Annotated in this window: 68 protein-coding genes and 1 tRNA gene (1 of these 69 running past the window's edge); 6 read left to right on the plus strand and 63 right to left on the minus strand. The window is 51.9% G+C overall.

Going from position 1 to position 42157, the window contains the following annotated elements:
• The 17 genes from CIG75_RS18970 to CIG75_RS19050 form a co-directional block, all read right to left on the minus strand.
• A protein-coding gene (locus tag CIG75_RS18970) for a phage tail sheath family protein (protein ID WP_094238044.1) crosses the window boundary here: on the minus strand, window positions 1-451 show its 5' portion. Its footprint begins 866 nt before the window's first position; the window shows 451 of its 1317 coding nt (coding positions 1-451); its start codon is at window positions 449-451; the stop codon falls past the left edge of the window.
• On the minus strand, window positions 452-649 hold the full coding sequence (locus CIG75_RS18975) for a YqzN/YkzM domain-containing protein (RefSeq protein WP_094238045.1): 198 nt from the start codon (window positions 647-649) through the stop codon (window positions 452-454).
• A 14-nt stretch (window positions 650-663) separates the two neighbouring features.
• A complete protein-coding gene (locus CIG75_RS18980; protein WP_094238046.1) occupies window positions 664-1065 on the minus strand; it encodes an HK97 gp10 family phage protein in 402 nt (133 codons plus the stop codon).
• Window positions 1058-1477 (minus strand): phage tail terminator family protein, encoded by a 420-nt coding sequence (locus CIG75_RS18985; protein WP_094238047.1) that lies wholly within the window; start codon window positions 1475-1477, stop codon window positions 1058-1060. Before CIG75_RS18985 ends, CIG75_RS18980 begins: the two co-directional genes overlap by 8 nt.
• Window positions 1467-1706 carry a hypothetical protein gene (locus CIG75_RS18990; protein ID WP_094238048.1) on the minus strand — a complete coding sequence of 80 codons (240 nt, stop codon included), beginning with the start codon at window positions 1704-1706 and terminating at the stop codon, window positions 1467-1469. The genes CIG75_RS18985 and CIG75_RS18990 overlap by 11 nt, the downstream gene beginning before the upstream one ends.
• On the minus strand, window positions 1706-2068 hold the full coding sequence (locus CIG75_RS18995) for an ABC transporter ATP-binding protein (RefSeq protein ID WP_227874290.1): 363 nt from the start codon (window positions 2066-2068) through the stop codon (window positions 1706-1708). Before CIG75_RS18995 ends, CIG75_RS18990 begins: the two co-directional genes overlap by 1 nt.
• Before the next feature lie 2 nt (window positions 2069-2070).
• Window positions 2071-2442, minus strand: coding sequence for a head-tail connector protein (locus CIG75_RS19000; RefSeq protein ID WP_094238049.1), 372 nt, complete (start codon window positions 2440-2442; stop codon window positions 2071-2073).
• Window positions 2443-2444: 2 nt separating this feature from the next.
• Window positions 2445-3491: a major capsid protein gene (locus CIG75_RS19005; protein WP_094238050.1), complete on the minus strand. Its 1047-nt coding sequence runs from the start codon at window positions 3489-3491 to the stop codon at window positions 2445-2447.
• Window positions 3492-3509: 18 nt separating this feature from the next.
• Window positions 3510-3899: a hypothetical protein gene (locus tag CIG75_RS19010; protein ID WP_094238051.1), complete on the minus strand. Its 390-nt coding sequence runs from the start codon at window positions 3897-3899 to the stop codon at window positions 3510-3512.
• A 17-nt stretch (window positions 3900-3916) separates the two neighbouring features.
• The gene (locus CIG75_RS19015; protein WP_094238052.1) at window positions 3917-4540 is read right to left on the minus strand and encodes a phage scaffolding protein; all 624 of its coding nucleotides are present in this window, start codon (window positions 4538-4540) and stop codon (window positions 3917-3919) included.
• Window positions 4540-4740: a hypothetical protein gene (locus CIG75_RS19020; RefSeq protein WP_094238053.1), complete on the minus strand. Its 201-nt coding sequence runs from the start codon at window positions 4738-4740 to the stop codon at window positions 4540-4542. Before CIG75_RS19020 ends, CIG75_RS19015 begins: the two co-directional genes overlap by 1 nt.
• Window positions 4741-4745: 5 nt before the next feature.
• Window positions 4746-4997 (minus strand): hypothetical protein, encoded by a 252-nt coding sequence (locus CIG75_RS19025; RefSeq protein WP_094238054.1) that lies wholly within the window; start codon window positions 4995-4997, stop codon window positions 4746-4748.
• Window positions 4975-6597 (minus strand): minor capsid protein, encoded by a 1623-nt coding sequence (locus tag CIG75_RS19030; protein WP_094238055.1) that lies wholly within the window; start codon window positions 6595-6597, stop codon window positions 4975-4977. Before CIG75_RS19030 ends, CIG75_RS19025 begins: the two co-directional genes overlap by 23 nt.
• Entirely contained in the window at window positions 6594-8042 is a 1449-nt protein-coding gene (locus CIG75_RS19035) for a phage portal protein (protein ID WP_094238056.1), read from the minus strand. Before CIG75_RS19035 ends, CIG75_RS19030 begins: the two co-directional genes overlap by 4 nt.
• Before the next feature lie 20 nt (window positions 8043-8062).
• Complete coding sequence (locus tag CIG75_RS19040; protein WP_094238057.1) at window positions 8063-9304, minus strand: PBSX family phage terminase large subunit; 1242 nt, start codon at window positions 9302-9304, stop codon at window positions 8063-8065.
• Window positions 9301-10188, minus strand: a complete 888-nt coding sequence (gene terS, locus CIG75_RS19045; RefSeq protein WP_094238058.1) for a phage terminase small subunit — start codon at window positions 10186-10188, stop codon at window positions 9301-9303. Before terS ends, CIG75_RS19040 begins: the two co-directional genes overlap by 4 nt.
• Before the next feature lie 620 nt (window positions 10189-10808).
• A complete protein-coding gene (locus tag CIG75_RS19050; protein WP_094238059.1) occupies window positions 10809-11207 on the minus strand; it encodes a hypothetical protein in 399 nt (132 codons plus the stop codon).
• A gap of 131 nt (window positions 11208-11338) precedes the next feature.
• Between CIG75_RS19050 and CIG75_RS19055 the strand changes: the two genes are divergently transcribed.
• Complete coding sequence (locus tag CIG75_RS19055; RefSeq protein ID WP_094238060.1) at window positions 11339-11554, plus strand: hypothetical protein; 216 nt, start codon at window positions 11339-11341, stop codon at window positions 11552-11554.
• Window positions 11555-11612: 58 nt separating this feature from the next.
• Here CIG75_RS19055 and CIG75_RS19060 read toward each other — a convergent pair whose 3' ends face one another.
• The 38 genes from CIG75_RS19060 to CIG75_RS19255 all read right to left on the minus strand — a co-directional run bounded on the left by CIG75_RS19060 (window position 11613) and on the right by CIG75_RS19255 (window position 30616).
• A complete protein-coding gene (locus CIG75_RS19060; RefSeq protein WP_094238061.1) occupies window positions 11613-12122 on the minus strand; it encodes a hypothetical protein in 510 nt (169 codons plus the stop codon).
• A 593-nt stretch (window positions 12123-12715) separates the two neighbouring features.
• Window positions 12716-13219, minus strand: a complete 504-nt coding sequence (locus tag CIG75_RS19065; protein ID WP_157729655.1) for a DUF2829 domain-containing protein — start codon at window positions 13217-13219, stop codon at window positions 12716-12718.
• 29 nt (window positions 13220-13248) lie between these two features.
• A tRNA-Ile gene (locus tag CIG75_RS19070) sits at window positions 13249-13323 on the minus strand.
• A 255-nt stretch (window positions 13324-13578) separates the two neighbouring features.
• On the minus strand, window positions 13579-14220 hold the full coding sequence (locus tag CIG75_RS19075; RefSeq protein ID WP_094238063.1) for a hypothetical protein: 642 nt from the start codon (window positions 14218-14220) through the stop codon (window positions 13579-13581).
• Between the two features lie 77 nt (window positions 14221-14297).
• Window positions 14298-14561, minus strand: a complete 264-nt coding sequence (locus CIG75_RS19080; protein WP_094238064.1) for a hypothetical protein — start codon at window positions 14559-14561, stop codon at window positions 14298-14300.
• A 16-nt stretch (window positions 14562-14577) separates the two neighbouring features.
• The gene (locus CIG75_RS19085) at window positions 14578-14961 is read right to left on the minus strand and encodes a hypothetical protein (RefSeq protein WP_094238065.1); all 384 of its coding nucleotides are present in this window, start codon (window positions 14959-14961) and stop codon (window positions 14578-14580) included.
• Between the two features lie 10 nt (window positions 14962-14971).
• On the minus strand, window positions 14972-15763 hold the full coding sequence (locus tag CIG75_RS19090; protein WP_094238066.1) for an MmcB family DNA repair protein: 792 nt from the start codon (window positions 15761-15763) through the stop codon (window positions 14972-14974).
• Window positions 15760-16077, minus strand: a complete 318-nt coding sequence (locus CIG75_RS19095) for a hypothetical protein (RefSeq protein ID WP_094238067.1) — start codon at window positions 16075-16077, stop codon at window positions 15760-15762. The genes CIG75_RS19090 and CIG75_RS19095 overlap by 4 nt, the downstream gene beginning before the upstream one ends.
• Before the next feature lie 19 nt (window positions 16078-16096).
• Window positions 16097-17239 (minus strand): hypothetical protein, encoded by a 1143-nt coding sequence (locus CIG75_RS19100; protein ID WP_094238068.1) that lies wholly within the window; start codon window positions 17237-17239, stop codon window positions 16097-16099.
• Window positions 17240-17271: 32 nt separating this feature from the next.
• Entirely contained in the window at window positions 17272-17544 is a 273-nt protein-coding gene (locus tag CIG75_RS19105) for a DUF6440 family protein (protein WP_094238069.1), read from the minus strand.
• The gene (locus CIG75_RS19110; protein ID WP_094238070.1) at window positions 17541-17942 is read right to left on the minus strand and encodes a SprT family zinc-dependent metalloprotease; all 402 of its coding nucleotides are present in this window, start codon (window positions 17940-17942) and stop codon (window positions 17541-17543) included. Before CIG75_RS19110 ends, CIG75_RS19105 begins: the two co-directional genes overlap by 4 nt.
• Before the next feature lie 20 nt (window positions 17943-17962).
• Window positions 17963-18256, minus strand: coding sequence for a nucleoside triphosphate pyrophosphohydrolase family protein (locus tag CIG75_RS19115; protein ID WP_094238071.1), 294 nt, complete (start codon window positions 18254-18256; stop codon window positions 17963-17965).
• Entirely contained in the window at window positions 18253-18597 is a 345-nt protein-coding gene (locus CIG75_RS19120) for a hypothetical protein (protein WP_094238072.1), read from the minus strand. The genes CIG75_RS19115 and CIG75_RS19120 overlap by 4 nt, the downstream gene beginning before the upstream one ends.
• A gap of 5 nt (window positions 18598-18602) precedes the next feature.
• Window positions 18603-18827, minus strand: a complete 225-nt coding sequence (locus tag CIG75_RS19125; RefSeq protein WP_094238073.1) for a hypothetical protein — start codon at window positions 18825-18827, stop codon at window positions 18603-18605.
• Window positions 18824-19003, minus strand: a complete 180-nt coding sequence (locus tag CIG75_RS19130; RefSeq protein ID WP_094238074.1) for a hypothetical protein — start codon at window positions 19001-19003, stop codon at window positions 18824-18826. Before CIG75_RS19130 ends, CIG75_RS19125 begins: the two co-directional genes overlap by 4 nt.
• The gene (locus CIG75_RS20885; protein WP_157729656.1) at window positions 19000-19164 is read right to left on the minus strand and encodes a hypothetical protein; all 165 of its coding nucleotides are present in this window, start codon (window positions 19162-19164) and stop codon (window positions 19000-19002) included. The genes CIG75_RS19130 and CIG75_RS20885 overlap by 4 nt, the downstream gene beginning before the upstream one ends.
• 183 nt (window positions 19165-19347) lie before the next feature.
• Entirely contained in the window at window positions 19348-19656 is a 309-nt protein-coding gene (locus CIG75_RS19140; RefSeq protein ID WP_094238076.1) for a hypothetical protein, read from the minus strand.
• Window positions 19653-20558 (minus strand): UvrB/UvrC motif-containing protein, encoded by a 906-nt coding sequence (locus CIG75_RS19145; RefSeq protein WP_094238077.1) that lies wholly within the window; start codon window positions 20556-20558, stop codon window positions 19653-19655. Before CIG75_RS19145 ends, CIG75_RS19140 begins: the two co-directional genes overlap by 4 nt.
• A gap of 50 nt (window positions 20559-20608) precedes the next feature.
• Window positions 20609-20899 (minus strand): hypothetical protein, encoded by a 291-nt coding sequence (locus CIG75_RS19150; protein WP_094238078.1) that lies wholly within the window; start codon window positions 20897-20899, stop codon window positions 20609-20611.
• 196 nt (window positions 20900-21095) lie between these two features.
• On the minus strand, window positions 21096-21344 hold the full coding sequence (locus CIG75_RS19155; protein WP_094238079.1) for a hypothetical protein: 249 nt from the start codon (window positions 21342-21344) through the stop codon (window positions 21096-21098).
• A 34-nt stretch (window positions 21345-21378) separates the two neighbouring features.
• Window positions 21379-21825 carry a DUF1064 domain-containing protein gene (locus CIG75_RS19160; protein WP_094238080.1) on the minus strand — a complete coding sequence of 149 codons (447 nt, stop codon included), beginning with the start codon at window positions 21823-21825 and terminating at the stop codon, window positions 21379-21381.
• Between the two features lie 35 nt (window positions 21826-21860).
• The gene (locus tag CIG75_RS19165) at window positions 21861-22379 is read right to left on the minus strand and encodes a hypothetical protein (protein ID WP_094238081.1); all 519 of its coding nucleotides are present in this window, start codon (window positions 22377-22379) and stop codon (window positions 21861-21863) included.
• Window positions 22380-22978: 599 nt separating this feature from the next.
• Window positions 22979-23365: a hypothetical protein gene (locus CIG75_RS19180; protein ID WP_094238084.1), complete on the minus strand. Its 387-nt coding sequence runs from the start codon at window positions 23363-23365 to the stop codon at window positions 22979-22981.
• Window positions 23362-23817: a hypothetical protein gene (locus CIG75_RS19185; protein ID WP_094238085.1), complete on the minus strand. Its 456-nt coding sequence runs from the start codon at window positions 23815-23817 to the stop codon at window positions 23362-23364. The genes CIG75_RS19180 and CIG75_RS19185 overlap by 4 nt, the downstream gene beginning before the upstream one ends.
• Complete coding sequence (locus CIG75_RS19190; RefSeq protein ID WP_094238086.1) at window positions 23814-24095, minus strand: hypothetical protein; 282 nt, start codon at window positions 24093-24095, stop codon at window positions 23814-23816. The genes CIG75_RS19185 and CIG75_RS19190 overlap by 4 nt, the downstream gene beginning before the upstream one ends.
• Window positions 24092-24403 carry a hypothetical protein gene (locus tag CIG75_RS19195; protein ID WP_094238087.1) on the minus strand — a complete coding sequence of 104 codons (312 nt, stop codon included), beginning with the start codon at window positions 24401-24403 and terminating at the stop codon, window positions 24092-24094. The genes CIG75_RS19190 and CIG75_RS19195 overlap by 4 nt, the downstream gene beginning before the upstream one ends.
• Entirely contained in the window at window positions 24400-24639 is a 240-nt protein-coding gene (locus CIG75_RS19200) for a hypothetical protein (RefSeq protein ID WP_094238088.1), read from the minus strand. Before CIG75_RS19200 ends, CIG75_RS19195 begins: the two co-directional genes overlap by 4 nt.
• 6 nt (window positions 24640-24645) lie before the next feature.
• A complete protein-coding gene (locus CIG75_RS19205) occupies window positions 24646-26034 on the minus strand; it encodes a replicative DNA helicase (RefSeq protein ID WP_094238089.1) in 1389 nt (462 codons plus the stop codon).
• Window positions 26031-26930, minus strand: coding sequence for a hypothetical protein (locus CIG75_RS19210; protein ID WP_094238090.1), 900 nt, complete (start codon window positions 26928-26930; stop codon window positions 26031-26033). The genes CIG75_RS19205 and CIG75_RS19210 overlap by 4 nt, the downstream gene beginning before the upstream one ends.
• 169 nt (window positions 26931-27099) lie before the next feature.
• Window positions 27100-27459 carry a hypothetical protein gene (locus CIG75_RS19215; RefSeq protein WP_094238091.1) on the minus strand — a complete coding sequence of 120 codons (360 nt, stop codon included), beginning with the start codon at window positions 27457-27459 and terminating at the stop codon, window positions 27100-27102.
• An 11-nt stretch (window positions 27460-27470) separates the two neighbouring features.
• A complete protein-coding gene (locus CIG75_RS19220; RefSeq protein WP_094238092.1) occupies window positions 27471-27755 on the minus strand; it encodes a hypothetical protein in 285 nt (94 codons plus the stop codon).
• A gap of 111 nt (window positions 27756-27866) precedes the next feature.
• Window positions 27867-28820 (minus strand): RecT family recombinase, encoded by a 954-nt coding sequence (locus CIG75_RS19225; protein WP_094238093.1) that lies wholly within the window; start codon window positions 28818-28820, stop codon window positions 27867-27869.
• A gap of 132 nt (window positions 28821-28952) precedes the next feature.
• On the minus strand, window positions 28953-29234 hold the full coding sequence (locus CIG75_RS19230; protein ID WP_094238094.1) for a hypothetical protein: 282 nt from the start codon (window positions 29232-29234) through the stop codon (window positions 28953-28955).
• Window positions 29234-29419, minus strand: coding sequence for a hypothetical protein (locus CIG75_RS19235; RefSeq protein WP_094238095.1), 186 nt, complete (start codon window positions 29417-29419; stop codon window positions 29234-29236). The genes CIG75_RS19230 and CIG75_RS19235 overlap by 1 nt, the downstream gene beginning before the upstream one ends.
• Window positions 29403-29750, minus strand: a complete 348-nt coding sequence (locus CIG75_RS19240; RefSeq protein ID WP_094238096.1) for a hypothetical protein — start codon at window positions 29748-29750, stop codon at window positions 29403-29405. The genes CIG75_RS19235 and CIG75_RS19240 overlap by 17 nt, the downstream gene beginning before the upstream one ends.
• Window positions 29751-29768: 18 nt before the next feature.
• Window positions 29769-29960: a helix-turn-helix domain-containing protein gene (locus tag CIG75_RS19245; RefSeq protein WP_094238097.1), complete on the minus strand. Its 192-nt coding sequence runs from the start codon at window positions 29958-29960 to the stop codon at window positions 29769-29771.
• A 57-nt stretch (window positions 29961-30017) separates the two neighbouring features.
• Entirely contained in the window at window positions 30018-30287 is a 270-nt protein-coding gene (locus tag CIG75_RS19250; protein WP_094238098.1) for a MerR family transcriptional regulator, read from the minus strand.
• Window positions 30288-30364: 77 nt separating this feature from the next.
• Window positions 30365-30616: a helix-turn-helix domain-containing protein gene (locus CIG75_RS19255; RefSeq protein ID WP_094238099.1), complete on the minus strand. Its 252-nt coding sequence runs from the start codon at window positions 30614-30616 to the stop codon at window positions 30365-30367.
• Between the two features lie 149 nt (window positions 30617-30765).
• Between CIG75_RS19255 and CIG75_RS19260 the strand changes: the two genes are divergently transcribed.
• The 3 genes from CIG75_RS19260 (at window position 30766) to CIG75_RS19270 (ending at window position 32270) form a co-directional block, all read left to right on the plus strand.
• Window positions 30766-31158: a helix-turn-helix domain-containing protein gene (locus CIG75_RS19260; protein ID WP_157729657.1), complete on the plus strand. Its 393-nt coding sequence runs from the start codon at window positions 30766-30768 to the stop codon at window positions 31156-31158.
• Window positions 31159-31201: 43 nt separating this feature from the next.
• Window positions 31202-31606 carry a helix-turn-helix domain-containing protein gene (locus tag CIG75_RS19265; protein ID WP_094238101.1) on the plus strand — a complete coding sequence of 135 codons (405 nt, stop codon included), beginning with the start codon at window positions 31202-31204 and terminating at the stop codon, window positions 31604-31606.
• 76 nt (window positions 31607-31682) lie between these two features.
• Window positions 31683-32270: a hypothetical protein gene (locus CIG75_RS19270; protein WP_094238102.1), complete on the plus strand. Its 588-nt coding sequence runs from the start codon at window positions 31683-31685 to the stop codon at window positions 32268-32270.
• Here CIG75_RS19270 and CIG75_RS19275 read toward each other — a convergent pair.
• The 4 genes from CIG75_RS19275 to CIG75_RS19280 all read right to left on the minus strand — a co-directional run bounded on the left by CIG75_RS19275 (window position 32263) and on the right by CIG75_RS19280 (window position 34146).
• Window positions 32263-32571, minus strand: a complete 309-nt coding sequence (locus CIG75_RS19275; RefSeq protein WP_094238103.1) for a hypothetical protein — start codon at window positions 32569-32571, stop codon at window positions 32263-32265. The two genes, CIG75_RS19270 and CIG75_RS19275, sit on opposite strands and share 8 nt — an antisense overlap.
• Entirely contained in the window at window positions 32568-32702 is a 135-nt protein-coding gene (locus tag CIG75_RS21500; protein ID WP_265415048.1) for a hypothetical protein, read from the minus strand. The genes CIG75_RS19275 and CIG75_RS21500 overlap by 4 nt, the downstream gene beginning before the upstream one ends.
• 126 nt (window positions 32703-32828) lie before the next feature.
• Complete coding sequence (locus CIG75_RS20890) at window positions 32829-32984, minus strand: hypothetical protein (RefSeq protein WP_157729658.1); 156 nt, start codon at window positions 32982-32984, stop codon at window positions 32829-32831.
• 1 nt (window position 32985) lies between these two features.
• A complete protein-coding gene (locus tag CIG75_RS19280) occupies window positions 32986-34146 on the minus strand; it encodes a transcriptional regulator (RefSeq protein WP_094238104.1) in 1161 nt (386 codons plus the stop codon).
• A 402-nt stretch (window positions 34147-34548) separates the two neighbouring features.
• Between CIG75_RS19280 and CIG75_RS19285 the strand changes: the two genes are divergently transcribed.
• Together CIG75_RS19285 and CIG75_RS19290 are read left to right on the plus strand one after the other, a co-directional pair.
• Window positions 34549-35820 (plus strand): tyrosine-type recombinase/integrase, encoded by a 1272-nt coding sequence (locus CIG75_RS19285; protein ID WP_094238105.1) that lies wholly within the window; start codon window positions 34549-34551, stop codon window positions 35818-35820.
• Between the two features lie 259 nt (window positions 35821-36079).
• Complete coding sequence (locus CIG75_RS19290; protein ID WP_094238106.1) at window positions 36080-36907, plus strand: GNAT family N-acetyltransferase; 828 nt, start codon at window positions 36080-36082, stop codon at window positions 36905-36907.
• Window positions 36908-36943: 36 nt separating this feature from the next.
• Here CIG75_RS19290 and CIG75_RS19295 read toward each other — a convergent pair whose 3' ends face one another.
• The 4 genes from CIG75_RS19295 to gerQ form a co-directional block, all read right to left on the minus strand.
• On the minus strand, window positions 36944-37735 hold the full coding sequence (locus tag CIG75_RS19295) for a VanW family protein (protein ID WP_157729659.1): 792 nt from the start codon (window positions 37733-37735) through the stop codon (window positions 36944-36946).
• A 157-nt stretch (window positions 37736-37892) separates the two neighbouring features.
• Window positions 37893-38342, minus strand: a complete 450-nt coding sequence (locus CIG75_RS19300) for a cupredoxin domain-containing protein (protein WP_094238108.1) — start codon at window positions 38340-38342, stop codon at window positions 37893-37895.
• A gap of 189 nt (window positions 38343-38531) precedes the next feature.
• Entirely contained in the window at window positions 38532-40529 is a 1998-nt protein-coding gene (tkt, locus tag CIG75_RS19305) for a transketolase (protein ID WP_094238109.1), read from the minus strand.
• A gap of 230 nt (window positions 40530-40759) precedes the next feature.
• Window positions 40760-41197, minus strand: coding sequence for a spore coat protein GerQ (gerQ, locus tag CIG75_RS19310; protein WP_227874291.1), 438 nt, complete (start codon window positions 41195-41197; stop codon window positions 40760-40762).
• Window positions 41198-42157: the final 960 nt, after the last annotated feature.

A 42157-nucleotide genomic window follows, 5' to 3' on the forward strand; every position in this document is an offset into this window, starting at 1 on the left:
CGATTGCAGCTGCGGTCTGCTCGTCCAGCACCACGCCTTGGAGCATCGTGCGGACGATGTATACCAATTCGTCATCGATGTCCTGCTGAATCGTGACCGTCAGGTCGTTACCGCGCACGCCGCCATACTTCGCCGTGGCTGTCAGACCGCCGACCGTTACCTTTGCCTTGGTGCCAGCGTTCAGTCGGTAAAGCAGGATTGTCTTTGCCCGCTTCAGCGCCTCGCGGACAAGCAGGAGTTGCGGGGTGGCGATGTCATAGCCAAGCAACTTCGACGTGTCGTCACCAGCGTTGACTGCGATCACCGCGTGGTCAGCCCCCCACGACAGCGGCAGAGCCATCGTCACGACCCCGCGATCCCCGAGTGTGCCACTAGCTTTGGGCACGCTTTCAAAGTTGATGTAAACGCCAGGCCGCGTTTTGTCCTGAGTCGTAAATGTTCCACCAGCCATCTAACGCACCTCCGTTCGCAAAAAGACCTCAACCATCCTTTTTGCTTGCTCTGTGGTGTATGTCTCTCCGTCTCGCAAAACAGCCACCAGCACGTCTTTCTGTGCCGCTGTGAACTGCTTGGACGACAAGAACTGCTCTTTTGTGTAGCGCGGCTTCTCTGCCACTTTAGGCTTGTCTTCTTTTTCGATGTCAACCATATGCTCCGTCCTCCTTACGATAAATGTTGATCCATGAACGTCTTGATCTTCCGGTCGAGTAAACCAGGCATCTCGCGCTGCAACTCGCGTTCGGAGATCGTTAGCATGAAACGTCCCTCAACCCACCCAGTTCCAGAAGCGGTGCGGTGGCCAAACTCCACGAACTTCGCGTACTCAACCGGGTTGAACACGTCTACTTGATAGCCACCCGGCACTCTTCTGACCGCTGTGATCTGCCAGCTACGCCGCAGAAGCCCGGTATCAACTGGCGTACGCGCGACCGTCTTCGCGAGCAGGCGCAGCGCAATCTCTCGGATGCACTCTTCCACGAAAGCCGGATAGTCCTGCTGCATGCGCCTCAACTTCCGTTGGAGTTCAATTAGCTCGCCGAATTCGAAGTTGCCGAGCTTAGCCATCTACGAGCGCCGCTTTCTGATGCAAGTGATTCATCTGCGGTTGCGGAGCGGTTGGACGCATCACGTGGAAATCGTAGTCAACGAAGAAGTGGAGCACACCGTCCACGACCTCATGTCGCATTCGTGTTCCGCGGCATTTGCCATCCGCTACGATGATGTACTCCAAGCAGTCATAGAGCTGCTCGGCCACCGCATGTGCGTCTTCGTTGCTCGACGCGAAATAGTGGATGTCAAACGAGTGTGCACGCTTGTAGCGGCGGTCGAGCTCTCGGTCGTGCTGGGCGCTCAATAGGCGAACAAAAAAGCACGGACCGTTAAGTCCCTGCTTGATCGCTTCGCCATACCTCTTCACTTCGGGAAATCGCTCTTTCAGCGCGCCGAACACACCATTTCTCACATCGTTACTGGTCATGGAGGCACATCTCCACTGCCGCCAAATTCACCTCGACCTGCAGATGAGCAACAAGCTCCTGTCGATCATATGCATCTGCGTTTTGGTGAGCAGTCACTACCGATCCATCTTTCGACTTCCCGGCGAAAATGAAACTTGTGATCTCACCTTTTCTTGCCAGGTCTAGGATGTATTCCAGACCTGCGATGACATCGTTTTGCGGAGTCTTCAATCGGACTACCTTCGCCATCACGCATACTCCTTTCTTTGGAGGTTGACTTCCTGGTGTGTGGCGTAGATGAACGGCTCGCCAGCCACATACGTCAGCGCGCGACCGTGCCGCGTCACCTCGACCACGTCGCCTTGTCTCAGCTCCAGATCAGGAGACACAAACAACTTCGTCTCATACGAAACGTCGTTCTGCGCCTCCGTCTGTCCGTTTACCGCGAGGGATTTTTGAGACAAGCGACAGGGTTGGTCTTCGCAGATGACCGCCAGCCCCAATACCGTCTCGCCAGACGGCTTCTCAATCTCGCCGTGACGCTTGATAGTGGCGCGATCATCATAGAGACGCTCAATGGCCGCTCGGTGCCGATCGTAGTTCAAGGCCACCGCTACCACCTCAGCTTTCGATAGGCGTTCAACTCGGAGGTGTGGTCGAAGAGAATCGAGTCGATCACCACTTTTGCAGTCGGCGCGCTTCCTGCGGGCTTGATCGGTTTGACAGATGTGTCACCGATCTTGATCTCAAATTCTTCTTCTCCTGCCGGGTACATGACGTTCGACTGCTCTTTGGATAGCGCCCCTGCAACCATCGCTGCCCAAGTGAATTTCAGTCCGTCAGGGACTGCGCGGGCATTGATGTAGTTCAAAATGCGTTGCTCAACCTCGTCGATGTACATGTCAATGAGGTTATCGAACGTATTATCCGTCAGGCCGAGGCGCAATTTTGCAAGATCACGCACATCAGACTTTTGAACCGACATACCTACGCCACTTTCGCGATGAAAATCGTGTCGATGGATTCGAAACTCGGCAGCACGATCGCCGAAACGATCGTCTGGATGTTGACGGGGTGCGGCTCTTTGATAGTGGTGATCGCAACACCTGTGTTCACGACGGAGACTTGGGCGTCGGTATTACCAGTCATCAAGTCTGCTTCTTCCGGCGTCGTGCCGAACCAAGTGTTGCCGAGCGTTCCATCAGGGATGAGCGTGAAGTAGTCGTCCGGATAGAACTGGTGCATGCTGCCGTCTTGGAGCGAGAATTTCTTGTTGTACACCGCGATGCTCAGACCGAGCTTTGTCAGCAGATACTGCTTCATCATAGAATCGGTCATGATGATGTTCTCGCCACCAAGCGGGTTCATGTCGCGTCGGATCGGAATATTTTTCATGATGTAAGACCACGTTTTCCGCGTGCAGATAGCTTTGGTCGGCCGAACACCGCTAGGACCTTCTTCCACCTTCTCCATCCATTCTTGGATGTCTCCAATGATGTTCGCTTCCGGATTGCTCCACTTCGCATCAGAAGTGAGCGTGGTTTTCTGCGCGGCAGGCATCCGATAATCGTAATCGTAGCTGAGTCGGTTCGCTGTGATCTTGATTTTGCCAGAGGACAATAGTTGCATGATCATCCGCTCCGGATTGACCAGTGCGCCGTTGACCAAATTGGTCACATCGTCGTAGATCGCGTTCACAAGCGGCATGACGTAACTTTCGTTTGCCGAATCCGCCAGCCGCATGAGCTCTTGCCGATCTTTCTCACCGAGCCGCATGGCTTCGCGGAAAAACGGCATCTCAGTCTCGTTCATTTTAAAACCGATACGGTCACGCAAAGTTGCTTTCGCGTCGAACTCGGACGGCATCAGTGCAACCGGCAATCCTTTCGAGCCCTTGATCCACTTGAGGTCAAGACCAAGCTTCTTTTTAGCCGGGAACAGCGTAGCGCCGAGGTACGGGATGTTGTTCGAAGTTTGAGTTTCGTAGTACGTTGCGATGCTTTTCGGGTTGATCAGATCAAAAATGTCCGGCATGTTGTCACCAGTCCTCTCTTAGGCAATGAATGTGATTTGTTTCAGTGCGTCCTTCTCCAAAGCAGTCGGAGCGGTCGGGATTTTGTTCAGATCAACGAAGCCATGGATGAGCATAGCGCCTGAAGCTGGGCCGTAAGTTACATCCACATCGTTCAGGAGCACACCTTCCGCATTCGTCGTGTCTGGTGCGGGATCGACACCAGTGGTAGTTGTTGCTTTTTTAGCGAGCTTGGACGGATCGGCCAGAACGCCGCCTCCCAAGATCGTGCCAGCTGGTACAATTTTCTTTCCGGATGCGTCGGCTGTAACACCCGCGTCGTCGATCGTCACCGCGACCGCAACATAGTGGTCGGGGAACTTGAGGATTTCTTTTTTGTTGGTATACGCAGCCTCTGTGAACTTGCTCATTTCGTCACCATTCCTCTCTACCCGAAGTAGGATTCTCGGGCTTTATCAAGCCCTTCGTTGGCCTTGTTTAACTCCGCCAGTCTTTTGCCGAATGCGGCGCCATCATCTTCCTTCCCGCCGCCGTTGTTTCCGCCGTTGCCATCAGCCGGCTTCCAGCCCTTCGGTTGCTTGGTTTCATTGACAAACAAAAAAGCCTTGCTTTCACGCAGGCCTTTCAGTTGGTCTTCGAGGCCTGCCTTAATCGACCCATCCTCGTTGACCTCGATTTTTGATTTGTCGAGCAAGTTGGCGATGAGATCAGGGTCGTGCGCCTTGCCTGCGAGCGCCAATTTGATTGCCGAGTTCACCGACATGTCGCTCAGTTTGGCTTGATACTCTGTTTCCTTGGTCTTGTTTTCAGTCTGCAAGGTTTCGATCTGCTTTTTGAGCTCGTCGTTGTTGCCAGCGGCCGCTTTAAGATCGGTAAGCTGTTTGTCGCGGTCCTTGATGTCCTTTTCGAGTTGTGCTTTCAACTCGGTCAGCTCCTTGGCTTTCTCCGGTGAGATGTGCAACTTGTAGTTCTCCGCCACCCCCTTCTCGATCGCCGAGACTTGCTCGGCGCTAAGGTTTGCGGCCTCAAGCAGTTTTTTCAGCCAATCCATTATTCATCACCCATCCCGTCATTTTGTTTTACCGAACTATTTCGCACGTCGTAACTCAGTGTGACTTTTTGATTCGCTACATCATAGCTCACATCGACCAGATCGCTTCTTGTTTCAAATCTCACCGCGCCGATAGAGATGTCGATCTGACACGAGTGCGCATCGCTATCGTTGATTTTGACAATCACGTCTTCCTCCATGTGCCTCACCGCCCTTCGCCGTACTTCTCCTTGATTGCGCACCACATGAGTGATTCCTCCCGCTCAATTCCACGTAACTCGATAGTGTTTACATCGAGCGTCGCGCCATCACCGCGCAGGGCTTGCTTCCGAGCCGCCGCCGTGTCGCTCACTTCGGTCAGCTCGTCGATCAGTCGCCCATACTGCTCAGGCTCCATGTTGCCTCGATGCTCGTCCATCAGATCGTCGATAATCTTACAGCGCTCCTCTCTGTTCATCGTTGACCTCCTCCCGCTCGTAGCTCAAGCCAGCCACCAGAGCCGTCAGCGCGAGCATAAACAGGTGAGCCGCATCAAAACCTGCCAGTGCTGATTTGGTCGTGAGTTTGGCTTTGTACGCCATCTCTGCAATCTGCATCATCCTGTCGAGCTCGTCGAGTTTGATGTCTAACGCGGCCGATCGGCGGAGCGAGTACGTGTGCTCGGCATCCACGGCGCGCATTTCTCGCATTCCGTATCCGACAAAGGCCACCACGTCAGAGCGGCTGAACGAACCGCCATGCAGTCCGCCAACGGGCGGGTGATTGTGCGTGAGAATGCTGTCTTTGAGGCGCTCACCGAACTCTGCGATACTCAGTCCGCCAGATGCATTGGATGTGTGCATCACCTCGCCTTTTGCGGTCGCAATGTAGACGTGGCGCGTGGTTTCGGATCGGATCGAGTCTTCATACCGCTTGATCTGGTTCAGCGTTTTCTCGCGGCTACTCGTCGGTGGCAACGTCTCCACGACCTTGATCGGCTCTTGCTGCGCTGAAGGTAACGGGTCGGGCGAAGTGCCCGGCACTTTGGCCGCTTTTTCAACGCGCTCCTTTCGCCACTCTTCATATGTCATGTCGCCCGGCACATCGTAAGTCTCGCCGTTGGCATTCCGTGCCGCGCGCTCTTTTACGTTGTCATGGAAATGCGGAATCGTGGTCGATCGGCAATGTGCGTGGAGCGGTGGATAGTTGACGCCTGCCTGAGCTTCCGAGACGGGAAAAATTTCACCGTCCATGTGTCGGCAGGTCTGCGATGTCCTGCCGTCCAGAGTAGCAGTGTACTTGTACTGTTCGACGTTCATTTCGCCGTAGGCATCGAGACGTGACTGTCCAGCGAAGTACGCCGACTCGGTCAAGATCAACCGCCGCGCTACCGACTGCGAAACATCCATGCGCTTTGCGAATTCGCGTATCACGCGGTCAGATGGATCGCCACGGACCAGGCTTTGCGTCAATGCCGTTTGCAGCTCCGCCACCAACTTCTCTTTATCCTTCCAGATTCGGGAGCTGAAGTTCGAACCATCAGGTGCCCAGGGCTTGCTGAGGATCTTTTCGAGCTGCGCGGTATCCAACTTGGCAAACGAAGAGCCGACCCCTGTCCCGCGCTGGACTTCAAACAATGAGCGATGGTAGTTGTCTGCATAGATACCCCCCAAAAGCCTCTGTGCGCCTGCCTGTTGCTTTGCAGACAAGACTTCGACATGTTGCCGCATCTGCGTTTGCAATGCCTCCAAGCGGCTCACACGGACTTTGATACTGGCGTTCTCCAACTGCCGCATCCATCGTTGATCCACCGCATTCTCGCGGCCGCGCTGAATGTACTCTTCAACCGTCCAGTGGAACTCTTTCAGTTGGCCTGCCGTGAGCACTTGGCGCGCGGTAGCAAGGTCGATGCGGTTGTTCTCGGCAAAGCGCTGATAGAACACGTCGATGTCGCGCTGTATGGATGCCATCGCTTTGTCGTACTCGCGCTGCATCGTGCGGATGTACTTCTCGCCTTTCTGCAACTGCGATTCATTCAACGCTTCAAGTCGCTCAGACCAGTAAGCATCCGACTTCACGCTTCGTCACCGCCCGCGTAGGGGTCGTCCAACTCACTCTGTCTTTGCTTTCGCAATCGCTCGAGCTCTAAACTCACATCTGTCACGAACGGATGATTTGCAACCAGTGTCTCTTCTGACACTGTGCCGGCGGAGTTGCGCACATTGTTTACTGCTTCTGTCTCGTTGATCATGATGTCTCGATTGAAAATGAAATCCACTTGTTCATCCGAGTAATCACGACCAGCGGTGTTGAAGATGTGTCGATCGACAAACCAGAGTAGCTGTTCAAGTGATGCTTGAAACTCGTTTTCGATGTCATTTGCATCCAGATCGAGATCTTGATATAAGAACTTCAACGCTTCGCCACTTGGACTGTTTCCGAGTCTTTCAGCTTGAGTATCCACGCCACGCCCGAATTCGTATATGTCCTTGCGAATCCGGTCGAGGTGTTTTTCAAGAGCATCAGTGTTCAAATCGATCGACAAAGGCTCTACTCCACCGCGCTCGCCACTCACTTTAATCGCTCGCACTTGCGATAGATTACGACGAAATTCTCCGAGATCTTGACCATCGTAGTCCTTCAAGACGAGTATTGAATTCGGAGAATCAGCAATGTTGTTTGCGTTGTCGGACGTTTGAAGGTCATATTCATCTACTAGCGATTTCAGTGCAGCGATCAGCGGCAACTCATCGTCGTTGTACTTGAACGGAACGAATGGGATGCGCTCCCAATTCGTTTGAACCTCGTCATCATCGCCTTGCGAAACGATGAAATGTCCGCTTTCCGGCATGTCCTCATCCGGAACCAGACCTGATACGCCTGACACAAGCCCTGGAGGGTTCAGAGTATATCGTCGAACACCTCTCAAATCCCAAAACTCGACCTTGGTGACCGTTTGTTTTTTCGATGAGACGTACTGTTCAACATCGTATACGCGGATGACTGCATCCAGTTCAGTGTGCTCAGCGTCCCGCCACAACGGGATGATCTCTTCCGGGCGGTGACGCTTGAACGACAGGATGCCGTTCTCATCATAGTAGACCTGCAACCAACCGATACCAGCGCTGATCGAGTCTTTACCGACATTTTTCATCGTTCGAAGGAAAGGCTTATCAAAAATGTCCGCGAGTAATTCAGCGTATACTTTTTCCCCAGTCTGGATGGATATCGGCTTAGAAAGCAAATAACCAATTTTTTGGTCTACAAGCTTTCTTACAAAGGAATGGATAAGTTTGCGGTTTGACAGGTTCTTGTTCTCTTGCAACATCCCGCCCTCACCAATCATCATCCGTTTTCTACTTCGGATCTCGTGATCAACTCTGTAGTAACGGCGGCCTTCTTGCATCCACTTCAAATGCTCCGATCGCTTCCACTCATCAATCTCTAACTTGATGATTTGTTCCAGCGACAAAGGAGCGTTCGCTGCGATGATCTCCGACAAACGTTGAGTCTCTGTCGCCACACCATCACCACCTTTTCGATTTAGTCAAAGCTCATCGACGGGCCGCGGCGGAAGTCTTCAATTCCATATCGCAACGCTGCCATAGCGTCGTCAAATGCTTCCACAGGCTCATCCAAGTAGGTGTTTGACCTGTGATCGAGCTTCCATTTCCATTGTTGCATCTCCTTGATAGTGTTGACGCAACTGGGATGGATGTGGATTTTGTGCTTTTTCAGCCAGTCAATTTGCGCTTTGACACTGCCCGGCTCTTTTTTCACAGCCCGAGCTTTGTACCCAGCTTGCTTCCATTCTTTGATACGATCAGGCTCAGACGAATCACAATGCATCGGGATGCGTTTATCCAACCTTCTCTCGTTGGCAATTTGGATAATCTCGCCAGTGTGCTTTTCGTGAACGTAAATTTCCGAGCAGATGTACACTTCATCATCTTTGAATCCTAGCGTCAAAATGGCGTTGGCGTGATTGAAACCGAAGTCTTGCCCGTGCGACATGCTGTCGAAGTTAGCAAATCCGATGTCAAACTCGTGGATCGTGTAATTGCTCAAAATAGTACCTCCCAGTTCACCCCATTCGCCCAGCCCGTAAACGCGATATCCGTCCGGGTCTCGCTCTTTTCGCATCATCATCCGGCGATGATAAGCATCGTCGATGAAGCGATTGGTCAAATAGGTGGAGTGATGTGTGAAAATGTCTGGATGCTCAACGTCGAAATACTTCGCTTTGATCCAGTGCGTCGAGCTGACCGGGTTGAATGTGAAAGTCATCTGGTAATAGAGGTTCGGATTCGACAAGATACCACGCAAACGGTCGTCGAGAATGTCGATGTCTGATTCAAGTAACTCGGTAGCTTCTTCCACCCAGATCCACGTAAGCTTGCCGGATGGGAAGTTGATCGATTTGATTTTCTCCTCTGACCCAGCGTCCTTCATGCCGCGAAAAATGATTTTGTTTCCTGTTGCTCGGCACTCCATTTCCAACCGACTCTGTGGCATGCGCCAATATTTCTTCCATTGGCTACCGTAGATGCGTTTCACAGCACCCGTTAGCTCGGCATAAGTGGAGTGTCTATTGGTTGCATCGACTTTCCTTACAACGAGCAGGTTTGCACCACGATATCGCGGGTCACTAAGTTTGATTATGAAGTTCTGCGCGATGTTCACTGACTTGCCCGATCCAGCGGAACCTTTCATTACTCGATAACGCTTTTTGGTTAGGTTGACTTCACGAAAGTGCGCGTTGAATCCAACTTTTACAGTCTTCATTCTTCGTCATCACCATCGCCATAATCGACAACGATGCGCAAACCTTCATCGTCGTCCCTGCCGACATCAGCCTTAATTCGCTCCACATCCAGTTTCGCTCTATCGATTTGAGACTGCATCAGCTCCAACTTCAAACGGCGCTCGTCATCCTTGTCGGCCAACTCCAAGAACTTGCGGATCTGGTTGTCAAGCCGGGCCTGCTGCCGATCGAGTGCGACCAACGCTTTTGCCTGCTGATCGAGTGCAGTGTGGTGCTCCCATTCGATTTCCTGGAGGAGTTCCCCCTCGATTTCGATCGGCGCCCCCTCATCGTCTGCAGGTATAACGAACTTCTTCTTCTTCACCATACGACGCTCGCTCTGTATCGCGGCTAGTTGCTGCAGGCTGTCAAGCATGACCGTCATAGTCAGCGAGAGGTTGTTCCACGCCATGTCTACTAGATCCATGTTTTGCACTTGGTCAAACAGCCCCTGTAGGCGCTCCGGAAGTTGCGAGCGAAAAAAGCCGTGGGCAACAGCATTCTCGTTGCCGATCGGCGCGCCCCCGCCTTTGTTGCCGAAGTTCTTCCTTGGCGAAGGATTGCCTCGCCCGCCTTGGGCCCGCTGATTGCCAAGCATGTGTGGCCGCTTAGCAGGCTGACCGGATAGCGTCAGCGGCGCGTCGGATACGGTAACGTTACCTTTGCCTAATTCAGTAACGTTACCATTCGATTTAGTAACGTTACCTTTCAGTTCTTCGTCCCACTTCTTTGTGGACTTCCATTTGCGGATCTGACTGTCAGCTTTGCCAACCATGGTCGCGATCTCTACAAGCGGCATTGAACCACCGGAATCAAGATAGAGCTTTTTTGCTTGTTCGTACTCAGGCGATGCTTTTCTCGCCATTACATCCAGTCACCACCTCCAAGGCATAATAAAAACGCCATCTCAGCGTGGCGTTTATGCAGTCTTTTATTCAGGCGATCCGACCGTTTCTGACAGCAGAATCACCACTTTAGTTGTGATTTGTACGCGCATAGCGGATGCATAAAGATTATTGCGGTTGACTCATCGAGCGGATCCGCTCAACCCGCGTGAAACCTAGATTTCACGGGCCGCGACGACTACAACTATTGTTCGAGTCCGAAAACATACATTATGTCAAATGCAGGTTTTTGAATTCGTTATACACAAAAACCACTTCAATAGAGAAGTGGTTTAGGGGATCTCGAACAACTTCACTTTCTCATTGTTCTGATCTGTATAGAAGGCTTGCGATCCGGATGGAAGTTCGAAGCGTCTATGACTTGTTCCACACTCATCACAAGTCAATGTGCGCTCCGATCCACTCTGCGCCCATTGTGATTCTTTGTGCTCTTTACCGCATCCATCGCACCGATATTTCATGCCCACTCAGAACACCCCTTCCTCTTGTAAGACCATTTTACCCGATCTAGTTACAAACTTATAGATATCAGGACGACGATATGCAATGGTAAGCGGATGCTCCGCATACAGAATGAAACTCATGCGCTCACCTCGCTTTCTTCAGGCTCCATCTCGATCACACACTGCATTGTCTTGATGCAGTCGTTCAGTATCCGGTTCTCGATGGAGTCAACCGGGTAGTGATCGAGCGCGTCGTCGATGTGAGATTGCGCGAGTGCAATGTGTTGGTGGTACGGTAGCATGTCAGCCACTTCGATGGTCGGCGGCTCCGGCTGTTGCAGATCCACGCCGTGCTCCGCAAGCCAGCCGCGCAGGTCGTCCAGGTTGATTGTGCTGTTCGGCGTGATGCGGATTGCCGGCTTGTAGTTCGTGGCGTTCAGCAAACGGTTCCGCTCAGATCGATTACCGACCTCGACCCCTATTCCGAACAGCATCCCTCCGGCAACCACTGCTACAAAGATGCCCAACATGGTCATTTGGGTTCCCTCCCTGTGTTTTGGGATTGTTTTGTGCGCGGGAGTTGGTATTCACACCCCTTAATTGCTATATTCATAACAGTCCTCGATGCAGATAAACGAGATCGAGGCAACATAGGAGGTAATTACTTATGATCAATGAGCTTCAGAACAAACAAGTCCAAGTCACGACCACTTCGTCCACCGTCCTTGGTGAATTCAAGAATTTTGATGGATCGTTCGTCGTGGTGCAGACCACCACAGGTTTGACCTACTTTGCGCTGACAAACATCGTGGAGATTAAGGAGCAATATTCTCCAACACAGCCAGAAGAATATGACGAGGACGATGAGATCGTCTATGCCTAACCACCCTCACTGGGTGGTTTTCTTATTGGCAATAGAAAAAGCACCCCGGATGGAGTGCTTAGAATTTTGAAATGAAATCTTCGAACTCCTTGATCGGCGTACTTGTTCCACTAATCATCGCTGCATGTTCGCCATGGTAAAAGGTGGTTTTTATTCTACCATCTGCTGTGATTCGATGCCTCTCGGTAAAATCTCTGAAAGAATTCCACGCTCTTTCTATCATATCTCTTTGGGATTGATCGAAATAGAGTGACAATTCTACAGCAGTGAACCCATGATTAATAGGAATCTCATTCAACAAAGTAGTATTCTTCTCATCTCTTAGCAGTGTCAGTCCCTTTAGAAAACTCTGCGCTTTCGCCACCGCTTTTTTTCGATACTCCTCCCTTAGAACATCTCTTTCCGCGAGAGACGACTGTGTAATCGATTCTGTTAATTCCAAACTTGCCGCAGCAATTATCGCGCTTTTTTGATTCGCTCTCCAAAGCAAAAAGCTAAACCAACCTGTAACGATGATTCCGGCAAGCGACAAAATGCTTGCAACCCAATCCTTGAACTCCATACCCATAAATTCATCTCCCTCACAATTGCTAAAGGGAAATATACTCGTAATCTCTTGCGATTCCTCCTACACCTTCACACACCCCGCCACACGCCCGCACAACCCCTTCCCGCCGCCAGCAGGTATAAGCCACTCACACCGCTTCCCGCGCTGACACGGAGGCGTAGAGGCGATCCTGCGCACCTCTGCTTCAATGCGAGCGAGCTTGCGGGTGTGTCTCATTGGCTTGCTCATGCCCCTCCCCCTCTCATAGGTCCTAATCCCTATTTTTTCTTCCCATCGCAACAACCCCATAGTTCATGACGATAGGGGTTATGTAGGAGGTGATAGCCATGTTCAAGCGGTTGTTATCGCGAGTAGTTCCTTTCGTGACCAAGCACTTCGAAGTGATTCGACTTGTTGTTGAAGTGCTGTACAAGCTTTTGTTTCTGTAATCAAAGAAGCTCACCAATGGCGCCGAAATGGGTGATCGGCGCTTGATGAGCTTCGGTAACACAGATTAACGCAGATCGCAACCTTTGAACGTTACGATCTTGTTCTGCAGATCGGCGTCGTACATGAGAGCTCACCCCTTTCCGTCATACCGTTTCGGCCGCGTGCTATTTCACAACGTGATGACCAGCGTGTGCCAGCTCCGGTGCCTCCGCCTCTGCAAGCACGATCCAGTCTTCCGCAAGAATGTCCAGCGTGTTCGGATTCCACATCGCGTGAGAGCCGTTCGCCATCTTCAGTTGCAAGTACGGCTCGACCTTGAACAACTCACCTTCCTGCATTCCCCAAGCATCGGCGGTCTGTTTGTTGCACGGAATGCCGTCCGGATAGCCTTTCTGATACACCGCGAACATGCCCTTGCCGTTCCATCCTGCGCGAGCGACACGGAAGCCGTTTTTGAGCAACGTCAGTGCATAGCCGAAGTCGAAGGATCGACCGCTTGCGGCCAGCTCTTCGACGGATGTCGGGTAGGCCTGTTCATACGTAGTTTCGAACACGTCTTGAGGGATCGTCCAGCGGTCACCCGGCTGCCCTTCGTTTTGCACGGTGTAGCCACCGCATCCGGCACGCTCGACCAGTTCGATCAGCGTTTTCTTGCGATACTTGATCATTTGAATCATCCTCTCGTTTAGTTTGTTGCTGGTGGGCCCAACAGGATTCGAACCTGCGACCTTGAGATTATGAGTCTCCCGCTCTACCACTGAGCTATAGGCCCGTGAAAAAGGCACCCGCCAGTTGGGTGCCGCAATTATGTTGCATAAGGAGTCACTGAGAAATAGAAAGACCGCCTGCCTTGATCGTCATGATCTGCAAGCGGTCTATCCATAAGTTGAAGCTTTGCAGCGCCTTCGTTCGCTGGCGTCTGCCCAAACTTCCATACTCTCATAATACAACGGTTGACTCGTAGATTGGCGCACACTCTGCGCACGATTAGCGCACAAACTGCGCACAAAATTTTGTTCCACTTCGACTAGCACCCCCGGCTGATACGGAGGAGCAGTGCCAGCTCTGCGATTGCTTGGTTGTGCCACTTGTCTTGCTCGCGCCGAGAGATGTGTAACACATCGGCGGCCTGTTGAGTGGTCTTCTTGTCCATGTAGCGCAGGCGGATCAGCTTCTCCAGATGTGGCGCGTAGGACTTCAGAGCATTCAGCGCTCGCTCGATGAATGCGTGTTCCGATTTCAGGCGGTACCAGTCTTCTTGTGCCTGTTCTTTCGCCATTGAGTAAGTCATCACACGATCGTTCCAGACCACGCCGTCGGTGCCGAAAGCCCGCGTGCCGGACATAATCTCGGCAATACGATCGAGCGCGGCCTGATCCGCTTCGTTTACGCTTTCCATGCTTGCAAAGAGGTTTTCAGCCGTGGTGACGTGGATCGGGTCGGCGCGGTTTTCCACATACGCTTGTCCGACTGCGGCCAGCTCCATTTGCTCTCGGCGTGTGACGTGCATCGTGAAGTCACGTTCAGTACCTTCCCCGCGGCCGACCGCTTCCGCTTGCTCGATGAGATGTGGCAGGCGTTTGAAGCGTTCCAGCTTCTCGATCACTTTGATTTTGATCGCTTTGTTCTCTTCTTTGCCGATCGTCTCGATGAATGCTACTTGTGCCATTCTCCATCTCTCCCCATGTTTGTATTTTGAAACGCCGAAAGAGAGTCGCGTATAGCGCTCTCATGGCGGTGGTGCGGTTATTCATCTGCGTTCTCGTTGTACTCCGCTTCGGTGATCGATTTGATATGCTCCACAGGCACATTCAGGGTTTCTGCCAAGTATGCCGCGACGTCGATATTCATCTCTTCGTACCGCTCCGGCTCGATCGGAACTTTGTGGTCCATGCTGAACTTCGTGTAGACAGGTGCTGGTTCGCCTGTGTCGTTGTCGATCCCCAGACCCGCTTCTGCAACCACTTCGAAGTACCATGTCGTTTTGTACTGGTTTGTTTTCTCGCTCACTTCGTTTTACCCCCCTCTACTCTCCGCGGAGCATCCCCATCACATCGTCGTCAAACGACCAGCCATCCAAGACTCCGTTCCGCTGTTCTTCCACTATTTGGTCGTGAACCTTGTGGATCAGGTGCTTCGAAACCTTGAAGCATTCGAAGTAGGTTTCTGCGTTGGCGTAGTAGAGAACGACTTCTTCCCAATCCGTGGTCATCTTGATCCGGTCGATTTCGTATTGCTGGTCGAATACGACGAACATGATTTTATTGCTCATGATGAAATCGACATTGCAATTCGTCTGGTACTCACCTGTAACGTCCTGCGAACTGCTCAAGCTATGGACTGCAACCTCGACGATTCGAATTTCTTTCATCTCCGCTTTGGTCATTACTGCGGTCTTTTGCTCGCTCATGGTATCCCTCCTACACCCCGCTACCGAGGATTTTTTCAATGTCCTTGGCGCCATTAATCAAGCGAATCAATTTCTGCTTCAAGCCGTCCGACATACCAGCGGCTAGCGCTTCTTTCAACTTCTCCTCACTGTCCTGCCGGTACATCGAGAAGCCTGCAATGTCGAGGATGATGTCGTTGGTGCGTTCTAAAATTTCAAGTCTTTCTCGATCCCTTTCGATTTTCCGCGATGAGGTGTCCAGATTGCTCCTCAGTTCCAGCAATTCGTCTTTCATCTTGGAGTTTACATGGCGCGAGAGTTCACGGCGTTCAGCTTTGTCCAGAACAAAGGCCTCCAACATTTCGCGTTGAGTCGAGAAGAAGGGATGGCGGTCAGACTCAGTGCGTGAAAGAAGGATGTAGTAGAGCATGTCGGAGCTCATCACAATGTTGCGGTACAGCGCCTTGCGCTTCGTGTAGAGCGTCCCCTTCTCCGGCTTGTAGTAGATCAGCCCTACGTCATCTGGCAACTCTTCGGGCTGGATCAGGCCGTGCGGGCAGACGAACGAGAAGCGGTGACAGTGCTTCATGTAGCCGGGCCATTTTTCGTCGCGGAGGAAGTCTTGGCGGTCAACTTTTACCTCGTAGCCAGTGATGCACGGCTGTGTCCAGCTCTTTTTGATCGCCAGTGCGTCGAACTTCAAGAGCTTCTCGTCGCGTGTGATCTGCGTCGGACCGGTCTTGCATTCAGTGATGAACAGGTCTTCGCGGTGACGCTGTTGCAATGCGTGCGTGATCTGATCTGCGCGGACCTTCTCGCTCATCTTGATCTCCCATCCTCTCTTTCCTCCGGCATATCACGCCCTTCTACCGGTTCGCGGCCTTCCCAATCCAGTGTGGACACGAACTCAGCTAAACCTTGCGGAGTATCCTCATAACCAGCATCTGTAGCAATGTCACGGGCCAGAGTTATCGTCATCACGGTTTGGCATTGGGCGCATGTCGGGATGGATAACCACCCGCCTTCAGTCTGAATCTCAATGACCGTATGCGGAATGCCCAGCTTGCAAAAAGAGCAGTTGGCATGTTCCTCGTCAGGCTCCACGATGCTGAATCCTTTCGTCGTGTGTGTGTTCATCTCCATCTCACCTCTTTGTTTAGAATGTCGCCGCTATCTGCGTGGCCCGCGCGTAGCCCTGCGGCAGGTAACTCTCCAACTTCACGAACTCCCGGACGCTCCGGATGGTGCGCTCCTCGCGTTCCAACTCCTTTGCTTGACGCTGGCCGTACTTGGTAATGACCCTTCCGTTCCCGGTGACAGATGTAGGTGCTTTCGAGTCCGCCGATACCAGGATGTGTGCGAACTCTTTCAAGATGCCGATAACCGCGCAGCCAAGAAGGTGAAAGTTCTGCACTCTACCGAACCTCCTCGCCACCGCAGTCAACTTCTCGCGAACTTTGCGGTGCTGCATCCGTTGGAGCTGAATGGCCGTTCCTCCGATCGCTACCAGTTCGTGATCCTCCTCCACGATTCGGGCCAACTCGTCGAGCGAGCCGGTGATCGGCCACACCGGGATCGGACGGAGTCCTCTGGCGATCAGGTACTCATAGTTCCTGCGTGTCGCCGCATCGTCGCCGATCACGTCCAAGTTCATCCAGCCCCACAGCCAGTGTTTGTTGCGCTCAATGAAGTCCGCGTACTCTTCAACCGTGATCTCCACGTCTGCGCCCCGCTGGGCGGCGTTCCAGACGCTGAATGCGCCACTGTCGAGCAGTACGCTCGCTTCATCCTGCGCGGTGAAGCCGAGGTCTTGCATGTAGCTCATCCACCGTTCTGTCGTGTCCTTCCTGAGCCAGTGGTAGCTCATGAGCGCCATCAAGCCGCCTTGCTGCCGGACGATCTGCAGCGCCTTCGGGTCGCGCTCGCAGCCGCTGAAGAAGTACCTGATGCCGAGCATCGTGAGCCGCAGGAGCCCCCGGACCGTTCTAGTGATCTTCGTCAGCCCCGCGAGGATGATTGACACCAGACCGAGTAGTGCGCTGTTGTAGGCAGCGTACCGCTCCATCTCGCGTCGTGTTGCTGAGCGGCGCACGTACATGTGCCGGAGCGCGTCACGCAGCTTCTGGCGGCTGATACGTGCGGGCCGTTTGCTCTTCGCTGTCTGGAAAAATACCACGTCTTCCGTGATCTCTGTGATCGTGTTTGTCCGCCCGGTCCCGGTGCGGAAACTGACTCCCGGTCCGGCACGACGGAAAAATGCTGTTTCTCGCTGGCGGGCTTTCACACTGTAGTAGTCCATCTCCTCACCTCGCTTTTTTGTTTAGCAACGGTTTACTTCCCGTTGCTCCTCTGTGCCGACTTGTTGCAGACCGGCTCGCCATTTGCATCAAGCAGCGCCGTAATGCCGTATCCGCTACCGTTTTCAACTTCGAGATACTTGCAGTCGGTTTCTGTGTCGGTCAGAATGTAGTACGCGCTTTCACCTCTTGTCCAACCGCCACTTTGTTTGAAACGTTGTTTGCTTGTCTCCGATTCCGCCTGCTCACCACATCCGACCGCCATCAAAGCGTAGAGTACAAGCACAGTACCTGCCGCTATCTTCATCCCGTTTCTCCCCTCTCGTATAACTTCTTGCCCCATTGCTGCTCTGCCCACTTCCGAGCGGCCATCCCAGCTTTTTTCGTGCCGCTGATGGGTGCCCCAACTCGGAGGCATTCGTCTACGAACTCCTGGTCGTCGTCGTGAAATTTCTTTCCCGATTGGTGTAGCTGCCAGTGGACGAGCTCGTGCAGGAGGTTGTCCAAAACCTCGTAGCGCGTGAGAGTACGATTCACATAGTGACTCATCTGGATGACTACCGTTTTCTCTGGTGCATTCGGCCAGATCAAGTAGCAAGCTTGTCTGTTTTTCCACTTGGCGTTAGTAAGTTCGATCTCTCCGGTGTAGTCCACGCCCCAGTGTTTTTGGGACAGCTCATTAGCGGCTTTTTTCAGCTGCTCCAACGTGAGATCACCTCTCATACTCAGTACCCAGTAGCCTGCCGCAGAGTATCGAGGGCATGTTGCCGATCAAGCGCTTCGATCATGGCAACAGCAACCGCCGCTACTTGCACCGCTTCGGCCCGCATGTTTTCGTAGCCGCCTTTCAGTCGCTCAGTCGGCCCATTGTCGAAATGCGTTTCGAGTACCGCCTGGCTGAGTTCCCCGAACTCCTCCCCTAGGATGCCGATCCAAACGATCGGGTCGTGGTTCTGTTCTCCCCACTTGGCGTCTTGGCGTGCTCGTTCTTCGGCTATGCTTTGCAACACTTCGTTCATGTGGTTGTCTCCCCTCTGATCAGTTGTAGCTTAGGCCGCCCTGCCTTCTGTACGTCCAGAACACGGAACGTAAAGTCGATCTTTACGCCTTGCAGACCTTTCGTGGTCTTCCACCACTCCGTTGAGTGAACGGTCAGAACTTGCACCTCGACTTCCTCTCCATCTGGCATAATCAATTCCAACTTGTCGCGAGCTTTTGGAATCTCCTCGTGAAATGGAATTCCGAGCCGATTTCGCTCAACCCGGTCGTGTTCGGTACACGTGCAGCGCTTTACTTCATCACCAGTTCTAGCGCACCGTTCCCGCCCTGCTCCGTCAACGTAGGTGGTCGGCTTACCCACTCCACTCACCTCCTGCTCGGTCTTGCCAGCGTCACGCTTAACCGCCCGGTGATGAAGGCGCGGCCATTCGTGTGCTTCCCGCGCTTGGTGAACGTACCGAAGCGCACGATGCGCCCATTGTCCCGCCACGGGTCGTTCGGGAGTGTTGCCCATGAGAGCAGCACCCCGAACCATTTCACGGCCACAATCAGCGACACAAAGTCTACCGCTCGGTGCCATTTGATCTTCATCTCGCCACCACCGATGTCGGCCACTCCCGCCGCTCCGGCGCATGCAGTCTTTTGAGCACTTCATCCAACTCCTCTGGCGACAGGATGCGTGTTGTCACCTCTCCTGCGCCAGTTCCTTGGCGTTTGCGGTCGTTCAGCTCGATGGGCTGACCTTTGCCATGTGTCCGTCCGTTCACACGAACTCACCGCCATTCATCGGCTCCATGATGCGCTCCAGCTCGGGTGGTGCCATCTTGACCAAAAGCCGCGCCTCCGTCTCCCAAAGGTCTTCGCCGATCAGCGAACCATACTCGGCCCCTTCTGCGAACTCCCATACTCTGAACTTGCGGAATTCCATGCTGTTAACGCCCCTTTCCACCTACCAGTTGGCGGACACGTCGTTTGTTCTTGCTGTTTCGCTCATACTCGAACATCCATACTTGATCAGGATTCAGAGCAAAGTTTGCCTCAGACCAGAGAATCCTCGCTCTCGGTTTGATTCCGAATGTCTTGGCTGCTTCTTCATCGGTGAGGATGGTCTTCATTCATGCTCACCATCTTCCGGCCAGCAATCGTCACACGGACCACCAAGCGGATCACCGCAACCGTCGCAGGTTTCGCAGTCGATATTTGACTGATCCGATAGTCGAGCCACCTCTTTCAAGGCATCGCCTTGCTCTTTTTCGATCTTCTCATGCCGAGCGATCCGCTCCGCTTGCTTGGCGTTTTGCTGTTCCAGCCATGCGATGTGGCCGAGGAGGTCCCCGATCGTGTTCCGCGATGCGTAGTCATCTCGGTTCTCTGCGATCTTCGCCACCTCTTCAGGAGTGAGTTGCTTTGCTTTGATCATGCAGTGGTCTCTCCTTTCTGACGCGCATCAAGCAACAGGGGTTTGAGTGCATCGGCCCGTTTGAAGTCCATGACCGCAACAGCTTTTTTCATCTCGCTTTCCAGACGGTTTAAGCGTGTTCTATCATTCCGCTTGCGCTTCAGATCTCCGGGATGCGAAGTATAGATTTCAAAGCTGGCCTTGTTCCGCAAACCGTACTTACCGGATACCACCCACCACATGTTGTTGATGTTGTAATAGGCGGTTCCAACGATAATTCGCCCGTTGTAATCGGTTGTGTAGACTTTCGCACCGTGCGTCACTTTGCCGCCGTCTGCGGATTTGCTGTTGAAGGCGTATTCGTCGCCGCCTCGTCTACCAAGTTCCTGGTTATAGTGGTAGCAGTTTCTGTAGTCTTGCTCGATCCATTCCAACGCCGTCAGATGACCGGGTCCTCTCATTACAGACTTTCCTTTGACTATCTCAAATTCGTAACCCGCAAACACGTTGCAGAGATAGTCGCGGATCTTGCGCCGTGTCCGTTCCATTTCCAAACGGAGCAGATAGGGCATTTTTTCTTCTTTGTCAAACTCGTACCGTCCGTCTCCATCTTCCCGAGTGATGTTCGCAACATCTTGCCACATTTTAAACTCAATGCATCGGCCAGTCATTTCGAGTTCGCCTTGCAAGTCACCCTTCCGACCGATTCGGTGGTCCTCTGCAAAACTGCGGCCATATCGTTCGATCATGCCTGCGGGAACTTCCAACTCCCACCCCATCCGATTGAGTTGCTGAACGATTCGCTTGAACACCTGCCGTTTAAATTGCTTCCCCCACTCTCCGAAGACTGATTCCTCTGGACTTTCCGAGATGTACAGAGCAGCATCTCCGAATCTTACCGTGCCTTGTCGATTGATTGTCACCCTTCTTCACTCTCCCTTAGGGCTGGGCGGTTAGTACCGCCCGCTCCGATTTAGAAAAGGCGCATCTGCTCATATTGCTCGATCGGCGGCGGTTGCGCAGGCGGCTCGATGAAGTGCGCCGACACCTCGCGGCCAATCAGGTAGTTGAAAGGATAAGGGCGGTGATAGTTGCTTTCGTACCACTCCGCGGCCGACAGCAGGCACGCTTCCTGTTGCGCTTTCTGTTCCTGCGTGAGATCGGAACATTTGGTGCGCCGCCATTTCTCTTGCGATTCATCGTCTTTAATTGTCGGACAGTAGCACGGGTAGTACTTGTTTTCTTCCGGCACCCAGTGCCGCATTACGACACCACCGCCATGCACGTCGTTACAGAGGAAAATGTAGCCATGAGTCTCAACCCATCTTGAGATTTTTTCGCCTGAGAACCTTGGGCTAAGGTAGTCCACCCTATCACCTATCGAGTAGCGCCCAATGCTCGGGAGGTAACCATCGTACTCCTCTGCCCTCCTCATCACCGCTCCTCCTTTCTCTTGTCGCTTACTCCGATTTGCGCTTACCGAAATCTTTTTCGAACTGCTCAAGAGATACTTTAAAATCACTCCATGTCTTGATTTCTCCGTACTCGATTTGCGTCGTCGGACCATCAAAATTCCGAATGTGCTCTACATCGAAGCCGATCGCTCGGAGCTGACTTTCAAGCTTTGTCATGCTGTTTTTCAATGTTGTCGTCGCTCGAATAACAGCGATTGCCGTTTGTTTCAGCTCAACCTCTTGAAAGATGTTCACGCTACCCCACCTTCCTGTATGTGTGTCAGGACGGTCATGCCGCCCCGCTCCCCTTGGCGCGTTTCAGCAGCTTCTTCACTGCCTTCTTACGATCCGATTCCAGCTTCTTTGTTTTGTACAAGTCGATGAACGACCCGTTGTGCTCGGTGACCACTTTCAGGATGTGCTCCGGGTACTTGTGCAGAAACAGCTTCTTCTTGATCTTGAAGTCCACTGTCTCCGCGCCTTTTACGTCCACAACGATCAGCAGGCCGTTATGGTTGCGGTATTCGAAGTCGGCTACGTAGTGGATCGCGCTGACTGTCTTGCCGTCGCGCCGAAACTTCTCTTGAAGGAGGTACTTCGGCTGCAGGCGCAGGTCCGTGATCTTCCCGGCCTTCTGGAGCGTCAGCAGCTGCAGGTAATACTTGGACTCCATCTTCGAGTCGAAGGTGATGTTGCCGATCGTTGTCTTCTTGGCTCCGTACTTGTTGCGTTTCATGCTCCCCCTCCTCTCAGCGCCCAGACGGGCGCGGTCTAAAAATCAAAGTATTCAGGATTCCGACGACCGCCCGGCAAATACATTGCAATCCGCTCCGGTCTTTCAAAATGCTTAGGCAAAGCTGCCCAGATTCTATCCTCAAGGTGGTTTTGCCACTCACCGCCAGTTCTGTCCAACGCGCTCCAGATCGCATCGTAATATCTCATCGCGTCAGGATGTGGCATGTTCTGATCCATGTCTTTGGTCAGAGGTGTGTGAGTCACCCAGCGGTTGTAGCTGTCCAGATCCACCAGGAAGATTGCCAGTCTGTGTACCAACCCCACCAACTCATCAACGCTGTGCTCATTTGCCGCAGCCGCCGCTTGAAGTTGTTCGATGAACCCTTCGAGCGATTCACCTTCTTTCAAAAAATTCTTGTTAAATCTGTCGAGCTTTGCAATGTCGCCGAACTCTTTGTTTTTGACAGAGTCGCTGTAAGTCTTGAAAGCGGTGATGAATCTCTCCAACCGGCCGACAAGGTAAAGCAGCTCCTCGATGCGTTTTGCGTCTTCCATCTCGTCTATCCCCTTTCGCGCTGCAGGAGCGGTCTATATCGAATCACAAAGCCACTCTCACGTTCTTGTGGTGCTCTTGTTCTATAGCCGAGTCCTTTGAGCACGCGGCGGTAAAGCTTTGCCTGTTCTATCTTTGGCAGCGGCAGTGTTTCGTGCCAGCCGCGCTTTGTCTTAATCGCTTGTTGAGCGGTGGCTGTTGTGCTGCTCACCGCTCATCCCCTCCAAACTTCTCCGTGGTGAATGTTGCAACGATATGCATGGTGACCTTGTATGACTTTTGGCATCTATGGCACCGATGCCACTCTACATCCCCATCCTCCGTGAGAGTTCCTTCGCACCAGTCGTGGTCTTCGTTACCACAGTGCGGGCAAGTTGGATAGTCTTTGTCCACTGTATCGATCTCGTTTGCTTCAATTTCTTCCTGTTTGCAGTCGGAGCACAGCTCTTCTTCACTCTTTGGCGAAAGGTCGTCTCCGCACTTAGCGCATTCCTTTGTCTCACTCATCCCCGCTTCTCTCCCTTCTTACCCGTCTCGGCCATCCGACAGTCACACGCGCCGATCACGCGGACTCCATAGCAACTTGGGCAGTGTCTGATAATCATGCCGACTCCTCCTCGCGCTGCAAGTATCCGTCCAGACCGAGCGTCCAGAAGAACAGTACCGTCCGCGCGCTTTCATCCGTTCCTTCGAAGCTCTGATCTGATCTGACTCGTCCGAGAGCCATCACCAAGCGCCCGTGATCAAGGCTGGCGCGGATGCGGTATTCCGCTTTGCTGATGTTCAACTCTCCGTTGATCCACTCAATTCGCCAGCCCTGCGCTGCAAGTCCGTCGAAGAGTGAATTCCACTCTCGGCTGAATGTCCGCTTCTGCTCGTCCGTCAGGCGGTTCAGCGGCGGGAAGAATTGATCAGCTATCGGCTTGGTGATTCGGCGAATACTTTCTTTGCATTTTTCTAATGCATCACGTAGCCCGTTTTGAGTCATATCGTCTTCTCCCTTACCGCTATCTCGCAGATGGCATCTGCCGCGTCGTTAAGTTGTTCGATCTCCTTCGTGGCCGCCGCCATCTTGTATGTCAACGGAGCGTCGTGGATTCGTTGGATGATGTCAAGCAAGAGTTTCACGTTCATCAGCACTTGCGGATCTTCGACAATCTTGAGCCAGTCGTTGGCCGTGTCGATCATTCTCTGTCTTGTGTCTGGTTGTCGAACGCTGAAGTGTCGGCTCTGATAGAACGGCTTGTACGCTACCACCACGCCATTGCTCAGTAGGCGAAAATCGACTGCCTCTGACTTGATATATAGGTCGTTCACCTCTTCGTCGGTTGAGCTTCCTAACGTGGATACGGTGTAACCACGCGACTCCCAACTTTCTACCGCCGACCGGAACAACGGCCCAAGCTTTTCACGTTGCTTTACTGTAAGTTGCTGTGTCATGCGGTTGCCACCCCCATCCCGATTACGCAGTGGCGTTGGAGAAGCCATTGGTACGCCGCATTTCGTGCTTTCTTTGCACTGTGGTGCTCAACCCTCACGCCGTCGCGATCTGTAGTTGTGTATCCGGCGGAGTGGTTGTACAGCTCGAACATGATCTCTCCGTTTTGCCAGATGTACCAGCTGTTGCCTCTGTCCCACATTTGGCACTCCACCTCATACCCTAGTGCTTCGAGTGTCGCCGCGAATTGTTTCCACTTCTTCGACAAGGTCATTTTCATGCAGTTGCCTCCTCTCCACCAAACAGGCTGAGTTGTGTTGCTGTGCTATCGGCCAGCACCGTAACAGGCGGTGCGGCAGGCGCTTCTTCCAGCTCATCGCGGAACTCATCCAAGGGCGCGAAGTCGAAGTTCTTTCTTGCGATCCACTTGCTGATACCGTTGCGTTCTACTCGATAGTCGAGTGTGGAGTCTGTCGGCTTCGGGTGCCAGTGGTCTACCTCGCAGATCACGGCCCGATCGCCGGACTTGAAGTTATCGTTGAGGTCTTTTGTGATGATGATGTCGATGTCTACTAGCGGGTGCTTCATGATGCCACCTCGTCCCCGAAGTCGAAGATGCCACCTTGCATCGTGATCGGAAGCGCGTCAATGTGCTGGATGACTCGTTCTACATCTTCGATCGTCATTTCACGCATGATTTTGAATTCTCCCAGCGCAGCGGTCACGAGTCGGCGGATCGCCTTCTCGCTCTTCCCGACGTAGCGCATCAGAAGTTCTTGCTTTCGGCGTTGTAGAAGTGGATTCGGTTTCTCGCGATGTAGCATGTATGATCACGCTCCTAATGCGAAGGATTCGATTCTTCCGAACTCTTTGGCAAAAATTAGTTTTCTTACACCAATCTTTCCAGCCCGCTGTTTCGAGGTAATGACCTCTAGAACGTTTTTTTCGTCCGTGTCCGGGTTGTACACCTCGTCGCGGTAAAGGAAGGCGATCAGGTCTGCGTCTTGCTCGATCTGTCCGGAGCCTCGAATATCAGAAGGTCCCGGCCGTTTGTCGGCTCGTTTCTCCAAATCGCGATTCAACTGCGACAGCGCGATGATCGTTGCGTCCAGCGACTTTTTCATCTTGTTCAACTGCTTGGACAGGTACGAGTTGAGTCTGTATTCATCATCATTGATTTGCTTCGGACCTTCGATCAGTTGCAAGTAATCGACCGCAATGATCAACTTTTTGTCCTTGCCGATCTGACGACGAATCTTTCGTGCTTCACGGCGTATATGCGTCATGGTCATGCCTTCGGTGTCGTCGATCATGAGGCGCGGATTCAGCCTACCAACCGCTCCAGAGACGCGCCCCCAATCGTGTTCATCGAGCATCGCGGTTTGGAGCTTACCTTGATCGATCCGCCCCCGGTTCGCGATCATGCGGTTGATCATTTCGTCATCGAATGCCATTTCCGCAGAAAACATGACCGCGTAGACATCGTCGTACTGCTCAACAACCGACATCAAGATGTGCAGGAGAAACGCCGTTTTTCCCATCGCCGGGCGCGCCGCGAATACGTAGTATTTGCGAGGTTTCAATCCTGTCCAAAGGAGATCAAGGTCAGTCAGCCCGGTCATAAGCCCCATCGGCGGCATTTCACCGTTCTTCGCTTGCTGGTACCGTTCTGTCAAGTCATCCAGGTACTTGCTGAGCTTGTCCGTGACAGGCACCGGACCGGTCGGTGTCAACTCCAGCGGCTCTACAGCGGACAGCATGCTTTCGGCTTTGTCGAACAACTCGCGGTTGGTGCCGTAGTCGCCAGACATCGCCAACGCCTTGATCTGCTCGGCTGCTTTAATCAGTCTCCGTCGCTCCGATGCTTCGCGCACCTTGTGGGCGTAATCCGTGACCATAAACGTGTGTCCGTAGTTGCGTGAGAAGCCTTCGCAGTCCATAAGATACTGCACTGTCTCGCCGCCACCACCCATCCTGCTATATACCTCGACAACTCCATAAGGCTTTTCTTCGATGTCCAACTCCATCATCGCGGTAACGACTTGCGTGTTCTTCCGGACTTGAAAGTCTGACGGGTGCACGATTTGAACCGCTTCGGACAACGCTTCGGGTTGGAACGTTGCAAGTTGCAGCAGGACTCCAACCAGCAGTTTTTCGTTGATGGCTGATTCGCTCAAAGGCGGCGAAGTTGATTCGATTTGTTCGCCTGCTGTCGTCATGCTCCGGTCATCCTCCTTTGCAACTCTTTTTCCCAATCTGCAAGTTCAGGTGGTGCACTCGATGCGGCCAACTGCGCCGATACCTGTTGCGCTTCGAGTTTTGCGTGATGAAGGTCACGTATCTTGCCATCGCAGTAGCGAATCGTCTTGATCTTCAGACCCATGCGTTTAGGCTTGTACTCAGCAAAAGCTTTGTCGATCCCTTCGCGGATCGTTTCAAGCGGGATTCCATCGTGTATCCAAGCCCACATCACCGGAGGATCAAATCCGTCGAGGAAATGCGATTGCAATTTCGCGGTCGCGTACTCGTAAACCGCTGCGTAAGTCTTGTCATTGTCATCGAGGTTGAGTAGGTCGCTGGTATTTCTTTCAGGCTCTTGGCCCACGGATGACGGCACCCCGCCAGCTTGTGTTTCTATATCCTCTTGTGTTGATAAAGCAGCAGCTTTTAAATCTTTTCCAGAGTCTAATGCTATGTCTATTGGATAGGGAACATCCTCCCTATCTAGAAGTGGAACATCTTCCTGATCTAGATAGGGAACTTTCCCCCTTTCTGGTTCAGATAGGGAACTTTCTCCACTTCTAGAAGGGGAAGATTCTCCCGATCTAGATAGGGAACTTTCTCCCTTTCTGACCATCCACTTTTTAGAGTTCAGCACCTCGATTTTGAATCCGTGAGCCTGTCTTTCGGCGGTTATGTACCCGCCGTCTTTCAACTTCTTAATTTCGTTTTTTACGGTGTCGGCAGAGGCTTCGATCTCATCACCGATCTCCTTGCAAGTGACCCACCGACCACCGTAGACGACTCCCCTGAATTGCCCAGGTCGGTTCGGGTCGGGATACTCCTTTGTCGTCCTGTCGATACACCAGATGAATAAGTAGATCGCCATCCCCATCCGTTTGCGGTGCTCCAGTATCCCGCTGTAGATCGGGAGGCTATAGCTTTGGGCACTCAGGGTTATCACCTACCGTTCTATTTGCTTGTCTGAGAGGATTTCTGAGGCGCGGTGTACAAGAATACCGCCTGCTTCCATTTGCCACCCATGCGCACGCCGTAGGCTATCGTCATGTGCGCTCAACTCCTACCGTCATGGTCTTGATTTGATTCAGCGTAGCCTCAACGCCGCACTCGACGTTCGGGCAAACGAAGTAGGTTTCTGCAACGATCACATCGGGGTTATCGATCTTAACACTTCCAGAGCCGTACATCGTGCGAGTGGCAGCATCCCAAGAGCCTGCCGTTGCCGCTTCGTTGCAAGTCGGGCATTGGTGCAGTTTGATGCTCGGGTGGCCGTTTTCACCGCGCAGGCGGTCGATGGTGTCTGCTGCCGCTTCGATGTTGTGTGCGTGTTGCGTTCCGCCATTTGCTAATACTCGCAACGTTCCTGCAAGCTCACGCAGGACATCGGTGTCTACTTTGATCATTTCTATCGCTCCTACTCCGGCCAGTCTGCCGGATCATATTTGGTTTTCAACTCGTCAATCTTGGCGTTCGTCCAGGCTCGTGTAGACTTGCGGTTGTGGTCCAACCAGTTGTGGCAAGTACCTGTGTTGACTTGCGGGCCGCACAGCGCCGCTACGTTCCAAGGTTGGTCGCCTCTACCGATCTGACCGCGTCCTTGCAGGTGCGCCAGCTCCAACTTGTAGGCGAAGTCATTCGGCTTGTTCCGTCCGCACCGCTCGCACTGACCAGCCGCCCGGCGGCGGACTTCTTCTGCCACGGCCGGGGTGATCGCTGTCAGTTGCTTGCGCTTCGGTTTGTTGCGCTTGTGGTTAGGCTTCGCAACAGTATAAGCCGGCTGATCAGCAAGGTTTGTAATGATGCTTGCCTCCTAGAAACCAATGTTATCGTCGTCGATCTCGATTTTATTGCCGTTACCTTCACCCTCCGGCACAAAGCCAGGTTGCGGTTGGTAGGCATTCAGGAAGTTGATAAACTCGCTGGCTTCCTTCTTGGACAAGTCTTTCGCGCTGAGTTTCCCTCCGCACATCTCAGCCATCATTTGGCGGAAGTCGTTTTCCGAAATTCCTTTGTCATTCTTCAGCCTGTGCATATACTTGATCTGGGCTTCAGAAGGTCCGTCCGCGTTCGCTGTTGGGTGATTCTGCTGGCGCGGCGGTTGTTGGTGCTGTTGTGTGTGCATCATCGTCGGTGGTTGCTGATCAACAACTTCAACTTGGTCGGTGATGTCCATCGGCTCTTGCATGCCCATTTCTTCCGGCGCATACAAGCCTGTTATCGTGTAGCATTTTTTCAACCCTAGGACCTCAACTGTCTTTTTGCCCATCGCGCTCGGGTGTGACCGCCAGACGGGATTTTTTTGACTCAGCGCGTCGTAATACTCCTTGAAGTCGATGATCTCGATGTGGTCGGGCTTATCTTTCCGCTTGATGATGCAGTAGCATTTGGTGATGAGCCCGGTGCCGTCCCCGATCTCGTGTTGAATCTCTCCGCTGATCGGGTTGAACTTGAATGTGTCACCCTGTCGCACTTCGAAGCTCAGCATCCCAAGGAAGTCTTCTTGACGCATTGCGTAGTTGCGTAAGCCATCCCGGCTGACCAAGATGGTCGGGTCTTTGCCGTTGTATTTGATGAACCAGATTTCTTTGAGGAACGGGTCCAACTTGTAGGTGTTCGCGAGATGCATGAGCATCGTGAATTCTGCGTCCGTCGCGCCCTTCGCCACTGTATCGCGGATGGCTTGGATTTTCTGTTCGTTGCTGGTATTGAGAGTTGGTAGTGCGGAACCGCCGTTGATCACCGCCAAATTGCTTGCTGTGCTCATCTCTGCCCCTCCATTGATCGTTTTCAGTTGTTGTGGTACACTTGCCGTAGAAAATTTTGTTCGTTGCTTTCCTAGGTCCGCTGTTCCCGCAGCGGGCCTTTTTCATTGCCCTTTCGCATAAGCGCCACCTCCTCACCCACAATTCGGGCAGATCGGCAAGGTAGCGTAGATTCCGCGTAGCCCGTCCGCATCCGCACCGTAATGCACTGGTACCGCGTCTTTCTCATCTCCACACTCGCCACACTTGCGGTCATCCGGCTTGTAGTCGGTGCAGTTCTCCCCGTCCGCGAACTCTACATCCACGAACTCCGAGCCGCCGAAGCGATCACAGTAGCCTAAGAAATTCGTCCGGCAATCAACCTTCGAGCAGGCCAGCAGGTCGAGCACGGCAGGTTGGATGTCATCAACTTGCATCAGCCCCGCCCCCTCGCGTTCAGCCGCCGCGTCTCGTCCACCAGCGTTGCATTCCGCATCGTTTCGATGTTGCAAGTCGGACACTGCTTCAGGCGGCGTTCTGCGCTTGCATAAGCCGTACAGGAGTTGCAGAGTGCATTGAAGCGTTCAATCGCATCTTGCGCGGACTCAGCGACTGCCAACATGTAGCGTTACCTCCGTAACTGTGAGATGGAAGCCACCACGCTCTTTCATGCCAACCTCATGACCAGTGTCGTATCCGACTTGGTAGGCCGATCGGCATGCGGCCGTGTAGGCTTCGTCATACGCTTTCTTGCGTTCGTAGGCACGGCGCAGGACTGCCAGTTCCTTGCCGACCTGCTCATGGATGCGTTCTGCATAGTGCAGGTGCATCTCTTCGCCGTGGCGGGCGAACAAGCGCGCGTTGCTGTTGATGCCGAGAGCTGATTGTGCGATGCTTTCCAGCGCCGCTTTAGCGGTCTCCATTTCCTTTTGGAGCGCGATAGTGTTTGCCATGTTGATCACCCTTTCGTTTTAGTGAACTTCCAGCGCCTCAACTGGTACACCCAGCCGTTCCGCTAACTTTTCAAGCAGTTGTCGCGACGGATTCGCCTTACCCGCTTCGATCTGCGAGATCATGCTGGGAGTGCAGATTCCTTGCGCCAGCTCGGTTTGCGTGAGTCCGCTTTGCAACCTCTTTTCGCGGATGATGGTTCCTTGGCTCATTTGTGATTCACCTCCTGAGTTAATCTAAAATTGGATGAGTGTTTGTCCAAGACATGTTTAGATCACCTCCCTCAAGGCGACCGCCTGCTTCACTACGCTCGGGAACTTCATGTATCGAAGGAGCGCTTCACAGGTGACTAGCTTCCTAACCCCTACGCGGAAACCAGGGAAGTCTGGAAGTTCCCAAAGGTCGTATGCGGTCTGTCTAGACAGGCCGAACAATTCCATCATGTGATTAGGTGTCAGGGCAACTGGCAGAATCTCAATCAGTTCTTCCGTCGTCATCGCGGTTTCCATCAGGTTCGGCAACTTTGTTACTTTTTTCATAGTTCACAACTCCTTCCCGAACGTATGTTGCTATGCACGATGTTGAAAAGTTGCTAAAATGGATTTATCAAGAATTGTCAGGCAGAAACAGTTTTATTTGCACAACTTGCGCTTTGCTCAAGTTCGTTCCCAAAAAAATATTCTCGGGATAATTTTTCGGGTTTAACACCAAGTACACTCGCTAGTTGCGCCACGTACTTCGGATGCAGGCCTTGCTTCCCATCCTTGATGCGAGAGTACCAACCGGGCGTCTTCCCCATCTGGCTTGCAACCTCGGTTATGCTCAATCCTTTTTTCAGTCGATACTCTTCAAGGATTTCAGGTTTCATGTAATCACCACCTTATTTGATGTTTGCTCAAGTTCTTGTCTCTATAATACTTGAGGAATACTCAATAGTCAACGGTATTTTGCTATTTCCTCAAAATTATTTTGATGATTCGTCAAAATTGATATATTGATTTACAGGGGGTGCGTGCAGTGACGCTCGGCCAAAGGTTGAAGGAAGCACGTAAGAAAAAACGGTTGACTCAGTCTGATGTTGCTCAGACATTGGGAATCGACTTCACTACGGTGTCTAAGCATGAAAATGATAAATATGAACCGGACGTAGAAACCCTCAAAGCGTACGCTGAACTTTACGAAGAAGAATTGAGTTATCTTCTAACTGGTGAGTATGGCAAAGATGATAAAAGTGGCACACAAGCTCTGGATTCTAACCAAAAGGGATACACCGTAGAAGATATATTGGAGATGGCTGACAAGATCCCAATGAAAGAGGGACTTCCGCCACTTTCGAAAGATGCTGCCGACGAGTTACGTATGCTCGTGAAAATGTGGATGCGAAGCCAAGAGAATCAGGAACAAAAATAGACCCCCTTCTTAGCGAGGGGGTTTCGTTTTGGGGTGAAACTACATGTCTACATTCGGCGACAGACTTAGGGCTTCACGAAAAAAACTCGGAATGACACAAAATGATATCTCTAAAATTATCGGAGTTGCGGAATCGTCTTACTGTGCATATGAAAAAAATAACAGAGAACCAAATTTCGATCTCACTATAAAAATGGCCAATGCACTTGGTGTCTCCACAGACTTCCTCCTTGGCCGCACAGAAGAGCACAACGGCACCGTATCGGCTCCACCAACTGACGATAGGGTGCTACGCTACCTGGAAGCGTTAGACGTGAAAATGGACAAGCTAGCCGCTGAGCTGGCGGAGCTGCGCACCAGCAACGAGCAGATCGGCGAGCTGGTGCGGCGCGTTGAGGATAGTGAGATCGATATAAGGATTTTGAAGAAGTTGGCGGCAAAAGAATAGCCCTACCATGTAGGCAGGGCGAGGCGCGTCATTGTCAGGCAGCTAGAGCCTCCTTGTACGAAAGGAGGTGATAGAAATGGAATTAAAGATTGGATGTAGAATCATACTCCAGCGCTTGAGCCAATTAGCAACTGAAGGCGGGCTCAGACTAGCCCGTCTCAATAAAGATGAAGTTGCAATTCTCTTGGGGCTTCCAGAAAAGAATACGTATATGTTTGTCGATTTCCTCGAAGGGGAAGGATACGTAAAACTTTTTAAGGTTCTCGGCGTCCATTATGCTTCAATCACTCTAACAAGTCGCGGGCTCAATCTCGTGTCTTCACCATCAGAGTTCAACAGAGAATTTCAACCCCCTCAAAACTTCTTGAACATAACCGGCAACAACTCATTCTCGGCGTTCAGTATGACCGGGAATGTATCCGTTGCGAATTCGTTCAATCAAACGAAAAGCGAGCTGAGAGAAGATCGAAGCTTGGGTGATAATGAGAAGATTCAAATCGAAGAGATGATCAATGCGGCGATTAAAGACATAAGTGAGAAAAAAGAGATCACTCCTGAGACAAGCGAATCCATCACAACAACCCTAAGTGGATCAGGTAAAAAATTTACCGCTCGAGCAATCAAGTATCTGTTAGATGCAGCCGTTGAGGCGGTTACTAACTAGATAACGAAAGTCGTTGCAGCAATATATTTAATGCACCAGAAAAAGACTGTTGTAAATATTTTCTTTCAGCACCGAACAGGAGGAGTTCTTTAGCGATACGCATTTCATCAACAATCTCCAACACAAGATCGCCTTCTGTATCTTCACAAACCGCCGTCCCATCGGCGGTTTTTTCTATGCCCCTTGCCAGCTCCGCGATCTGCGCCGTGGCCTGCGCTACTTTCGGGTAGTCGGCATGATCGGCATTCTTCTCAAGCCACTCGGCGTTGGCAGCTATGATTCGGTCGAGGTGTGTGATCATGCGCCACTCACCTCTAATTTATTTTCTTCTCGGTCGATAAACGACATGATCGCCATCTTCAATTCCAGTGGCGCATCAGAAGTTCGAGTCATGTCATAGAGGTTCAGAGATTCAGTTGCCTGCTTCTTCAAAAAAACACCTCCGCTTTTCGTTCATCATCATAAGTTGATGATAAACCAAGCCGAGGTTTTCTAATAGGTGTGTGTCGCAATTCGGTTTACATCGACAAAATTCGACACGGAAACTTTACAAGTCGTTTACGCGGATGGTTTCTTCGGAGCACCAACCGGATCTACTGGATGAGGATCAGCGTACGAAGGTTGTATAGATTTTTGTCCATCGGTTAATGCATATCCCCCAAATGCAAGCCCGATGACAACTGCAAACAATAAACATGTCATAATCTTTTTCATTTCAATCCCCCATTTTGGATAATTCGAAAGATTTCGATGCCCTTTTATAGTACAGTAACGCATTCTCATTGTCACCACACTCCTCCGAAATTTCACCAAGACGAGAGGAGATACGAGCTGTTAGTTGGTGGTCGTCTGTATGTTTAGACACCGAAAAAGCAGCTTCGAGTAGCGTTGTGCTGTTGGACGTTTCACACTGAGAAAGCAAAAATAGAAATTCTGCGTGATGCGGCGGCGAATACGATTTGTCTACAAAGGGTATGCATTTTCTAATAATGATCGATGCGTCATTGAATCTTTGTTGTTTAACAAGCAGTTTCGCCAGAGAGACACCTGTGAATCCTATGGAATGACGGACATTAAGACTGAAGGCAATGCTGTTTGCTTCTTGATAAAACAATGTCGCGTTCTCGAAATCCCCTTGGCGTTCATAAATCTCACCGATGTTCTGGATTGCTTGCAATTCATCTTTCAAAAGGCGCTTTTCCTTGTAGAAACCTCTTGTAAACATATGCATTTCAAGTGCGGAGGTGAGATCCCCGATTTTACCGTAAATTACCCCGAGCATTTGTTTGATTCTACACAGCATAACCTCGTCGATTGTATGTTGTTCAGCTCTACGATAAAAAGTCAGCGCCTTATGGTAGTCTTGCAAGTGGTAATGGCACAGGGCTATGTTATACAACGTCTTGAAATAATATTCAGACGTTACATTGGATACTTCACCTAGTAATTCTTCCAATAATTCAAGCGCCTTCCTATGTTTCCCCTGTAGCATCATGATCCGGACAAGTGCGGTTAAGAGGTATTCTCTCAATTTGTCCGGTAAATCCCTTGCGATGAGATCTTCAGTTAGCTCTTGTGCTTTCAAGGGATCACCCGATCCGCCTTTGAAGCATGACTCAATAATAAGCATTGTCTCTTGTACGTCATTTGCATCTGTATAGAAATACCCAACCGGAACATTTAGCATTTCGGTTAATTCCCTAAGATCGCTCGCAGAAGCAACGGTCTTTCCGGATTCGATATTACTGAGTTTTGTATGGCTAAACGATAATTTTTCAGCGAGCTGGCGAGCCGATTTGTATCCTCTCATAATTCTAGCCCGCTGAACGTTGCGACCAACCATCACTCTCATAGGCATAGCATTGTCAAATTTCACTTTTTCACCGCCGTCTCAACATTCTTGATATTAATAGTACCCCTTGTTTCATTTACAATCAACAAGGGTTTTAAAAAAAGAACGAGACATCTTTATACAAATAAAGACTACCAGCGCTCGGCAGTCTTCATTTGGTTGTGTAAAAATTGAATTTTCTACACTTCCCTACCTATTTCGAAATCCGGTCGTTTTTTCTGATCTAAAATTCACTAGTCCAAATTAACTAAATCTCATCAAAAATGTCCCATATAGCAGAAATGACCACTCGCAAGCAAAGCGAGTAGTCATCCAGCACCAGCACCCTCCTAATTGGAAGGTAATATACAAGTCCTATTCTATCACATCGAAGCGGATGCTAGAATAGACCTACCAGCACAACTTTCTAAATAGGAGGTTTTGTACATGGCTGCAAAAGGAAAAGGCAGGAGAAGTAAAGGCACCGGCAGCGTTTTTGAAGAGAAAGTACGCGGGGTGAAAACTGGCAACTATGTTGTGAAGTTCAACCTTGGCCCACGTGACCCGATTACAGGTAAGCGTCCGCAAAAGGAAATCAGTCATCTCGTGGACGAAGAAGGTAACTGGGTGGACGAGAAAGGAGCCCGTGTTGATAAGTCTCGGCGCGTAAAGATTACAACACAAAAACAAGCAAACAAAATACTAAGGGACATGCTGCGCAGGGTTGATCAAGGGGACTTAGCACCGCCATCAATCGGTGGTGACGTCACTGTCGATCAGGTATTCGACTTATACCTTGAACAGTATGTTCGTTTGTTTTTGGAAGCAGATACTTACAAATCCCAAAAATCATGCTTGGTCCCTGTCAGGAAAGAGTTCGGGCATATGATAGCGAAGGAACTACAGCCAATCCAATTTCAGCAATTTCTTACGAAATGCCTGAAGGCCGGAAAAGCAAAGTCCACAGTGAAGAGGCATTATGATGTCGCGAAGTCGGCTTTTGAAGCCGCGAAGCGTTGGCGACTAATTAAAGAAAACCCTCTCGACGATGTGATCGCCCCGAGACTTGAGGAAGGCGAAGCTAGATTTCTAACACGGGAAGAATTCGATGCGATAATATCAGAAATTAAGAGGTCTAGAAGTTCCCATTTGGCAGAAATGTTCATCCTTGGATGTGTTATGGGTATGAGACGCGGTGAATTATGTGGATTGAAATGGGAAGATGTCGACCTGGAACGTCGCGTCCTAACTGTACGTCGCGCAATTAAACGTGGGTATGATAAAACATGGGAAGAGGGACCAACAAAAACCAAAAAGTCACGTACGCTTCATTACGGAGACCTTGTGGCGGATATCCTTGACAACCAAGTGAAAAGACAGAAGAAAGAGCGCTTTCAAGCAGGTGCGGCGTACAACGGGTTAGGATATGTCTTCGCAAAACCACTTGGAGATCACAATAACCCCGGTGGATTGACGAAATTTATGCAGCGCGTTACAACACGCTGTAATTTGGAAGGTGTTACTATCCACACCCTCCGTCACACGTTCGCTTCATGGTTGATCGAAGGTGGAGTGAACTTGTTCAAGATCAAAGAGGCCCTTGGTCACTCGTCGCTAAATATGACAGCTCGCTATTCTCACGTTTACCCGAATGATACGGAAGTATCAACGAAGATGGATGCCGCTGTCACGACAGCGCTCAAAAAACACATAATTTGAGCGCAATGTTAGGACATAGTTAGGACACGCTTAACGCAAAGCTCGTAAACCCTTGATATTTCAAGGGTTTACCGCCATTCGAACACAGATTTCCGTTGTTATGCCAAGAAAAGGGGATAAACCTACTTCTGATTATAGTGATAATGATTCTCATTGTCAATTGCCTGCTCAATATTTCTCTGCTCAACTTGATTGACAATAACAGGTCCGAACCGTACCTTTAGAAGTAACTAGCAGTTCGGAGGAGGCGAGATCGAAGATGGAACGCACATTTCCGATTGTAACACCAGAATTGGCCAAGCGATTAGAAGCGGTTGAGCATGTGGGGTTGGTTCGGCGCGTGGAAGCTTTGCAGACAGATGAGAGCAAACGGGAGTCTGTGTCGCTGAAGCGCTTTGGCAATGGTACCGCGCTGATCAACAAAAAGAACCCGTGGTCTTTTATCAATAAAGTGATCGGGTTGCAGGTCGAAGATTTACCTTTGTTGCCAGAGATCGTGGAGTACTATGCGGCACATGATGTGACCTGTCGCATCAAGACCAACCCGGCGTATGCGACAGGTGAGTTCTTGGCGGCGCTGTCGGCACACGGATTCGTTGCCGAAGAATTTTCCGATTCGACGATGTATGGTGTCGCAACGGAAGACATCCCACCGCTGCCGGAAGGAATCACGATCCAGAAATTGACGTACGACCAGATGGATCAGTTCGCTCAGCTCTACACGCAGGCGATGAACCAACCGCCGGCACGCGCCGCCAGTATCGCCCATAACAACCGCCTGATCGCTGCGGCCAACTCAGGCTACCATTATTACACCGCAGCTGTGGACGGAGTGCCAGCCAGTGTGGCGATGATGTTTCTGCTCGACGGGGTCGCTTCGTTTTGCACAGCGGCTACACTCTCCGACTATCGCGGGCACGGGTTGCAGCAGGCGCTGATCAATCGGCGGATTCAAGATGCCGCTCGCCTCGGCTGTGAGCTTATTGTCGCCCAAGCGGCCTTCAACAGCCCCAGCCATCGCAACATGCTGCGATCGGGAATGCAGGTCGCATTTACTGATCTTATGTTTAAGTTGCCACGCGAATAGCCGTCAGCTCGATGCTGACGGCTTTTTTTCGCGGCCTCACGGTGTCGAGTAGGTGAAAGCGGGCAAACGATGGAGTTTGGACACGACCTGACCGCCTGCGATCACAGCTTCGAGGCGGAGCGGTGCATCGGTCGAATTGACAAACCGAAAATCAAGCTCTGGGTAGGAGACGGTGGCATCATGCCCAGGGGCGACATAACCGACCGGCAAGCTGTGCGTATAGCGCTCGGTGATCTGCAGACCCGCATTCAACACCGTATTGTACAGCGTCGAGGACACTTGGCAGATCCCACCGCCATACCCTTGTTCAAATTTTTTGCCGACGATCACCGTTGCCAACTGCCACCCGCCACTCGGGTCGTTCGAATCGCCCAACGTGTCGTTAAAGGACAGCTCTTCACCCGGTAGCAAAATAAGGCCGTTCAACTTGGCGTTGGCCAGTTCTATGTTCTTCACCCGCCCTTCGGCGTTGTGCCCGGCGAGTGACGTTTGAAACGAAGCGACTGCGACTCCTGCGCTGCTGGGAAGCTGTTGTAGATACGCTTGGTATTGTTCGTTTAGGTCACGTTGGACCCGGTTGTCCTGCTGCCTCGGCATCACGTTCTCGACCGGGACAAATTTTGCATATTCTGCTTGGATCGGCTGCGGTCGTACCGGATCGGACGCGTTCGGCAACACAGGTGCCGCCGCTTCGACCGGCTGTAGAATCGGATTGGTGCTCCCCGCTGTATACCAATACGCCGCTGCCACAACCCCGACTGTCAACAGGCTGCAGCAAGTGGCGGTGAGCAGCCATCCTTGCTTTTGTCTCTGTTTGTTCTTGTTCACCCTACACCCCTCCGTCTTCATCACTATATGGAAAGACGTGGAAGATCATGTCCAGGTTACAAGGCGTTCGCCACTTTTTAAAAAATCAAAAACCCACGCGGGAGATCCGCATGGGTTTTGATTCATTCGCTAGTTGTGCATGTTCGAACGTCGATGATTAGTCTACCACTTTCAAAGTTGCAGCCATTGCGCTGTGGCCAGTGCCGCAAGCTACGGTGCAGACCAGTTTCAGGTCGCCCGCTTTGTCCGGTGTGAAGACGACCGTTTCCGTTTTACCCGGCGGGATGTTCTTGATCTTCGCGTCTGTGCCCATAACGGTCAGACCGTGCAGACCTTCTTTGCCGCTGACCACCAGTTTGACCGGTTGGCCTTTTTTGACTTCGGTCTTATCGAGTTCCCAGCTCCAGTTGACAGCGGTCACATTGACCACTTGCTCGTTGCCGCTCGCTTCGGTGTTCTTATTCGTATCGGTAGAACCAGAGTTCTTTTGCTCCGTGTTGTTTTTCGTGGTGTCGTCTGTCGCCTGCTTATCCGAACCGCAGCCCGTCATAATCATCCCAAATGCGACAGCCGTCGCAGCGATCAATGCAAAACGATTTTTTTTCATTTCGCTTACGCCTCCTTTTTTACAATTTCATCATACACCTTTTGATGCAAGTTCGAAATGATAATTCGCACAGTAAGCATGAACGATTTGTGAAGAAGATCACAATGTTTTGAATGAACGATGTAAAGGGACAAAAAGCGCCTTCCTGCGTGGCAGGAAAGCGCTTGATTTGCAAAATCCGTTTGAAGTTTACAGCACTTTGTTGACGTGTTCGATCACATTTTCGACGGTGAATCCGTACTCGGAGATTACACGGTCGCCAGGCGCCGATGCGCCGAACGTATCGATCCCGATCACGACACCGCCGTCGCCGACATAGCGTTCCCAACCGAACGTGGAGCCCATCTCGATGCCCACGCGCGCCTTGACGGACGGCGGGAGCACCGAGTCTTTGTATTCTTTGGACTGTTTGTTGAACAGTTCCATGCTCGGCATCGAAACGACGCGGGCAGCGATTCCTTTTTCGGCAAGCGCTTGTTGGGCGCTGACAGCGAGCGCCACTTCCGAACCGGTGGCGATCAGGATCACTTGCGGATCGCCATTCGCTGCGTCGGAGAGGACATAGGCGCCTTTGCTCAAGCCTGTGCCTGCCTTTTCTGCGGTACCAGCCAGCACGGGCAGTTTTTGACGAGTGAGCACCATCGCGACCGGGGTGTCCTGTTGCGAGAGTGCGAAGCGGTACGCTTCCATCGTTTCGTTGGCATCAGCTGGACGAAGGGTGACCAGACCCGGAATGACGCGCATCGCCGCCAGATGTTCGACCGGCTCATGCGTCGGGCCATCTTCGCCGACAGCGATCGAGTCGTGTGTCAGCACGTACAGCACGGGGAGCTTCATCAACGCAGACAGACGGACTGCCGGGCGCAGGTAATCGGAGAAGACGAAGAAGGTAGCGCCATACGGACGAACGCCGCCATGCAGAGCCAAACCGTTCAACGCCGCTGCCATCGCGAACTCACGCACGCCAAACCAGACGTTGCGACCCGCGTAGTTGGCTTGCTCGAAGACCGGGTAGTCTTTTAACGTCGTGTTGTTCGAACCTGCCAAGTCGGCAGAGCCGCCGAAGAGCGACGGGAGATTTTTCGCGATCGCATTCAACGCCAAGCCTGATGCTTCACGGGTTGCCAGTTGCGGTGCGTCCGGCTGGTAGACCGGAATGTGTTGGTCCCAGCCTTCTGGAAGCTCATGTTTCATCGCTTGCAACAGTTGCTTCGCCAGCTCCGGATACGCTTCTTCATACTCTGCGAAGCGTTCATTCCACTCCGCTTCCTTTTGGCCGCCTTGTGCGGTGATCTGTGCATAATGGTCGCGTACTTCGGACGGAACGTGGAACGGCTCGTGCGGCCAGCCATAGAACTCTTTGGTCAGGCGGACTTCTTCGTCGCCGAGCGGAGCGCCGTGTACTTTGTTGGTGCCCGCTTTGTTCGGAGAGCCGTGGCCGATGATCGTGCGGATTTCGATCAGGGTCGGGCGGTTCTTGTCCGCTTGTGCTTCGCGAATGGCATTGCCGATCGCCTGAATGTCGGTGCCCTCTTCGACGCGCAGGTACTGCCAGCCACAGGATTCGAAGCGTTGCTGCACATTTTCGGTGAACGACATGGAGAGTTGGCCATCGAGCGAGATGTCGTTCGAATCGTAGAGCACGACCAATTTACCAAGCCCCATGTGCCCAGCCATCGAAATCGCTTCTGCTGCTACGCCTTCCATCAGGTCGCCGTCGCCGCAGATCGCGTAGGTGTAGTGGTTGATGATCTCATGGCCCTCGCGGTTGTAAGTCGCGGCCAGATGCGCTTCAGCCATCGCCATCCCGACCGACATCGCGATACCTTGTCCAAGCGGACCGGTGGTCGCTTCTACGCCCGCCGTGTGGCCGTACTCTGGGTGCCCTGGCGTTTTGCTGCCCCACTGGCGGAAATTTTTCAACTCCTCAAGTTCGAGGCCGTAGCCAGTCAGGTGCAACATGCTGTAAAGCATTGCGGAGCCGTGCCCTGCCGACAGAACGAAGCGGTCGCGATCGACCCATTGCGGGTTGGCCGGGTTGTGCTTCAAATGGTTGGTCCACAGTTCGTAGGTCATCGGCGCAGCGCCCATCGGCAAACCTGGATGGCCGGATTTTGCCTTTTCGATCATATCGATGGAAAGCGTGCGGATCGCATTGATTGCAAGTTGTTCGATGTTTGCAGTCATTTCAGAAACCCCTTCCTTGAACCTGTTATGTAATGCACAGACTGTACAGGCAAGTACACGTAGTATGTACTGCGTGGCGTACAGACTAGCTTGGTGATTGTTTCCTCCAAAAGCAGTGTAACATTGTGTCCATACCCTGTAAAGAAAGGGAAAAGCGAAGCGTTGACAAAAGGGCCTCCGCGATCAAACTCGGTGTGCGGGGCCCCTCTGTCATGCCATCTGTTGTCCGGTTATTCTTCTTCGCGAGCGCTCGGGTACGCCCGCATCTCACCGGTGGTGAGCACTTTTTTGATCTGTGGAGGCACTGGGACTTCCGGATAATTGATCGGCTCATCAAATTCCACCCAGCTCAAGTTGATCATCAGAAGCAGGAAACGTTTTCCCGTCTTCGGATCGCTCAAAATGATATGGTCACGGCCTGCCGTTTCGACGCGGCCGCGGAAAACAACCGAATTCCACTCTTTACTGCCTTCCACCGTATAATAGAACGTACCAACTTTGCCTCTGTTGAACCGGAGAATATTTTCAATGTAGGATTCCTCTTGAATCCCTTGGTCCGGTTGAACGACGACAGGCGTCCCGCCCGGTTGCATCATCGGTGGTTGCATCATCCCCGGTTGCGTCACTTGTGCGCCCGGTTGATACATCGGCATGGTAGCGGGTTGCATAAAAGGTATGCCTGTTTTAGGCTGGAAGCCAAATGGATTCTGAGGTTGCCGGAAATCATCATCACAGCAGTTGTAGTACAAAACCATTCATCTCCTTTTAGAAGCAATGTTCTCCCGAACGTTACACCTACATGGTATATCCGTCTATGGGTTTTTGTGACAACAAATATGAGCCCCACTGCTGGACGAGACGGCGTCTTTTTGTGTAGGCGTTGTTAGAACCCCTTTTTTAGGGGCAATCGTGTCATGCAACCTATTCTGCTTTCGCATCAAACTTTGCACTTCATTGCTTAACCTCGGACAAACAAAAAAACCCAGTTCATTGAACTGAGTCCTCGGATTTACCTAGCGACGTCCTACTCTCCCAAGACCCTGCGGTCCAAGTACCATACCTCCGCTCTCGCTCTGGTGGTTCTTCGCTCTGCTTCGAACTCGGCACTGTTTCTATTAGCCCTGGACAATGAAAAAGCGACCCTATTCATCGAAAATGAGTCCCTATTGCTCTATATTGTCCGATTTCCAGAGCAGCTGTATTTCACTTCATAACAAAAAAGACCCAGTTTATTGAACTGAGTCCTCATCTTTGCCTAGCGACGTCCTACTCTCCCAGGACCCTGCGGTCCAAGTACCATACCTCCGCTCTCGCTTCGGTGGTTCTTCGCTCCGCTTCGATCGCGGCACTGTTTCTATTTACTCGTATAATAAGAACATGAAAAAAGACCCGATCTCAGAAGATCGAGTCTTTCTCTCATTACCTAGCGACGTCCTACTCTCCCGGGACCCTGCGGTCCAAGTACCATACCTCCGCGATCGCTCCGGTGGTTCTTCGCTCCGCTTCGATCGCGGCACTTCTTCTATTGACCTGGGACAACAAAAGACAACCCTATTCAATGAACAGAGTCTCCTATCGTTCAGTGGTGTCCGCTTCCACATCTACAGAGGCAGTATTTCACTACATAA

The sequence above is a fragment of the Tumebacillus algifaecis genome, from assembly GCF_002243515.1.
Lineage (GTDB): Bacteria > Bacillota > Bacilli > Tumebacillales > Tumebacillaceae > Tumebacillus_A > Tumebacillus_A algifaecis.

What these genes read in the sequence shown, in the direction of transcription:
- CIG75_RS18975 (WP_094238045.1), bottom strand. Translation starts at nt 649, where the DNA reads ATGGTTGACATCGAAAAAGAAGACAAGCCTAAAGTGGCAGAGAAGCCG.
- CIG75_RS18980 (WP_094238046.1), bottom strand. Translation starts at nt 1,065, where the DNA reads ATGGCTAAGCTCGGCAACTTCGAATTCGGCGAGCTAATTGAACTCCAA.
- CIG75_RS18985 (WP_094238047.1), bottom strand. Translation starts at nt 1,477, where the DNA reads ATGACCAGTAACGATGTGAGAAATGGTGTGTTCGGCGCGCTGAAAGAG.
- CIG75_RS18990 (WP_094238048.1), bottom strand. Translation starts at nt 1,706, where the DNA reads ATGGCGAAGGTAGTCCGATTGAAGACTCCGCAAAACGATGTCATCGCA.
- CIG75_RS19000 (WP_094238049.1), bottom strand. Translation starts at nt 2,442, where the DNA reads ATGTCGGTTCAAAAGTCTGATGTGCGTGATCTTGCAAAATTGCGCCTC.
- CIG75_RS19005 (WP_094238050.1), bottom strand. Translation starts at nt 3,491, where the DNA reads ATGCCGGACATTTTTGATCTGATCAACCCGAAAAGCATCGCAACGTAC.
- CIG75_RS19010 (WP_094238051.1), bottom strand. Translation starts at nt 3,899, where the DNA reads ATGAGCAAGTTCACAGAGGCTGCGTATACCAACAAAAAAGAAATCCTC.
- CIG75_RS19015 (WP_094238052.1), bottom strand. Translation starts at nt 4,540, where the DNA reads ATGGATTGGCTGAAAAAACTGCTTGAGGCCGCAAACCTTAGCGCCGAG.
- CIG75_RS19020 (WP_094238053.1), bottom strand. Translation starts at nt 4,740, where the DNA reads ATGGAGGAAGACGTGATTGTCAAAATCAACGATAGCGATGCGCACTCG.
- CIG75_RS19025 (WP_094238054.1), bottom strand. Translation starts at nt 4,997, where the DNA reads ATGAACAGAGAGGAGCGCTGTAAGATTATCGACGATCTGATGGACGAG.
- CIG75_RS19040 (WP_094238057.1), bottom strand. Translation starts at nt 9,304, where the DNA reads ATGAAGACTGTAAAAGTTGGATTCAACGCGCACTTTCGTGAAGTCAAC.
- terS (WP_094238058.1), bottom strand. Translation starts at nt 10,188, where the DNA reads ATGGCGAGAAAAGCATCGCCTGAGTACGAACAAGCAAAAAAGCTCTAT.
- CIG75_RS19050 (WP_094238059.1), bottom strand. Translation starts at nt 11,207, where the DNA reads ATGACCATGTTGGGCATCTTTGTAGCAGTGGTTGCCGGAGGGATGCTG.
- CIG75_RS19055 (WP_094238060.1), top strand. Translation starts at nt 11,339, where the DNA reads ATGATCAATGAGCTTCAGAACAAACAAGTCCAAGTCACGACCACTTCG.
- CIG75_RS19060 (WP_094238061.1), bottom strand. Translation starts at nt 12,122, where the DNA reads ATGGGTATGGAGTTCAAGGATTGGGTTGCAAGCATTTTGTCGCTTGCC.
- CIG75_RS19065 (WP_157729655.1), bottom strand. Translation starts at nt 13,219, where the DNA reads ATGATCAAGTATCGCAAGAAAACGCTGATCGAACTGGTCGAGCGTGCC.
- CIG75_RS19075 (WP_094238063.1), bottom strand. Translation starts at nt 14,220, where the DNA reads ATGGCACAAGTAGCATTCATCGAGACGATCGGCAAAGAAGAGAACAAA.
- CIG75_RS19085 (WP_094238065.1), bottom strand. Translation starts at nt 14,961, where the DNA reads ATGAGCGAGCAAAAGACCGCAGTAATGACCAAAGCGGAGATGAAAGAA.
- CIG75_RS19090 (WP_094238066.1), bottom strand. Translation starts at nt 15,763, where the DNA reads ATGAGCGAGAAGGTCCGCGCAGATCAGATCACGCACGCATTGCAACAG.
- CIG75_RS19095 (WP_094238067.1), bottom strand. Translation starts at nt 16,077, where the DNA reads ATGAACACACACACGACGAAAGGATTCAGCATCGTGGAGCCTGACGAG.
- CIG75_RS19100 (WP_094238068.1), bottom strand. Translation starts at nt 17,239, where the DNA reads ATGGACTACTACAGTGTGAAAGCCCGCCAGCGAGAAACAGCATTTTTC.
- CIG75_RS19105 (WP_094238069.1), bottom strand. Translation starts at nt 17,544, where the DNA reads ATGAAGATAGCGGCAGGTACTGTGCTTGTACTCTACGCTTTGATGGCG.
- CIG75_RS19115 (WP_094238071.1), bottom strand. Translation starts at nt 18,256, where the DNA reads ATGAACGAAGTGTTGCAAAGCATAGCCGAAGAACGAGCACGCCAAGAC.
- CIG75_RS19125 (WP_094238073.1), bottom strand. Translation starts at nt 18,827, where the DNA reads ATGAAGATCAAATGGCACCGAGCGGTAGACTTTGTGTCGCTGATTGTG.
- CIG75_RS20885 (WP_157729656.1), bottom strand. Translation starts at nt 19,164, where the DNA reads ATGGAATTCCGCAAGTTCAGAGTATGGGAGTTCGCAGAAGGGGCCGAG.
- CIG75_RS19140 (WP_094238076.1), bottom strand. Translation starts at nt 19,656, where the DNA reads ATGATCAAAGCAAAGCAACTCACTCCTGAAGAGGTGGCGAAGATCGCA.
- CIG75_RS19150 (WP_094238078.1), bottom strand. Translation starts at nt 20,899, where the DNA reads ATGCGGCACTGGGTGCCGGAAGAAAACAAGTACTACCCGTGCTACTGT.
- CIG75_RS19160 (WP_094238080.1), bottom strand. Translation starts at nt 21,825, where the DNA reads ATGAAACGCAACAAGTACGGAGCCAAGAAGACAACGATCGGCAACATC.
- CIG75_RS19165 (WP_094238081.1), bottom strand. Translation starts at nt 22,379, where the DNA reads ATGGAAGACGCAAAACGCATCGAGGAGCTGCTTTACCTTGTCGGCCGG.
- CIG75_RS19180 (WP_094238084.1), bottom strand. Translation starts at nt 23,365, where the DNA reads ATGACTCAAAACGGGCTACGTGATGCATTAGAAAAATGCAAAGAAAGT.
- CIG75_RS19185 (WP_094238085.1), bottom strand. Translation starts at nt 23,817, where the DNA reads ATGACACAGCAACTTACAGTAAAGCAACGTGAAAAGCTTGGGCCGTTG.
- CIG75_RS19190 (WP_094238086.1), bottom strand. Translation starts at nt 24,095, where the DNA reads ATGAAAATGACCTTGTCGAAGAAGTGGAAACAATTCGCGGCGACACTC.
- CIG75_RS19195 (WP_094238087.1), bottom strand. Translation starts at nt 24,403, where the DNA reads ATGAAGCACCCGCTAGTAGACATCGACATCATCATCACAAAAGACCTC.
- CIG75_RS19200 (WP_094238088.1), bottom strand. Translation starts at nt 24,639, where the DNA reads ATGCTACATCGCGAGAAACCGAATCCACTTCTACAACGCCGAAAGCAA.
- CIG75_RS19205 (WP_094238089.1), bottom strand. Translation starts at nt 26,034, where the DNA reads ATGACGACAGCAGGCGAACAAATCGAATCAACTTCGCCGCCTTTGAGC.
- CIG75_RS19210 (WP_094238090.1), bottom strand. Translation starts at nt 26,930, where the DNA reads ATGGGGATGGCGATCTACTTATTCATCTGGTGTATCGACAGGACGACA.
- CIG75_RS19215 (WP_094238091.1), bottom strand. Translation starts at nt 27,459, where the DNA reads ATGATCAAAGTAGACACCGATGTCCTGCGTGAGCTTGCAGGAACGTTG.
- CIG75_RS19225 (WP_094238093.1), bottom strand. Translation starts at nt 28,820, where the DNA reads ATGAGCACAGCAAGCAATTTGGCGGTGATCAACGGCGGTTCCGCACTA.
- CIG75_RS19230 (WP_094238094.1), bottom strand. Translation starts at nt 29,234, where the DNA reads ATGCAAGTTGATGACATCCAACCTGCCGTGCTCGACCTGCTGGCCTGC.
- CIG75_RS19235 (WP_094238095.1), bottom strand. Translation starts at nt 29,419, where the DNA reads ATGTTGGCAGTCGCTGAGTCCGCGCAAGATGCGATTGAACGCTTCAAT.
- CIG75_RS19240 (WP_094238096.1), bottom strand. Translation starts at nt 29,750, where the DNA reads ATGGCAAACACTATCGCGCTCCAAAAGGAAATGGAGACCGCTAAAGCG.
- CIG75_RS19245 (WP_094238097.1), bottom strand. Translation starts at nt 29,960, where the DNA reads ATGAGCCAAGGAACCATCATCCGCGAAAAGAGGTTGCAAAGCGGACTC.
- CIG75_RS19250 (WP_094238098.1), bottom strand. Translation starts at nt 30,287, where the DNA reads ATGAAAAAAGTAACAAAGTTGCCGAACCTGATGGAAACCGCGATGACG.
- CIG75_RS19255 (WP_094238099.1), bottom strand. Translation starts at nt 30,616, where the DNA reads ATGAAACCTGAAATCCTTGAAGAGTATCGACTGAAAAAAGGATTGAGC.
- CIG75_RS19265 (WP_094238101.1), top strand. Translation starts at nt 31,202, where the DNA reads ATGTCTACATTCGGCGACAGACTTAGGGCTTCACGAAAAAAACTCGGA.
- CIG75_RS19270 (WP_094238102.1), top strand. Translation starts at nt 31,683, where the DNA reads ATGGAATTAAAGATTGGATGTAGAATCATACTCCAGCGCTTGAGCCAA.
- CIG75_RS19275 (WP_094238103.1), bottom strand. Translation starts at nt 32,571, where the DNA reads ATGATCACACACCTCGACCGAATCATAGCTGCCAACGCCGAGTGGCTT.
- CIG75_RS20890 (WP_157729658.1), bottom strand. Translation starts at nt 32,984, where the DNA reads ATGAAAAAGATTATGACATGTTTATTGTTTGCAGTTGTCATCGGGCTT.
- CIG75_RS19285 (WP_094238105.1), top strand. Translation starts at nt 34,549, where the DNA reads ATGGCTGCAAAAGGAAAAGGCAGGAGAAGTAAAGGCACCGGCAGCGTT.
- CIG75_RS19290 (WP_094238106.1), top strand. Translation starts at nt 36,080, where the DNA reads ATGGAACGCACATTTCCGATTGTAACACCAGAATTGGCCAAGCGATTA.
- CIG75_RS19300 (WP_094238108.1), bottom strand. Translation starts at nt 38,342, where the DNA reads ATGAAAAAAAATCGTTTTGCATTGATCGCTGCGACGGCTGTCGCATTT.
- tkt (WP_094238109.1), bottom strand. Translation starts at nt 40,529, where the DNA reads ATGACTGCAAACATCGAACAACTTGCAATCAATGCGATCCGCACGCTT.
- gerQ (WP_227874291.1), bottom strand. Translation starts at nt 41,197, where the DNA reads ATGCAACCCGCTACCATGCCGATGTATCAACCGGGCGCACAAGTGACG.